Here is a 54,897-nt window from a genome sequence, read left to right on the forward strand (position 1 = left end):
CGCCAGCGTCATCGAGATCGCCGCCGTCAGCGTCGTCTTGCCGTGGTCAACGTGGCCGATCGTGCCGATGTTCACGTGCGGCTTGGTGCGTTCGAACTTTTCCTTGGCCATGGCCAAACTCCTGTGGCCCGGGTCCGGAACGGAGGGGCGCTGTGCTCAGTTCATAAAACCTGGAGCGGGTAGCGGGAATCGAACCCGCGTATTCAGCTTGGAAGGCTGCTGCACTACCATTGTGCTATACCCGCACGAAGAATGCGGTTGCACCGCCCTTCAAAATGAAGAGCGACGTTTCCGCACCCGATTCCTATCTGGACTCCCGGCCGTCGGGCATTGAAGGCGCGTGGTGGGGGAAGCAGGACTCGAACCTGCGAAGCTTACGCAGCGGATTTACAGTCCGCCCCCTTTGCCACTCGGGACATTCCCCCAGCGCGCCTTATGTCAATGCCGGTCTGGAAACGCCGGAAACAATCTTTCGACCATTCCGCGACGAAAGCCTTCGCTGTCGGGCGACGCCTGCAGTAGAGGAAGCGCCTGAACCGAAAGCCTTGGGGCCCAAATCGGAGGCCGTCTTATAGTGTCGTCATTTCGAGAACGCAACGACCGGAAAACCGGTAAAAAACAATCTTTCCACAAAAGGGGCGAAGCACGCCCTGATCGGCCGCAAACCCCCGCGCCGCAAGGGCGCAGCGCCGGTGAAAATGAGCGTAGACCCGCCCGTTCGCGCCCGGACGCCGATAATTTTCTTTGGGGACGCCATCCGGTTCTGGCCGCTTTGGCGAATCCGGCGCGTCGCGGAACGGGCCGTCTGATGGTCACCGAAGACCGCGCCGAAGAGATTCAGCGCGAGAATCTGGCGAACGGCCACCGAATCGAAGTGGTCGATTCGCTGGCGTTGGGCCGGATGCTGCCCGCAGGCGCGGTGCATCAGGGCATGGCCTTCAAGGTCCAGCCGCTGGAAGGCGTGGCGCTGGAAGATCTGGCCGAACCCGCTGAAGGCGTCATCGTCATGCTGGATCAGCTGACCGACCCCCAGAACGTCGGCGCCATCTTCCGCTCGGCCCTGGCCTTCGGCGCGCGCGGCATTGTGGTGCAGGACCGTCACTCCCCCGCCCTCGCCGGAGCGCTGGCCAAGGCTTCGGCCGGCGCGACCGAACGCCTGCCCTGCGCCCGCGTGACGAATCTCAGCCGCGCGCTGGAGAAGCTGGCCGATCACGGCTGGCGCGCCATCGGCATGGACGGCGGCTCGGACCTGACGCTGGAGCAGGCGCTGGACGCCCGCCCGACCGTCATCGTCATGGGGTCCGAAGGCGACGGTGTGCGCCGTCTGGTCGCCGAACACTGCGAAGCCATGGCCCGCATCCCCATGCCCGGCGGCTTCGAGAGCCTGAATGTCTCCAACGCCGCCGCCATCGCCCTGTATGAAGCCGCTCGCGCCCAGGGCCGCGAGGGCTAGAGAAATCCCCGCGCCACTTCGCCCCTGCGGCGTCTTGGCGTGGGTCCTGTCGGGCTTTATGGATGGGATATGGATTTTCTCTCCAATCCCGAACTGATCAGCCAGGCCTCCGCCCTCGGCAAGGTGCTGATGATCGATCTGGTCCTGGCCGGCGACAACGCCGTGGCCGTGGGACTGGCCGCCGCCGCCCTGCCGCAGGAACAACGCCGCAAGGCCATCCTGGTCGGTCTGGCCGTCGCCGTCGTGCTGCGCATCGGTCTGGCGCTGATCACCGTCCAGCTTCTAGCCATCGTCGGCCTGCTGCTGGCGGGCGGCTTCCTGCTGCTGTGGGTGTGCTGGAAGATGTGGCGCGAACTGCGCGAGCAGGCCACCCACGATCAGGCCGAAGCCGAGGCCGAGATCCAGCGCGCCATGGCCATCGAACATGGCGGCGGCCCCTCGCCCGAGGAAATGGGCCTGAAGCGCAAGACCTTCGGCGCCGCCCTGATCCAGATAATGATCGCGGACCTGACCATGTCGCTGGACAATGTACTGGCCGTGGCGGGGGCCAGCCATGAGCATCCGTGGATCATGGTGTTCGGCCTGATCCTGTCGATCGCCCTGATGGGCCTGGCAGCCACCTTCATCGCCAAGCTGCTGAACCGCTATCGCTGGATCGCCTATGTGGGTCTGGCCATCGTGCTCTATGTCGCCGTGCACATGATCTGGGACGGCGGTCGCTCGGTCATCGTCCGCACCGGCCATGCCGATCAGTTCAACGCCTCGGCCCCCGGCTTCCTGCGCATCAGCGCCGAAGAACAGGCCAAGCACATGAAACACAGCGGCAAGGGCGCAGGCTCACACACGCCCCACGCCCTGCCCGGCGGCCGCGAACGACGCGATCCGCCGCCGCACCCGGTCGAGGCCGCTCCGCCCGCCCCCTGAAACACAAAAGGCCCGGATCGCTCCGGGCCTTTTTTTCTTAGCGAGGCGCACCTTAAGTGCGGGCCCCGCCTTTTTGTTCTGAGAGCCTACCCCTCGGCGCCGCCGAAGCGTTCGGTCCATTCGGCGACCTGGGCGTCCTCGATCTTGGCGAACAGGACCTGAGCCGAGGATACCGCCTGACCGGCAGGCAGGACGTTCAGCAGATCGCCCTCCATCTCCGGCCACGACAGATCCGTCGCGCCGACCGTGGCGGCGATGCGGCCCGCGGCTTCGGGCATGAAGGGCGCGGTCACGCGGGCGAACAGGGCCACAAGGCTGAGCGCCGTGCGCACCACGACAGCGGCGCGCTCCCGGTCCGTCTTCAGCGCCGTCCACGGCGCCGCCACCTGCAGATATTCATTGCCCAGCACCCACAGGGCGCGGGCGGCCTGCGCCGCCTTGCGGAACTCCATGGCCTCGAACTCGGCGGTCAGGGCTTCCAGACCGGCCTTGATGTCGGCGGCCAGCTTTTCTTCCAGCGCGCTCGGTTCGCCGCCCTCGGGCACGACGCCGTCGAACTTGGATTCCGTGAACTTGACGATGCGGTTGACGAAGTTGCCCAGCACGTCGGCCAGATCCTTGTTCGTCGTCGACTGGAACTGCTCCCAGGTGAAGGCCGCGTCGGAATGTTCCGGCCCATAGGCCGTCAGGTGCCAGCGCCAGTAGTCAGCGGGCAGCAGCTCCAGCGCCTGATCCATGAAGACGCCCCGGCCCATGCTGGTCGAGAACTTGCCGCCGTACCAGTTCAGCCAGTTGAAGGCTTTCAGCTGGTCAACCGTCTTCCACGGCTCGCCCGAGCCGAGGATGGTCGAAGGGAAGCTGACGGTGTGGAAGGCGACATTGTCCTTGCCCATGAACTGGACGTAGCGCACGTCCTCAGCGCCCTCATCCAGCCGCCACCAGGAGCGCCAGTTTCCGCCCGTCTTGTCGGCCCATTCCTCGGTCGCGCCGATGTATTCGATGGGAGCGTCGAACCAGACGTAGAAGACCTTGCCCTCCATGCCCGGACGCGGGCCGCCGTCGGGGCCGACAACCGGCACGCCCCACTTCAGATCGCGGGTGATGCCCCGGTCGATCAGGCCCTCGTCCAGATGCTTATAGGCGATGGAGCGGGCCAGCGGCTGCCACTGGGGCGAGCGGGCGTCGACCCAGGCGCGCACTTCGTCGGCCACCTTGGTCTGCAGCAGATACAGGTGCCGCGTGTCCCGGACCTCAAGGTTGCGGCTGCCCGAAACGGCCGAATAGGGATTGATCAGATCGGTCGGGTCCAGCAGGCGGCCGCAGTTGTCGCACTGGTCGCCGCGCGCCTTTTCATAGGCGCAGTGCGGACAGGTGCCCTCGACATAGCGGTCGGGCAGGAAGCGGGCGTCGTCGATCGAATAGATCATCCGGTCGACGCGCTCCTCGATCAGGCCGCGTTCCTCCAGCACCTTGGCGAAATGCTGGGTCAGGCGGGTGTTCGGGGCGTTGGAGCTGCGGCCGAAGATGTCGAACGACAGGCTGAACTTGTCGGCCAGCGACTTCTGGACCTGATGCTGCTCGTCGCAATAGGTGCGGACGTCCTGCCCGGCGGCGGCGGCGGCCAGTTCGGCCGGGGTGCCGTGTTCGTCGGTAGCGCAGACATAGAGAACCTCATGCCCCCGGCTTCGCATGAAGCGCGCCCACACATCGGCGGGCAGCATCGACCCGGCCAGATTCCCAAGGTGCTTGATGCCGTTGATGTAGGGCAGCGCCGAGGTGATGAGGATGCGGGACATGATCTTCCAACGTCTGACAGGGAGGCGTTGGGATATAGAGGGCGAAACGCGCGCCGTCACCTTTCGCCTTCGCCCTCCCCGAGATGGAGAGGCCGAAGCGTTACGCCAGCCGCCGCGCGATCCGCACGAAACGGCCGGTCAGCAGGGCGCCCGAGATCAGGCTGGCGACGATGACCGAAGTCACCAGACCGTTCACCCCCATGCGGTGCGCCAGGAACCAGCCCAGCGGGATCATGATCAGGCCGTAGGACAGCAGGTGCATCAGCGTCGGCCACACCACGTCGCCCGCCGCGCGATTGGCCTGTGCGGCGACCACCTGCATGGCGTCGGCGACGAAGAACAGCGTCGCCAGCACCAGCGCCGGCGCTGCAATGGCCAGAATGACCGGATCGGTCGTATAGGCGCCGACGATCAGGCGCGCCGACGGCCAGATGACCAGGGCGATGACAAAGGCCAGCACGGTCACCACGCCGATGCCCGCCAGACCGCCGCGCATGACGCCAGCCTTGTCCGCCGCGCCATAGCTGCGCCCCACCAGAACCGCTGTCGCCGAGCCCAGCCCCATCGGCACCATGAAGACGATAGCCGAGATATTGATGACGACCGCCCAGCTGGCGGTTTCCGCCGCGCCCAGTTGACCGGCGAACAGGGTCATGGCCGCAAAGGCGCCGACCTCGATAAAGTTGGATGCGCCCGCGCCCAGACCGACCTTGACCTGCTGGCTCTCGACCGCCTTGTCGCGCCGGGGCTTTTTGAACACGCCCCAGGCCCGCGCCTCGGGCAAGCGCAGGATGAAGATGACCAGAAAGATCGCCAGCGCTGTGCGCGCGCCGAACGTCGCCCATGCCGAGGCCACGGCGCCGTGCATGCCGAGGCCCAGAAGATCCGGCACCAGCAACAGGTTCAGGCCCAGATTGACCGCATTGGCCACCCACATAGCGACCATGCCCGCCTTCGGACGCTGCAGGCCTTCAAGGAAGAACTGGGCGCAGACCGAAATCAGATAGGCCGGCATCGACAGGGCGAAGACCATCAGGGCCGGCGTCGCGCCTTCACCCAGACCATCCTCCAGCCCCATGTGAACCAGACCGAACGGCCCCAGCAGCAGCAGGCCGACCATCGAGACCAGGCCGATCTGCAGGGCGTAGCTCATGCCCCGGCGCAGGACGGCGCCGACCTCGTCGCCCCGGCCCTCGCCCAGCAGACGGGCGGTCATGATCTGAACGCCCATCATCAGGCCGACCGCCGTGGTCAGCACGACCGACGACGGCGCCCAGGCCAGCGAGTGGAAGGCCAGCTCGCGGCTGGCGTAGTGGCCGACGACGATGGCGTCGGTCAGCCCCATGGTCATGATGCCCAGACGCGCCAGCACCACAGGCCACGCCAGCTTCAACAGCTCGGTCAGGGTGGCGCGATTATGGAAGCTGAACAGGGACTGGACCATCGGACGCCGCAACAGCCACGCTCACGCGCGCGGGTCAAACGATTTTCAGTGCGTTTCAGGCGCCTACCAGGCGCCCAGCTCGCGCAGCTCCCGCGCCAGTTCAGGCGGCAGGTCCGTCGGCTCGGCCACCGACAGATCCGGCGGCACGTCCTTGTCGAAATAACGCCAGCCCTGAAACGGCCTGCGGGCCAGCGGGGCGGTGCGGATCACCTGGCTGTCCACCCTGATTTCGCAGCGGCTGGCCTTGCCCTCGCCCACGGTGGTGATGTCCAGAATGCGCTGACGGCACGTCACCACGCCCTTCATCACCCAATAGAGGGAGCCGCCGTCCTCGATCTCGGCGGCGCGCTTGGGCGTCATGCGGGTGTGGACGATGCGCCAGTCGGACCGCGCCGCGTTCGCTTCCAGCGTCTCGACCTCGGTCACGCCGACGCAGAGCTTGATCATGTGCAGGGGCATGAGGCCCAACTAGTCATCCGACGCCGCGAAGGCCAGCCCGGCTCAGGGCTGGCGATCCAACTGGCTGAAGATTTCCTGGCCCTTGGCGATCAGTTCCTGCCCGCAGCGCTGGGTGTGCGACCGCACCTGCTGAACCGGGGTGGAGTCGGTATATTCCAGCATCCGCCCGATCCAGTTGCGCCCGGAATCGCGGCCTTCCAGACGGCCCAGATAATACATCATGCCGCCGGTATACTGCTGCTTCAGCGCATCCGAGGCGGCCGGATCGTCGATCGCCACCGCCAGCAGCCCCATGCACTGAAGGTCCGCCGCCGAGGCCGCCGGCATATCGCTCAGATCGGCGCCCAGAAGCGCCGTCGCCATCATCGCCGCAACGATCATTCGCCTGCCCCCTCGGCCTTCACAACGGCCAGCACCGCGCCATCCGTGACCTGATCGCCGACGGCGACGTTGAACTCGGCCACCACACCGTCGAAGGGCGCGGTCAGGGCGTGCTCCATCTTCATGGCCTCCAGCACCACGACCGGCTGGCCCTTGGCGACCTTGTCCCCGGCCTTGGCAGGCGCAGCGACGATCTTGCCCGGCATGGGCGCGCGCAGGCCGCCGTCGGAGGCGGAGCCGCCAGCAGAACCACCAGCCAGCGGAAATGCACGAATTTCAAACGCTTGCCCGCCTTCAAAACTAACCCCCGTCGTATTTGTTTGAGGCCAGTAGTTCGACACCGCGTACTTATCAGGACTGATCGGCACGACCCGTGACACACCGTTGACGACCACGACCTGCTCTACCAACGGCCTTCCGTTAACTCGAAAGCCCAACGTGCCGTCATACCCGTGCCACGGGCTGTAACTCTCCCCATCGGTAGCTTCGCTGCATTGAAAACGTAGATACCGAGCAGCATCTTCAAGCGCACCATCAGATATCGGCACAGCAGCAAGAGCCCCCTCCTCCGCCGCGATGAAGCCGGTGTCCACGTCGCCTTCGACAAAGCGCGTATGGTCCAGACAACGCGCCATGAAGCCTGCATTGGTCTTGACCGGCCAGACTTCTACGTCGCGGCAGGCGTCGGCCAGACGGGCGGCGGCGGCCTCGCGGGTGTCTTCGTGGACGATCAGCTTGGCGATCATCGGGTCGTAGAACTGGCTGACCTCGCCGCCCTGCATCACGCCGGTGTCGACGCGGATGTCGTCGGGCATGACGAAGTGATCCAGCCGCCCGATCGACGGCAGGAAGCCGTTGGCGGGGTCTTCGGCATAGAGGCGGGCCTCCATCGCCCAGCCCTTCATCGGAATGTCGGCCTGCGCCAGCGGGATCGGCTGACCTGCCGCCACCCGCAACTGCCACTCGACCAGATCGACGCCGGTGATGCTTTCCGTCACCGGGTGTTCGACCTGAAGCCGGGTGTTCATCTCCATGAACCAGATGCGGTCGGCCTTCAGCCCGTCAGAGGCGTCGGCGATGAACTCGATGGTGCCCGCGCCCTGATAGTCCACGGCCTTGGCGGCGCGCACGGCGGCGGCGGTGACGGCGTCACGCGTGGCCTGATCCATGCCGGGCGCCGGGGCCTCTTCGATCACCTTCTGGTGGCGGCGCTGCAGCGAGCAGTCGCGTTCATGCAGGTGGACGACGTTGCCGTGGCTGTCGCCGAAGACCTGCACCTCGATGTGGCGCGGGCGGGTAATGTAGCTCTCGATCAGCACGCGCGGATCGCCGAAGGACGACTGCCCCTCGCGCTGGGCCGACGCCAGATTTTCAGCGAAATCCTCGGCGCGGTCGACCTTGCGCATCCCCTTGCCGCCGCCGCCCGCGACCGCCTTGATCAGGACCGGAAAGCCGATGCGGTTCGCCTCGGCCGTCAGGGTCTCCAGCGACTGGTCCTCGCCCTGATAGCCGGGGGTGACGGGCACGCCCGCCTCGATCATCAGCTTTTTCGCCGCGTCCTTCAGGCCCATGGCGCGGATCGAGGACGGCTTGGGGCCGATCCAGACGATGCCCGCCGCCGCCACCGCCTCAGCGAAGTCGGCGTTCTCGGACAGGAAGCCATAGCCGGGGTGGATGGCCTCCGCCCCTGTCGCCTTGGCCGCCGCCAGCACCTTGGTCGCATCCAGATAGGATTCGCGCGCCGCCGCCGGACCGATCAGCACCGCCTCATCCGCCTCGCGCACGTGCAGGGCGTCGGCGTCAGCCTCGGAATAGACGGCGATGGTGCGCAGGCCCATGCGACGGGCAGTGCGGAAGACGCGGCAGGCGATCTCGCCGCGATTGGCGACCAGGACGGATTTAAACATGGCGGTCTTGAACTCTGCCTCTGCAATGGGCGCCTTGCTTCACCTTGCTCCTCCCTGTTCGCAAAGCGAATGGGGAGGTGGCGCGGCGCCGAAGGCGACGTGACGGAGGGGGCGACTCCACGGCTGACGTTTACGCCGCCCCCTCCACCACTTCGTGGTCCCCCTCCCCACAAGTGGGGAGGAAAGTAGTCTTACTGCGCCCAACTGGCTGGGCGCTTGTCCAGAAACGCGCGGACGCCTTCCTGGCCCTCGGCCGAGATACGGGCGCGGGCGATGCGTTTGGCGGTCTCTTCCAGCAGGCGATGATCGATATCTTCGCCCGCCACATCGTTCACCAGACGCTTGGCGTCGCCCATGGCGCCCGGCGCATTGGCCGACAGGCTGTCGGTCAGCATGGAGATGAACTCGTCCACCGAACCTTCGGGCAGGACCATGTCGATCAGTCCCGCATGGGCGGCGTAGTCGGCGTCAAAGATATTGGCCGTCAGGAACAGCTGGCGCGCGCGGCGCGCGCCGACCGCTTCGATGACATAGGGGGCGATGGTCGCCGGGATCAGACCCAGCTTGACCTCCGAGAAGGCGAAGCGCGCGCCCTCGACCGCCACGGCCATGTCGCAGGCGGCGACGATGCCCGCCCCGCCGCCCATGGCCGCGCCCTCGACCAGGGCCACCGTCAGCGCCGGCACGTCGTGCAGAGCCTTCAGCATCTTGGCCAGTCCCATGGCGTCGTCGCGGTTGTCGCTCTCGGACCAGTCGGCCGCCGAACGCATCCAGTTCAGGTCGGCGCCCGCGCTGAACGTCCCGCCCGCGCCGCGGATGAAGACGACGCGCACCTTGTCGGCGCCGTGCAGGGTCTCGAACGCCTCATAAAGGGCGGCGATGGTGGCGGCGTCGAAGGCGTTCTTCTTCTGCGGCCGGTTGATCGTGACGAAGACGACACCGTCGGCTGTGGCGTCGATCTGCACCAGATCATCGTTGGCGTCCGGCGCCGCGTCGGCGACCAGAGGGTGGGCGATGGCGTTCATCTCCGCAGCCTCGGCGTCGGTGATGTCCAGAGCGTTCAGTTCGGCTTCTGTCGGCGTTTTGTCAGTCATGGTGCGGCTCCTCTCGGCCGATAGAACGCATCAGGCGCGGTCCCTTTCCGTCGCCCGGAAAACCCGTCTAGACCGCGTCGCAGCGGTTGGCGCGGACGGTCTTGCCATCCTGTTCGACGCGCAGGGAAATCCCCGCCACCGGCGACAGGCGCAGGATCTGGACAATGGTGTGGTCGCCTTCGGACGACTGGTTCTCCAGCACCACGCGGATGGCGTCGCCCTGATCCTTCAGGGTTTCCAGCGCCACCAGTTTCGAGGTGTCCTCATAGCCCTTGATCTCATTGGCGGTGATGACGAAGCGGGTGCCGCTTTCATCATTGTCGCAGCCGTTTTCGCTGTAATCCCAGTTTCCGCGATAGCCGACAGGGAAGACCGCCTGCGACGGCTCACCCGCCCGCACGGCCGCTTCCTCGGCTGCCGAGACCGGTTCGGACTGCGCCGCCGAAGCCGCCGGGGCCGCAGCCGCCGCCGGATCCTGCGGGGCCTCTGAGACCGCCTCGGGCGCCGCACGGTCCGCCTGCGATCCGCAGGCCGCCAGCAACGCGGTCAGGGCGATGAAAGCTGCTGTCTTCTTCATGTCACTGTCCTTGCTGTCCGTTTCGACCCCGCGCCGGGATCGCCGACGCCACATTTTCAGCCGCATCGCCCGGCTTCAAGTTATTTTTTGAACACTGTTTATTTTGGTCCCTACATCCGGAACACGCCGAAGGTCGTCTCGGGGATCGGGGCGTTCAGGCTGGCGCTGATGGCCAGACCCAGCACGTCGCGCGTCTGGGCCGGATCGATGACGCCGTCGTCCCACAGCCGGGCCGTGGCGTAATATGGGTTGCCCTCGTCTTCGTATTTCTGGCGGATCGGCGCCTTGAAGGCCTCGGCTTCGTCCGGGGTCCAGGTGTCCGCGTCGCGGTGGACGGTGGCCAGGACGCTGGCCGCCTGCTCGCCGCCCATCACCGAGATCCGGCTGTTCGGCCAGGTGAACAGGAAGCGCGGGCTGTAGGCCCGGCCGCACATGCCATAGTTGCCCGCCCCGAACGATCCGCCGATCAGGACGGTGAACTTGGGCACCTCTGCGCTGGCGACAGCCGTGACCAGCTTGGCGCCATGCTTGGCGATGCCCTCGGCTTCATATTTGCCGCCGACCATGAAGCCCGAGATGTTCTGCAGGAACAGCAGCGGAATCTTGCGCTTGCAGGCCAGTTCGATGAAGTGCGCGCCCTTCTGGGCGCTCTCGGAGAACAGCACGCCGTTGTTGGCCAGAATGGCCACCGGCATCCCCCAGATACGCGCGAAGCCGCACACCAGCGACGTGCCGTACAGGGCCTTGAACTCATCCAGTTCCGAGCCGTCGACGATCCGGGCGATAACCTCGCGCACGTCATAGGGGGCGCGGACATCCTCAGGGATAATGCCGTAGAGCTCGGCCGGATCATAGGCCGGGGCGCGCGGCTCGCGCACGTCCAGCGGCTGGGGCTTGGTGGTGTTCAGATTGGCGACGATGGAGCGCACGATCTCCAGCGCGTGCTCGTCGTTCTCGGCCACATGGTCGACCACGCCGGACCTGCGGCCGTGGGTTTCGGCGCCGCCCAGTTCCTCGGCCGAGATGACTTCGCCCGTCGCGGCCTTCACCAGCGGCGGTCCGGCCAGGAAGATGGTGCCCTGATTGCGCACGATCACCGTCTCGTCCGACATGGCAGGCACATAGGCGCCGCCCGCCGTGCATGACCCCATGACACAGGCGATCTGCGGGATCGACCTGGCGCTCATCCGCGCCTGATTGAAGAAAATGCGGCCGAAATGGTCACGGTCCGGAAACACCTCGGCCTGGTGCGGCAGGTTCGCCCCGCCGGAATCGACCAGATAGACGCACGGCAGATTGTTCTGCTCGGCGATCTCCTGCGCGCGCAGGTGCTTCTTCACCGTCATGGGGAAGTAGGCGCCGCCCTTCACCGTCGGGTCGTTGGCGACGATCATGACCTCGCGGCCCGACACACGGCCGACGCCGCAGATCATGCCCGCGCCGGGCGCCGCATCGCCATACATGCCGTCGGCGGCCAGCTGGCCCACCTCCAGAAACGGCGAGCCCGGATCCAGCAGACGCTCGACCCGATCGCGCGGCAACAGCTTGCCCCGCGCCACATGGCGTTCGCGGCTGGCGTCCGGGCCGCCCCGCGCCGCCTTGGATATCTTTTCGTAAAGCGCGCCTTTAAGGGCGCGATTGTGCGCATCCAGCTGTTTGAAAGCAGGACTATTGCGATCGACGGCGGAAATCAGCTTGGGCATACCTTTAGGTGTAGGCAGCTTCTGCGTCCGTGGGAAGTCCGTTCAGTTCACCCGATGCGAAATCAGCTGTATCTCCCGTATTCATGGCCTCGCCCCGAACAGACACGCTCGCCGTCGCCCTGTCACGCGCCTTCGCCGACGCCAGCGACAATCGCGCCAGCTGGTTCGCGCTGACAAGGGGTGAACGCCTGTTCTCGGCAGGAGATCCCGCCGACACCCTCTATCTGCTGCGCGCCGGGCGGCTGGGCGTCTTTCGCCGCGACGACACGCGGGCCCAGCACATGACCGCCGTCGTCAAACCGGGCGAACCGGTGGGCGAACTGGCCATGCTGGCGGGCACATCGCACATGTCGGACGTGGTCGCCCTGCGCGACAGCGACGTTCTGGCCCTGCCGCGCGAGGCCTTTTTCGATGCGGCCCGCAACGACCCGGTGCTGATGACCGAACTGGGCCAGATCATGCTGAAACGCGCCCGTGAGCGCGGGGGCGGGACCGAGCCGAACGTCTTCGGCTTCGTCTCTGCGCGCGCCCGGCCGATCCGCGGCTTCGTCGAGCGCGTGGCCCGCGCCATCGAAAGCAGCGGCGCCAGCTGCCACGTCATCGACAGCAACTCCATCACCTCGGCCGCCGAATGGTTCTCGCGGGTTGAGGACGCGCACGACTATGTCCTCTATGTCGCCGAGGCGGATGAGCCGAACTGGGCCGCCCTGTGTGCGCGACAGGTCGACCGGCTGTTTCTGGTCGGCGCGGCGGATGCACCGCCGCCCCCTGCCCCACCCGTCGTCGACGACTGGGACGACGCAGGCCAGCGCACCGATCTGATCCTGCTGCGCGATCCCGCCATGTCCCGCCCGCGCAACACCCGCGCCTGGCTGGACGTGCTGAAACCCGGGCGCTGGTTCCATGCGGTCGAGGGTCTGTATGCCGACACCGAACGGATCGCTCGCCTGATCACCGGATCTGCGGTCGGGGTGGTGCTGTCGGGCGGCGGCGCCCGCGCCTATGCCCACATCGGCGCCCTGAAGGCCCTGCGCGAGGCGGGCACCCCCATCGACTTCATCGGCGGCGCCTCCATGGGGGCCGTTATCGGCGCAGGCCCCGCGCTGGGCTGGTCCGACGAAGAGCTGGAGCACCACATCCGCAACGCCTTCGTCCTGTCGGACCCTCTGGCCGACATCGCCCCGCCGATCATCGCCATGACCCACGCGCGCAAGGTCAAGACGCTGATGAAGGAGGCCTTCGGCGATGTGCAGATGGAGGACATGCTGCTGCCCTTCTTCGCCGTCTCGACCAATCTGACCTCGGGCAAGCTGGAGGTGCATCGCGAGGGGATGCTGCGTCACGCCCTGCGCGCCTCCATCTCCATTCCCGGCGTCATGCCGCCCGTGGTGATGAACGGACAGGTGCTGGTGGACGGCGCCGTGCTGCGCAACTTCCCCAGCGATGTCATGCGTCGGCTGAACAGCGGCCCCGTCGTCGGCGTCGATGTCTCCATGACCCGCGGCGTCGATCCCGAAACGCTGGAGAACCCCCCGTCATGGTGGCGCTGGATCCTGTCGGGCGCGTGGAAGCACGGCCCGCCGATCGTCTCTATCCTGATGCGCTCGGCCACCCTGTCCAGCGAGGCCGAGCGGATGCAGGCCCGCGCCGAAACGGACCTGCTGATCCTGCCGACGCCGGACGGCATCGATATCCGCAACTGGAAGGCCTATGAGCCCGGCGTCGCCGCCGGATATGAGGCCGCCCGCGCCGCCCTCGACAGCCTCAACGGCCCGGTGGAGAGCCTGCATCGCCGCCGTCGCTCCGGCGCGCCAGAAGAAACAGTCGAGGAAATGGCAGAAGCGTCCGCCCTTCCGGACGCCGCGGAAACGCCTCACCCAGCGTCCTCCGCAGCTGATCGAGAAAGGCGTCGCGGTTGGTTTGGTCTTCGCAAAGCGCGGTCAGATAGGGCCTGAGGGCCGTGCCCTTCATCCATTCCAGCACGGCGTCTTCACCGTCCAGAACGTGCAGATAGGTCGTCGACCAGATGTCGACCTCGTCGCACAGATCCGCCACCGCATCATAATAGGCGTCCGCCGCCAGCAGGGGCTGGATGGTGTCCACGCCCTTCAGCCGGGCGCTCCACGGCCCCTCAGCCGCTGTCTGTCGCATCAGGGTGTGGTGGCGCGTCTCCCACGCCATCGGCATCTGCACCGCCAGAACCCCATCCGGCGCCAGCGCCCTGACCAGACGCCGGAACAGCGCCGCATGGTCCGGCGCCCACTGCAGCGAGGCGTTGGCCAGAATCAGATCGACCGGCGCTTCCGGCGCCCAGGTCTCCAGATCGCCCTGCACCCAGTCCACATCGTCGGGCAGGTCGCGCGCCTGCTCCAGCATGGCGCCGCTGGAATCCAGGCCATGCACCTGCGCCTGCGGCCAACGCCGCTTCAGCAGGGCCGCGTGCTGTCCTGTGCCGCAGCCGATGTCCCACACTTCACGCGGGCTGATGTCGCCCGGAAGCTGTGACAGCAGGTCGATGGCCGCGCGATCGCGCTGGCGCTCGAAACGATTGTATTGCTGGGGGTCCCACGCCGGCGACGTCATCGTCGATATTCTCCCTCGTTTGTCGCCGAAGCGATTCGAGGGAGAATGGTACAGCCTCTCAGGATTGAACTGAGGACCTCCGGCTCCACAAACCGGCGCTCTAACCAGCTGAGCTAAGGCTGCACATCTCTGCGCGAGGGCGGTTCTCTAGCGGGCCTCGCCGTCGGGGGCAAGCGGCCTTTTCACCCTCACGCAGGATTTTATGTTTTATCCCCGTCAGTTCCAGCCGCGGCTGGCGATATATTGCTGAAGCTGCATCAGGCGGGTCTGATCCGACGGGTGGGTCGAGGCGAATTCCGGCGTGCCGGACTGGCGCCCCTCGGCCATCGCGCGCCACAGGTTCAGCGATTCCGACGCCTTGTAACCGGCGGCCACCATGTAATCGACGCCCAGACGGTCGGCCTCCAGTTCATGGCTGCGCGAGAAGGGCAGCAGCACGCCCAGTTGCGCGCCCATGCCGCCTAACGCCTGGACTGCCTGACCGTAATCACCCGCCTGGCTCTGAACCGCACCCAGAATCAGTCCGGTCGTTTGGGTGGTCGAGGCGCGCTCGGCCGCGTGGCGGGCGACGACGTGGCCGACCTCATGGCCGATCACGGCCGCCAGTTGATCGTCGTTCTTGGCTATGGCCAGCAGCCCCGTCGTCACGCCCATATGGCCGGACGGCAGGACGAAGGCGTTCGGCGTTGAATCGTCGAACACCGCATACTCCCAATGACGGTTGGTCAGATTGGCCGCCTGCACGATGCGATCGCCGACGCGGCGCACGCGCGCGTTCTGGGTCGCATTGTTCGACAGCTTCTGCGTCCGCAGCGTCTCGGCCCATGCGACCTGCGACTGCTGGATCAGCGCGCTGTCGTCGATGAAGACCAACTGATTGCGGCCCAGCGCCTCATTATAGGCGCAGCCGCCCACACCGGCGCCGATGATGCCGACCCCGATGGCCAGGGCGACGAGAACAGGCTTACGGGACATGGAACCTCCAGAGAGCAGTCAGCCCCCCCATAATGCACGGCCTGCGGCCATGGCTCCATGCCTGATCGGCTGAAACCCGTCCTCAGTCCGTCTCGGCTTGAAAGCCAAGGGGAACCGGCATTCGCAAGAGCCCCCAACAGACAGGGGGCGATGATGTCCCCACCGACATTTTTAAGACACTACGCCAACGAAAAAGCGCCCCGAGGCGAAACCTCGGGGCGCTTCTTTCGTTCTGTGCGATCGCTCGCTTAGTCCAGGTTAAACGGCACCCGGACCACGAACTTGGCGTTCGTTGCAGCGCCGTCGACCGTGCGGGGCGAAAGTTGCCCGCGCTGGACGATGCGGACAGCCGCAGCGCCGAAGCCCATGCCAGCCGGCTCTTCCGAGGCGACACGGCAGTCTTCAGGCTTGCCGCTCGGCGTCACCGTACACTCGACCGTGGCCGAACCGCCCACGCCACGATCAAGCGCGCGTTGCGGGAAGTCCCGTTCGGTCGGACGCGGCGGGCGAGCCCACTGCGGGTTGGTGATCACCGCAGGACGCGGCGGAGCCGGAGGAGCGGGCGGAGGCGGAGGACCAGGGACGATGACGGGCGGGCCCGTATACTCCTGACGATCTTCCTTCTTCGTCGGCTCGATCGGCAGCGTCACCGGAGGCGGCGGCGCTGAGGTGTTGACGACCGGCTCGCGCACCTGAAGCTTCGGCGGCGGCGGCCTGTCCGGCGGCGGCGGCGGCGGCGGAGGCGGAGGTGGCGGAGCCGGAAGGTCCATCAACTCCACATTCACAGCCTCGTCCACATAGTCGAACTCCTTGAGTTCAAACTTGCTCTTGTACAGGTACAGACCTGCCAGAGCGTGGACGACCACCGAGATGCCAATCCCGACCATTGCGCCCGTCGAAAGTTTCTTTTTCTTCGGTGCGTCGAGCAGAGGGTCGCGGTGCTCGTGAGGTTCAGCAGTCATGCTTTATGTCACGCCCCCTACGAATGATCTTCGCCAACCAGGGCGACACTGTAAAAACCATTATCCTGGAGGGCGTTCATGACCTGCATGAAGTCCCCGTAACGCGTTTGCTGGTCAGCACGGATGAAGATCCGCTCCTGCTCAGGGTCGCGCGTTCCGATCTGGACTTTCAGATCTTCCCCCAGGGAACCCACCGACGTCCGGAAGTCGCCGATCCACACTTCACCGCCATTCTGGATGGAGATGAAGACAGGCTTGGGCGGATTCTGGGCCGGCGGAGCGACGGCGCGTGGAAGCGTCACCGGCACCGACACGGTGGCGAGCGGAGCCGCCACCATGAAGATGATGAGGAGAACGAGCATAATGTCCACGAACGGTGTGACATTGATTTCGCTGTTCGCCTCGACGGTGTACTTGCCGCCGCCGGAACCGGAAAGTTTGGCGGCCATCCGTCTTACGCCCCCTTGTCGAGTTGACGCGAGATCGAGTTCATCAGCTCAGCATTGAAGCCGTCAGCGCGAGCGCCGTACGAAGCAATGCGGGTGTTGAAGTAGTTGTAGAAGATAACCGCCGGGATAGCCGCGAACAGACCGATGCCGGTAGCCAGCAGGGCTTCAGCGATACCCGGAGCAACGACGGCCAGGTTGGTGGTGTTCGACTCGGCGATGCCGATGAACGAGTTCATGATGCCGTAAACGGTGCCGAACAGACCGATGAACGGACCCGAAGAACCGACCGAAGCCAGGAACTGCTGGCCGCCCGACAGGCGCATGCCCAGACCGCCCTGAACGGCGCCGATGGCGTTGCCCGCGCGAGCGACGGTGGAGTCGCGGTGCGTACCGACGACATCAAGACCAGCTTGACGCGACAGTTCGACTTCGCCCGTAGCAGCCGAGGCCATGTCGGCCAGCGGGTTGCCTTCGAACTCTTCCGAGGTGGCCAGGCGACGGATGTCGGCCAGGGTGCGAGCACCGCGGTACTCTTCCAGGAAGCGGTTGGTCTTTTTGCCCAGCGAGCTGAACTCAACCAGTTTGATGAGCAGCAGCGTCCAGGAGAAGATCGACGCCAGCACCAGGCCGGCCATGACGATCTTAACGACCGGGTGCGCCATCATGAACATGGCGATCGGGGTCAGGCCGGCGCCGCCGTGGCCGGCAGCGGCCTCTTCAGCGGGGGCGGCGTCTGCAGCGGCGGCGTCGTCAGCAGCCGGTGCAGCAGCGTCGGCAGCCGGAGCGGCGGCGTCAGCAGCGGGGGCCGAAGCGGCGGCCGGAGCAGCCGGAGCGGCCGCGTCCTGCGCCAGAACCGGCGAGCTCGCCATCAGGACGGCAGCGCCGGCCATTGCGAGGAGGATATTCGTCTTCTTGCTATCGAGCATGTTTCGCCAGTTCCTGCTTTGGTCTGACTCGTGGAACCCAAGACCCAAGCCGCGTCAGTCGGCTGGGCCTTTACCGTGAAATTTTCCTCCCGCCGGAATTTCTCCCCCGCCGGTCGGCGCCGCACCCTTACGAGACATCCTGAGACGCCTTGCAGACTGGAGCGATGGAACCATACCCCCCCGTCCACAGCCTGCAAGCAAGAATGCGGTTAAGTCCCTTTGGCGAACGCCTATCCGAGCGTCAAGGGCGTAAAATGGCTTTTGACCCCGCCGCCACCGCCCGCAGAGGGCGTGCGCAAGGAAATTTCACGATACTGCAATGTATCGGCAATATCTGTGCAAGATTACAGAATGTTAAGAAATGTTTCGACCATGACGATTTTGCGGCTTTTTTATGGCCTGCTCGAATAATCATCATGTGAAAGGAAAGTGGTGCCTGGAGGCGGATTCGAACCACCGACACGCGGATTTTCAATCCGCTGCTCTACCAACTGAGCTATCCAGGCGTCGCTTCGCGTCGCGAGAGGCGGCTCTATAGGCGAGCCTGAACGGGCTGTCCAGACGCCAATTCACTCAATTCCGCGATCTTTTTCATCATCGTGCGCCTCTTCGGCCGGAATGGCGTAGCTGCCGCTGAACCAGCGCTGCAGATCCACGTCGGCGCAACGCTTGGAGCAGAAGGGTTTGTAGGCGGCGACGGCCTCGGCGCGACGGCAAATGGGGCATTGGGCCATGCGTCAGCCCTCCTTGATCTGAAACACGCCCGGCGCGGCGTCGGGACGAATATGGGCCCTGGGCCCCAGGGCGGACACGCGATCAGACAGAATCGCCCCCGACGCCGGACTGCAATGCAGGGTCAGGCGCGCCGCCGCCCGATCCGTCATCAGGGCCAGCCGCAATTGATGAAGCGCCGCCCGCTCCGGCGCGCCCGGCGCCGTCAGCCGCTCGTCCAGCGGCGTGCGCCCCCACGGCGCAGACAACTGCAGAAGGCCGAACCGGCTCAACGGGCCGATGGAGACGCCCTGCATTCCGGCGAAAGCCTGCCGCGCCATGTTCAGGGTGCTCTCAGGATGCAGGCTTACCCCGGCCAGATCGACCGCGACCAGACCGCCCCACCCTTTCAGCGCCAGCAGACGCGCCGTCTGATGCAGACCTTCGCGATTCACCGCCTCGCGCCCCTTGCGCGACTCACGTCCGGCGGTCGGGGCGTAATCAATATCGACTGCGATCAGGGCGCGTGTGCGCTGGATCGCCAGATCCAGCCCGACCTGCGGCGCTGTCACGCCGTCCGACAGAACCTCTTCTTCCGCTTCCTGCGCCGCGCGAAGGGCTTCGACGCCGGTTACAATGTCCGCCTCAGGGTGCAGGCTGCTCAAGATCGCCGCGACATCCGGCGCGGGCGCCCGCAGGCCCGGCTCGCCCGCCGCATCGCTGATGCGGCGCAGCACAGGCCCCTTGCGCTCACGCGGCTCAGCCGTGACCTGTAATTCGAGCTTGGCCCCTTCGACGGGTCGATCCGCCTTGCCAAGCGGCAGGAAGCCGAACGGCTCGCCGCAGCCCATGTCGACAAAGGCGCCGTGCAGACCGGGCGCCAGACGCGCCACACGGCCGACGACCCGCGCGCCCAGACGGTGCTCGGGCCGGTCGTCGTCTCTGTCTATTATAAGGAGGCTGGGGCGGCCGTCGCGGAAGACCACGCCCCGGGTCTCGCCCGGCGCTACGTCCAGGAAGACCTCAATATCGGCCATCAGGCCCGCCAGCCTGCGCCGTGCAGCAGATTCGCCGTCTCATATAGAGGCAGGCCCATGACCGCCGGATGGCTGCCGACGATTCGGCTGATAAAGGCGGCGGCGCGGCCCTGAATGCCATAGCCCCCGGCCTTGCCCCGCCACTCGCCCGAGGCGACATAGGCGGCGATCTCGTCCTGAGACAGCGGTTTGACGCTGACGCGCGTCTCGACGACGCGCCATGCGGTGCGGCCGCCGCTGATCACGGCCACGCCGGTGAAGACTCGGTGATTGCGCCCGGACAGCAGTTTCAGGAATCGGGTCGCCTCGGCCTCATCGGCAGGCTTTTCCAGCAACCGGCGCCCCACGGCCACCACCGTATCGGCGGCCAGAATCACATCGTCGGGGTAGGTTTCGGCCAGAACCGCCGCCTTGGAACAGGCCAGACGCTGCGCGAGCCGCGCAGGCGGCTCGGCTTTCAGCGGCGTTTCATCAATGTCCGCCGGAGCCACCAGATCAGGCGCGATGCCGATCTGCGCCAGCAGCTCGAGACGGCGCGGGCTGGCGGACGCCAGAATCAGGCGCCGGGCGGGAGCGTCAGGACGCGACACGCGCGTCCTTACTTGAAGCGGTAGGTGATGCGACCCTTGGTCAGGTCATAGGGCGTCATTTCGACCAGCACCTTGTCGCCGGCCAGCACCCGGATGCGGTTCTTGCGCATCTTGCCCGCAGTGTGGGCGATGATTTCGTGATCGTTTTCCAGCGTCACGCGAAACGTCGCGTTCGGCAGCAATTCGCTGACCACGCCGGGGAACTCCAGCAGTTCTTCCTTAGCCATGCGGCCTCTCTCGCCCCTGTGAACGGCATAAGGCTCGCGCCGGGCGTGAGCGCGAGCCGTGAAAGTGAGGGCGCCTAATGCACCAAAACGCGTGGATAGTCGAGTTCAGCCCCGACGGTAGAGGGCGCACACCAGCGTAAACAGCCGCCGCGCCGTCTCCTGATCGATCTCGACCTTGCCTTCCAGCCGGGCTTTCAGCAGGCCCGCGCCTTCATTGTGCAGCCCGCGCCGCCCCATGTCGACCGCCTCGATCTGACTGGGCGACGAGCCGCGCAGCGCCTCATAATAGCTTTCGCAGATCAGGCCGTAATCGCGGATCACCGTCTTCATCGGCGTCAGCGACAGGACGTGGGTGCGGCTGAAATCCGGTCCGGAAATATCAAAGGCCAGCCGGTTATCCTGCGACGACAGCTTCAGGGCGTAAGGGCCGCCTGCCGCCCCTTCAGGGACAAAACTGTTCTGCTCGACCAGATCGAAGATGGCCACGCGGCGCTCATGCTCGATCTCGGCCGTGGCGGCGGGCAGGCTGGCGTTGTCGATCTCGATCGCCGTCAGTTTGTGCGCGCCGCTCATCCGACCGCCTCATCCAGATGGGTGGGAGCAATCCGCGCGGGCCAGCGCTCGGACAGGTCGGTCAGGACGGCGTCCAGACATTCCACATCAATGCGCAGGTCGCCGCCGCCGGCGAACATCATCATCACCTGACCGCCCGGCGCCTCGCCCGGCAGGAAGTCCATCGCCAGCAGCTCCAGCGCCGATTCGGGCAGGCGCGGCAGGCGGCGGCTCTTGACCGCCTGCACGTCGCCGAACTGCATCGCCGCCATGACCCGCGTGCCGCCGCATTCCCAGCAGAAGCGCGACAGGACCAGCGTCAGCCGCCGGGCGTCCTTTTCCCAGCGGATGTCCACCGGGCGCATGATGGCGTCCTGAAGCGCGGCCGAAATGATCTGCAGATCATCCCCATCCTCGGCCAGCAGGCGCAGGGGCGCGATCGGCGACAGGGCTTCCTGCGCCGCATCGAGAATCGCGGCCTGCTCAGGGTTCAGGGTCGGTTCGCCGTCAGTGCTCATCGCCCTCCCCCTTGATCCTTCGGACATCCGCGCCGCAGGCGCTGAGTTTCTGTTCCATGCGCTCAAAGCCGCGATCCAGATGGTAGACGCGGCCGACCGTCGTTTCACCTTCGGCCACAAGACCGGCGATGACCAGAGACATGGAGGCGCGAAGATCGGTCGCCATGACCTGAGCACCCTTCAGCGTTTCCACGCCGACCACCTGCGCCTCGCCCGCATGGACGGTGATGTCGGCGCCCAGACGCGCCAGTTCCGGCGCGTGCATGAATCGATTCTCGAAGATGTTTTCGTGAATGACGCTGGTCCCCTCGGCCGTCGTCATCAGGGCCATGAACTGCGCCTGCAGGTCGGTGGCGAAGCCCGGATAGATCTCGGTGGTCAGATTGACCGCCTTCAGCCGCTGCGTCGGGTCACGACGGACGATCAGGCCGTCATCCGTCGGTTCGATCTCGACGCCCGCCTCGACCATCTTGTCGGTCAGGGCGGTGATCAGGTCGGCGCGGCCTCTGGTCAGGCGCACCTCGCCCCCGGCCATCGCCGCCGCCAGAGCGTAAGAGCCCATCTCGATCCGGTCGGGAATCACCGACCAGGTCGCGCCCGACAGGGACGGGACGCCGGTGATCGTCAGCACATCCGTATCCAGCCCCTCGATCTTCGCCCCCATGGCGATCAGACAGCGGGCCAGATCGCCGATCTCCGGCTCACGCGCGGCGCGCTTCAGCACCGTCGTCCCGTTCGCCAGTACGGCGGCCAGAAGGGCGTGTTCGGTGGCGCCGACGGAAACGAAGGGAAACTCGATCTCGGCCCCGTGCAGACCCTTGGGCGCGGCAGCGGTGACATAGCCCTCTTCCAGCTCGATCTCGGCGCCCATGGCCGTCAGCGCCATCAGGTGCAGATCAACCGGCCGCGCGCCGATGGTGCAGCCGCCCGGCAGCGACACCTTGGCCTCGCCCGTGCGCGCCAGCAGCGGCCCCAGCACATTGAACGAGGCCCGCATCTGACGCACCAGATCATAGGGGGCGTAGGTCGAGGTCAGCTCCGGCGCGTGAAACAGCGTCTCCTGCCCGTCGTCGCCGTCGCGTTCAGTCACCTGCACGCCGAACTGGCGCAGCAGCTGGCCCAGGAATCGCGTGTCCGCCAGACGCGGCATATTCGTCAGCAGCAGGGGCTGATCCGTCAGGATCGACGCCGCCATCAGCTTGATCGCCGAATTCTTGGCTCCGCTGACCGGAATGGAGCCGTTGAGGCGATTGCCGCCGTGGATGACGATGCTGTCCATGGGTGTCGGGGAAGTCCTGGGAGGCCCGGACCCCTGCGGCCCGGCGAACCGGTTATCTAGCAAGCCCTGATGCGACCGCGAAAGGCCGTAACGTCGTAGGACGGATGACTTTCAGTTGCTTTCCTTCGGCGCGCGCGCCCCGCCCGCGCCGGGCGCCTTGCGACGGCGCAGATTCGCACGCAGGGCGGCGGCCAGACGCGCCGCGCGTTCGGCCTTGGCCGAGGCGGTCGAACTGGCGGCGGAAGGCGTGACGGCGGCGGGGGCCGTGCCGTCGGCGTCTTTGGTCGGCTTATCCATGAACGCAGCAGACCGCGCCCAAAGATTTTGATCAAGCATGCATTTTGGACTTGGCCCGGGGAAAACCTTTGGCTATACGGCCGCTTCCTCAGCGACCCGCCGCCGTAGCTCAGTGGTAGAGCGCATCCTTGGTAAGGCTGAGGTCGGCAGTTCAATCCTGCCCGGCGGCACCACCGAGGCCCAAACCTGAACGGTTTGGGCCTCGATCAATTCCAGCCCCTGCATTCAGAATCTCCCCAGCGCCCAAGCCGGTTTCGACCGCTGGGCGCCATCCGGCGACTCGACATCATCCATCAGAGGTATTTGATGCGACGTCGCCCCTCACCTTCTGGATCATCATGATGAAGAAACTCGGCCTCGCCCTTGTCCTCCTGGCGCTGTTTCCCTCACTGGCGCAGGCCCAGCGCCGCCCGGCCCTGCCCGATCCGAATTCGCGGGCGACCGAATGGGCGCCGGTCGACAAATCCCTGACGGTCCTGCTGGATGAAGGCTGGAAGATCATCTCGTTCAACGACTATCAGACCGAGATGTTCAGCCAGAACGTGAGCGCCTACACCTTCATTCTATCGAATGGCGGCAAATACATTCTGTGCTTCATTGAGAACCCGGAAATCAACAACGCCAACTCCAAGTGCCGCGCGCTGAACTGACCGGCTGAACGCCCCGCCTGACGGGCCGCAGACGCCTGCGGATGGTCCTCTGCGCGGGGCGCGACAAGGGGCCGCAAGGGACCGGATGATCTGAAGCGCGATTTCGCGCCACCTCCGAATAATATTCGGAGCGCTACCTCTTATCCCGACTGGCCAAGCCCCCGCCTGCCTCGCTAGCTTCAGCCATCTGTATCCGATTTGAGGGCTGTGGGGCTTTTCATGAAGCGTATCCTGTTGACCACCGCTGCGGCTTTGACCGTGGCCTTTCCGGCGTTCGCCCAGGCGCCCGCCGCCGGCGGTGGGGACGCGGCGCCCAAATGGGACGTCCAGCATCCCATCGGCGCCCAGCGCAATGTGAACATCAACGTCGACGAAGGCACCTGGATGGCCGTCGACGTCAGCCCCGACGGGCGTGAGGTCGTCTTCGACCTGCTGGGCGATATCTATGTGATGCCGATCACCGGCGGCGACGCCCGCCCGATCGCCTCGGGCGTGTCATGGGACATGCAGCCGCGCTATTCGCCGGACGGCCGCTTCATCGCCTTCACCTCGGACCGCGGCGGCGGCGACAACCTGTGGGTCATGGACCGCGACGGCTCCAACCCGCGTCAGGTGTCGAACGAAAGCTTCCGCCTGCTGAACTCCCCGACCTGGACGCCGGACAGCCAGTTCATCGTCGGCCGCAAGCACTTCACCTCGTCGCGCTCGCTGGGCGCGGGCGAGATGTGGATGTACCACCGCGCGGGCGGCGGCAGCGGCGTGCAACTGACCGAGCGCCGCACCCAGCAGAAGGACACGGGCGAGCCCGCCTTCTCGCCCGACGGCCGCTATATGTATTTCAGCGACGACGCCACGCCGGGCGGCGTCTTCGACTACTCCAAGGACCCCAACACCCAGCTCTATGTGATCCGCCGACTGGATCGCGAGACGGGCGAGATCAAACCCTTCGTCACCGGCCCGGGCGGCTCGGTGCGGCCGACGCCGTCGCCGGACGGCAAGTCGCTCGCCTTCGTGCGCCGCGATCGTTACCAGTCGGTGCTCTACGTCATGGACCTGGAGTCCGGGCGCGAGACGCCGATCTACAACGCCCTGGACCGCGACATGCAGGAAACCTGGGCCATCCACGGCGTCTATCCGGGCTTCGCCTGGACGCCGGACAACGGCTCCATCGTCATCTGGGCGGGCGGCAAGATCCGCCGCATCGACGTGGCCTCCAAGGCCGTCAGCGACATCCCCTTCCGCGTCACCGACACCCGTCAGGTGCAGGAAACGGCCCGCTTCCCCGTCGAGGTGGCGCCGGACCAGTTCGACGTGAAGATGATCCGTTGGGCGCAGACCTCGCCGGACGGCTCCAAGGTCGTGTTCGAGGCGCTGGGCAATCTGTGGGTTCGCGACCTGCGTAACGGCGTGGCCGGAACGCCCCGCCGCCTGACGCGCCAGAGCGACCATTTCGAGCTGTATCCCTCGTGGTCGCGTGACGGCCGCTCGATCGTCTACACGACCTGGAACGACGAAAAGCTGGGCTCCATCCGCGTCATCCCCGCCGCGGGCGGCGAAGGCCGGACCATCACGACCAACCCGGGCCACTATCTGGAGCCGCGCTTCTCGCCGGATGGCCAGACAGTCGTCTATCGCACCTCCAGCGACGGCTATCTGCGTTCGGCCCTGTGGAGCCGCGAGCCGGGCGTCTACCGCGTCTCCGTGCGCGGCGGCGCGCCGGTCAAGATCACCGATTCGGGCACCACGCCGCAGTTCGGCGCCAGCAATGACCGCATCTTCGTCAGCGCGCGCGACGGCGACAAGCGCGTCCTGCGCTCGATGAACCTGTCGGGCGGCGAGGTGCGCAACCACCTGAGCAGCGAATGGGCGGCCGAGTTCTCGGTCTCGCCGGACGAGCAGTGGATCGCCTGGACCGAGCGTTTCAACGCCTATATCGCGCCCTTCGCCTCGACGGGCCGCGCCATCACGGTCGGCGCCGACACCAAGGCCCTGCCGCAGACGCGCGTCACCCATGATGCGGGCGAGTGGCTGCACTGGTCGGGCGATTCCAGCCGCCTGCAGTGGTCGATGGGACCGGAGCTGTTCTCGCGTCCGCTGAGCGAAAGCTTCGCCTTCGTCGACGGCGCCCCGGCCGACCTGCCCAAGCCTGCCGAGCACGGGATCAAGATCGGCTTCACCGCCGACTACGCCCGTCCGACCGGCGTCACCGTCCTGTCGGGCGCGCGCCTGATCACCATGAAGGGCGAGGAAGTCATCGAGGACGGCGTCGTCGTCATCAACGGCAACCGCATCGAGGCCATCGGCCCGCGCGGCTCGGTCACGGTTCCCGCCGGCGCCCGCGTCATGGATATGGCCGGCAAGACCATCATCCCCGGCCTGGTGGACGCCCACTGGCACGGCCCCATGGGCTCGGACCAGATCATCCCGCAGCAGAGCTGGGTGAACTACGCCGCCCTGGCCTTCGGCGTGACGACCCTGCACGACCCGTCGAACAACAACAGCGAGATCTTCGCCCACAGCGAACTGGCCAAGGCCGGGCGCGTCGTGGCCCCGCGGATCTTCTCGACCGGCACGGTCCTGTATGGCGCGGCCACGCCGACCACGGCGGTGATCAACAGCCTGGACGACGCGCGCTCGCACCTGCGCCGGATGCAGGCCGTCGGCGCCTGGAGCGTCAAGAGCTACAACCAGCCCCGCCGCGATCAGCGCCAGCAGATCATGCAGGCCGCCCGCGAACTGGGCATGATGGTCGTTCCGGAAGGCGGCTCGCTCTACAACGTCAACATGAGCATGCTGATCGACGGCCACACCACCATCGAACACTCGGTGCCGGTGGAGCGCATGTACGACGACGCGGTGCAGCTGTGGTCGCAGACGGGCACGGCCTATACGCCGACCCTGATCGTCGGCTTCGGCGGCGCCTGGGGCGAGAACCACTGGTATGAGGTCACCGACGTCTGGAAAGACCCGATCCTGAGCCAGTATGTCCCGCGCCGCATTCTGGACGCCCGCTCGCGTCGTCCGGTGAAGACCCCGCCGGAAGAGCTGAACCACATCTCCATCGCCCGCGAATCGAAGCGGCTGATGGATCAGGGCGTCTCGGTCCAGATCGGCGCCCACGGCCAGCGTGAAGGCCTCGGCGCCCACTGGGAGCTGTGGATGTTCGAACAGGGCGGCATGAGCCCGCACGAGGCGCTGCGCGTCGGCACCATCAACGGCGCCCGCGCGCTGGGCATGGACAAGGACATCGGCTCGCTGGAAGTCGGCAAGCTGGCCGATCTGGTCGTGCTGGACGCCAATCCGCTCGAGAACCTGCGGGACTCGACCAAGATCGGCTACACCATGATCAACGGCCGTCTGTACGATAACCACATGAACGAAGTCGGCGGGCCTGAGCGCAAGCCGTTCTGGTTCCAGAGCGAAGACGGTCAGGCCTGGAGCGCCTCGGGCACGGTCACGTCCGCCGAATCGCACAGCCACACCCACAACTGATCCCGCCGCACGGCAGGAACGCGAAAGGGCCCGGCATCCGCCGGGCCCTTTTTCATGGGAGATCACCTCTCCGGTGCTGGTCCCACCCTTTCACCTCAGCTCATCCCGGCGGACGCCGGGATCCAGTAAGTGAGCCAAACGGAGACCTAACCGGTGAGCCGGGCGCCTTAAAGCCAAAGGACTGGATCCCGGCGTCCGCCGGGATGAGCGGGGATAAGAGACACAGCTCAAAACAAGCCGGAGGATGGCCGAGGGGCGGCCTTTCGCCCTTACGCCCACCGCACAATGAGAGCGGCTGAGCCTACTCCCCCACGCCCCGCACAGACGCTTCCAGCAGGGCGTTACGGCGCGCCGCACGCCCCTTCATCCAGCGCATGGCCAGCACCAGCGCCAGAACCACTACGCCGAAGGCCAACAGCCACAGGGTCGGATTATGCGCCTCGGTCATCATCTCCAGCCGCGCCAGCCCTCTGGCGGCCAGATAGCCGGGCGCCAGCATGGCCAGCACCCAGACGAAGGCGGAGGTGACATTGGCGATCTGGAACACGCGCTGGCGCATCTGCAGCACGCCCACCATCACCGGCACAAAGGCGCGCAACGGCCCGAAGAAGCGGCCGATGAAGATGGAAGCCACGCCGTAGCGGCGGCAGTAAAGGCGCGTCCACGCCAGCTTGCGGCGATGCGGAACCAGCAGATGGTGACGCAGAACGCGCGTCCCCAGCTTGCGCCCGATCCAGTAAGAGATGGCGTCGCCCAGAACGGCGCCGATCACGCACCCGGCGATGACGGTGAAGGGGTCCAGCACCCCGGCGGCCACCAGACCGCCCGCCGCGACCAGCAGCCCGGTCGCAGGCACGAAGGCGCCGATGACGACCAGCGACTCAAAAAAGGTCACAAGACCCAGAATCACCCCGGCCCACATGGCGTTGCGGGCGATGAATTCGGCGGCCGAGGTGAGTAAGCTGTCCATACTGATCCTTTGCCCGAGGGCATATGGGATCAGCACATAGAAAGGAAATGCGGCGATGCGACGCCATGGGGTAAAAAGCGCATTCCGTGACCCTCAGGACGCACTTTTCTGACGAAGACGCCCTTAACGACCCGCGTCTTCGACCGTATCGCGCCGCTCATCGTCCGTATTGAAGGGGCGGCTGCGCCGATCATCATCGCGACGGCTGCGCAAGCTCCACGGACCGGGCGCCGCGCCATAGGCGTCACGCCAGCCATAACCGCCGAACCCGTAACGCCCCGCGCCGAATCCATAGGGATCGAAACCATAGGGGCCGTAACCGTAGCCATAGGCCCACGGCGCGTTCTTCGTCTGGCTGAAGCTGAGATTCAGCGTGCCGCTCTCACCCAGAGGCAGGGAGACGCTGGCGCCGAAATCCTGATAGCCGCCGGTGCCGATTCCGGCGCTGACCTGACCATGCATCTTGCGCGGCGCGGCCTCTTCCCAGGCGTCGGCCCAGGTTTCGACCGGACGGGCGTCGCCGCGGCGCTCGCCCAGCCAGCGGGAAATCTGCTGTTCCGTATTCAGGCCATGCGGCGCCGCCGTCTGCAGGGTCACGGCGGGCGAGGCCTCGGTCACCGTCTCGGCCAGGGCGGCGGCCGTCGCGGCCGGCACGGCGCCCGAACCGTTGCGCGGCGCGGTCGAAACGACGCCTTCCGGATCGCTGGCGGCCAGCAGGAGGGAGGCGGCCATGAGTTCAGTCAGCATTCGCTTATGCTCCCGTTCCGCACCACACTACTCTCAAATGCGGCCAAGGTCAGGCCGTCCCGTCGCCGCGCCCCAGCGGGTCGGCCAGCGGCGCCCCCTCGGCCACGAAACTGAGGGCGACCGAGTTGATGCAGTAACGCAAGCCGGTCGGCGGCGGACCGTCCGGAAAAACATGGCCCTGATGGCTGTCACAGCGGGCGCAGCGCGTCTCGACCCGCACCATACCATAGGTTTCATCGCGCACGGCGCGGACGTGGGCCGGATCGACCGGCTCGTTAAAACTGGGCCAGCCGGTGCCGCTTTCAAACTTGGTCGCCGAGCGGAACAGCGGCAGGCCGCATTCGCGACAGCAGAACACCCCTGCCCGCTTTTCATGCAACAGCGTCCCGCAGAAGGGCGCCTCGGTGCCGTGGGCCAGAAGCACGCGCTTTTCTTCCGGCGACAGATCGGCCTCCAGCGCCACGCGCTGGCTGTCGGTCGGCGGCGTCAGGTCATAACCGGAGGCGGAACGCATCGGAGCGGCGGTTTCAGTCTGGGTCATCCCCAGAAGATAGGCGGCCCTGCGCCTGCATTCCAGCATGGCCGCAAACGGCCGCAGGCGCGCCCTTAACCGAGACGCCGGTCATTGACGTTTGCGCGACCGAACCCTGCCTGCGGTTTACGCCTGAGCGTTTCCCGATTAGGCCCTCCACACCGCAGGCGCAAAATGCGCCGATCGCTGCCGATGCTGAATGACCGCCCCCTACGCCCCCGCGGCTGACCTTTTTCTGAACTCGACGGGGCGCATCGGCCGTATCCGCTTTCTGGCGGGCGCGGCCTGTCTGATCGGCGTCTGGGCGGCGGTCGATCTATGGCCGTCCACGCCGTTGTGGCTGCATCCGGTGGTCGCTGCGGGCCTGATCTACGGCGGCTTCTGCGTCCTGTCCCAGCGCCTGCACGATCGGGGTCGTTCAGGCTGGTGGAGCGGGCCGATCCTGCTGGCCTTCAGCCTGGCGTGGCCCCAGCCGCAGACGGCGCTGGCGTGGATCGCCGCCGCCGCGCTGGCCCTCGTGGCCTTCGATCTGGCGATCCTGCCGGGCCAGAAGGCGTTCAACCGCTACGGCGCCGCACCGGACGCCCGCCGTCAGAGCGGCGCCACACCCGCCTGAACCGGACCGAACACCCGCTGGAAGGACGACTTCAGCGCATCGTCCGCCTCGTCCATCGTCGCCAGCACGCCCAGATCGACCAGGCTGGTCACGCCGTGTTCGGTGATGCCGCACGGCACGATGCCGCCGAAATGGTCGAGATCCGGCTCCACGTTCAGGCTGATGCCGTGGAAGCTGACCCATTTGCGGACCTTGACGCCGATGGCGGCGATCTTGTCCTCGCGGCTCCAGCCCGCGCCCTTGCGCTCGACCCAGACGCCGACGCGGCCCTCGCGCATACCGGCCTCGACGCCGAAGCGGTCCAGGGCGCCGATGATCCAGTCCTCCAGCCCGTGAACGAAACCGCGCACGTCCTTGCCGCGCTTGTTCAGGTCCAGCATCACATAGGCCACGCGCTGGCCCGGCCCGTGATAGGTGAACTGCCCGCCCCGCCCCGTGCGGTGGACCGGAAAGCGGTCGGGCGCCAGCAGGTCGTCGTCCTTGGCCGAAACGCCTGCGGTATAGAGCGGCGGGTGTTCCAGCAGCCAGACCAGCTCCTCGGCCTCACCGGCGGCGATGGCGGCGACGCGCGCCTCCATGGCGGCCTCGGCGGCGGCGTAGTCGACATAGCCGGAAGACAGCGCCCACTGGACGGGGCGGTCATCCTCGCGAAACAGGCGGCGTTGGGAAGAGTTTAACGGGTCGGCAAGCATGATGCCCTCAATGTGGGGCCGAACGCGGCGGCGCAAGGGCCGCCCGTTGATTTGCGAGTATCGTCTTGAGCCAGATCGAAGCCGTCGATGTCGAGATTTCGGTCGTGCTGGGCCGTTCGGTCCTGCCGATGCAGCAACTGCTGCGCATGGGCCGCGGCGCGGTGATCCCGCTGGACGCCTCGGAAAAGGACGAGGTCTGGATCCTGGCCAACAACCATCCGGTCGCGCGCGGCGAGATCGAAATCCGCGACGACCGCATCGCCATCACGGTGACGCGCCCGGCGGATGTCTATGACTTCATGGCCGGAGCCGCCTAACCCTTCCCTCTCCCGGCGGGAGAGGGCTTGAGCGCACGAGAGCGTAGCGATCGTTCTTGCGCGAAAGGGTGAGGGGCTTGTCCCGTCAGTCGGCGTCAGCCGTCGCGTCGACGATCAGCCACGGCCTTCGGCCGACTTCACCCCCGAACCCTCACCCTTTCGCCTTCGCCAATCGCTTCGCTCTTGGAGGCTCAAGCCCTCTCCCATCAGGAGAGGGAATTTCGTCTGTTCCGCAAAACGCTCTTTTCTTTCCGTCGGCTCTCCGCTATTGCCCGCCCTCCGATGCGAGCGGTCGTGGCGGAATTGGTAGACGCGCAGCGTTGAGGTCGCTGTGGGGCAACCCGTGGAAGTTCGAGTCTTCTCGACCGCACCATCAGATCTGACAGGGCGAATCTCGGCTAAACACGGCTGATATCAACTCAGAGGAGGCAGATACGTGACCCACACGGACTTTGCCCCTCTGCGCCCCGAAGACCCCCATCTCGAAGATGAAGATCACGCCGCCCTCGGTGAAGACTACGCCCTGACGGCGGCCTTCGTCGAAAAGGTGGTGGACGCCGCAGACGACGGCGACGGGATGCGCCTGCGCAGCCTGCTGGAAGACCTTCACCCCGCCGACGTGGCCGATCTGATGGGCTTCCTGACCGCCGAGCACCGCTCGGTCGTCGTCCAGTGGCTGCCGCCGGACCTGCTGGCCGAAGCCCTGCCCGAGATGGACGACGGCATCCGTGAAAAGGTGCTGGAGCGCGTCCCTTCAGCCACCCTCGCCGAAGCGCTGCAGGAACTGGATTCGGACGACGCCGCCTCGGTCGTCGAGGACCTTGAGGACGACCAGCGCGAGCGTGTGCTGGCCGCCATGCCCGAGGTCGAGCGCGCCGCCATCGAATCCTCTCTGGGCTATGCAGAGGATTCAGCCGGTCGCCTGATGCAGCGCGAGTTCATGGCCGCGCCGCAGTTCTGGAACGTCGGCGACACCATCGACCACGTGCGTGCGCAGGGCGACGACCTGCCCGAACTCTTCTTCGACATCTATGTCGTCGATCCGATGAACCGGCCGGTCGGCGGCGTCGCCATCAGCCGGATGCTGCGCAGCCCGCGCACCACGCCGCTGACCGAACTGATGGAGCCGGTCAACGCCATCGAGGTGGACGTCGATCAGGAAGAAGTCGCCTATATCTTCGAGAAATACCACCTGATCTCGGCGCCCGTGGTCGACACCGGCGGGCGGCTGGTCGGTCAGCTGACGGTCGATGACGTCGTCAACATCATTCAGGAAGAGAACCGCGAGGACATCCTGCGTCTGGCCGGCGTCGCCGACGAGGACCGCTCCTCCAGCGTGATGGAGATCGTGCGCGGCCGCGTGCCGTGGCTGGGCGTCAACCTGTTCACCGCCATGCTGGGCGCCAGCGTCATCGCCCTGTTCGAAGGCACCATCCAGCAGATCGTGGCCCTGGCCGTGCTGATGCCCATCGTCTCGGCCATCGGCGGCAATGCGGGCACGCAGGCCCTGACCGTCACCGTGCGCGCGCTGGCGACGCGTGAGCTGAACAGCTCCAACGCCCTGCGCACCTTCTGGCGCGAAATGGCCGTGGGTCTGGCCAACGGCTTCGTTCTGGCGCCCCTGGTCGGTCTGGCGGCGGGCTTCTGGTTCAAGGACTGGCGCATCGGCGGGGTCATCGCCGCCGCCATGGTGCTGAACCTGCTGGTGGCCGCCAGCGTGGGCGTGCTGACGCCCCTTACGCTGGCCCGGCTGAAGTTCGACCCGGCGGTGTCCTCGGCCGTGTTCGTGACGGCGACGACGGATTTCTTCGGCTTCCTGATCTTCCTGGGTCTGGCGACCATGGTTCTGCTTTGAACCCAAACTGACGCCGTCCCGTTTGTGCGGAACAAGGCTTGCTCCGTCCCCATCGGGGCGAGAACGCCCGTATCGAATTGGGTCAATCCGTGTCCGCAGCCGCGCCGCAACGCCGCAAGGTCTCTCGAGAAGGCCTTCTGCTGATCAAGAGCTTCGAGGGCTTCCGCCCCCGCACCGTCCTGCGCCGCGACGGAACGCCCGTGATCGGTTACGGCCATTCGCGCTCGGCCCGCCCCGGCGCGACAGTGACCGAGGCCGAGGCGGAACTGCTGCTGCAATACGACCTGATGCCCATTGTCGCCCTGTTGAACGAACGGGTGCGCCTGCCGCTGAACCAGCATCAGTTCGACGCCCTGGCCAGCTTCATCTTCTCCATCGGGCTTGAGCGGTTCGAGGGTTCGGACGTTCAGGCCCGACTGGACGCCAGCGCCCCGTCCCAAGCCGCCGTCGCCCTGTCGGCGTGGCCAGAGCGCGCCTCGCCGCCGGTCGACGCCCTTTATCGCCGCCGCTCGGCCGAACGCGCCCTGTTCGACACGGCGCCCGATCAGCCTGCTCCGCTGGAGGCCCTGCTGACCGCCCCGGTGCGCGGCCCTGACGCCGCATCGGCGCCGTCAGCCGAAACGACCGCGCCGACCGCAGCCGTTATGCGTCACGAAGACCGTCCCGCGACCGAATCCGCTCAGGCCGACAAGGGCGCGGTCCTGTTCATCGGCGGCATCGGCGCCCTGGCGTTTCTGGCGGGAATCGCCGCCTTCCACCGCGCCTGGAAAACGCCTGACGCCAGCGACGCCACCGTCCTGACCGGCGCAGGTCTGGCCCTCGCGGGGCTGGTTTTCATCGGCGCGGCAGCCTGGAGTTTCCTGCGCGGATCGGCTCCGAACGAGACTCCACAAAAGAAGAAACAGTCCCGCTAACAGCAGTCTTTGCGAAACTCACGCGCGGTGCTACGCATTCAAGCATGAGCATTCCCTTCGCGCCCCAATCCATGGAATTCGGCCTCGGCGAGACGGCTGACGCCATTCGTGACACCACCGCCCGCTGGGCCGCCGAACGGCTGGCGCCGCGCGCCGCCGAAATCGACGAAAAGAACGAATTCGCCCGCGACCTGTGGCCCGAAATGGGCGAACTGGGCCTGCACGGAATCACCGTCGAGGAAGAGTTCGGCGGCCTCGGTCTCGGCTACCTCGAACACGTGGTGGCGATGGAGGAAGTCTCCCGCGCCTCGGCCTCGATCGGGCTCAGCTACGGCGCCCACTCCAACCTGTGCGTCAACCAGATCCGCCGCTGGGGCACGCCCGAGCAGAAGGCGAAATACCTACCCAAGCTGATCTCGGGCGAACACGTCGGCTCGCTGGCCATGTCCGAGGCCGGTTCGGGCTCGGACGTCATGTCCATGCGCACACGCGCCGAGAAGAAGGGCGACCGCTACGTCCTGAACGGCACGAAGTTCTGGATCACCAACGCCCCGCACGCCGAGACCCTGGTGGTCTACGCCCGCACCGGCGACGGTAATGGCGGCGTCACCGCCTTCCTGATCGAAAAGGGCATGAAGGGTTTCAGCGTCTCCAAGAAGCTGGACAAGATGGGGATGCGCGGCTCGGACACAGCTGAACTGGTGTTCGAGGATTGCGAAGTTCCCGAAGAGAACATCATGGGCGGCGAAGGGCGCGGCGCCGCCGTGCTGATGAGCGGCCTGGACTATGAGCGCGCCGTCCTGTCGGCCGGTCCGCTGGGCATCATGCAGGCGGCGCTCGACGTCGTCCTGCCCTACGTCCGCGACCGCAAGCAGTTCGGCAAGGCCATCGGCTCCTTCCAGCTGATGCAGGGCAAGGTGGCCGACATGTACGTCGCCCTGAACAGCGCCCGCGCCTATGTCTATTCGGTCGCCCGCGCCTGCGATCAAGGCCTGACCACCCGCTACGATGCGGCCGGAGCGATCCTGCTGGCCTCGGAAAACGCGGTGAAGGTGACGATGGAGGCCGTTCAGGCTCTGGGCGGCGCCGGCTACACCAGGGAATGGCCGGTCGAGCGCCTGGTCCGCGACGCCAAACTCTACGACATCGGCGCCGGCACCAACGAAATCCGCCGCTTCCTGATCGGCCGCGAGTTGCTGGGAAGCTGACGGAACCCTATGGCGGGCGGACGGCTTCCCTTTCATGCGAAAGGAGATCGTCATGCCCGCCAAGTCCGCCGCCCAACAGAAAGCCGCCGGAGCCGCCCTCTCGGCCAAACGCGGCGATACGCCCAAATCCAGGCTGAAGGGCGCATCGAAATCCATGATGAAGTCGATGAGCGAAAAACAGCTTGAAGAACTTGCCGCGACCGATCGCAAGGGCAAGCCTGAACACGTCTCAAAACACTGAAACACCCGTTGCTCAACGCCTGTGACGCCGGGCTGTCGAACAGCCTATGGCGCAGCCGCAAGCGCGTCTCTACCTTGTGTTCAGCCCTTGTTTTGAGTCACGCTTGATGACGCTCGTTTCCACGCCGCCGCCTGATGAAAGCCGCACCTTCTCCGATGTGCTGGAGCGGCTGGGTCAGGGCGATGAGCCAAAGCTGTCCCTGCGTGAAATGGTCGAAGCGTTCGGAGAGCGCGGCTTCGGCGCCGTGATCCTTATGCTGGCGCTGATGGCGCTGTTTCCGTGGCCGCCCGGCGGCAAGGCGGTCTTCTCCATTCCCATCATCCTGATCGCCGCGGAGATGGCATTGCAGCGCGAAAAGGTCTGGCTGCCGCGATGGATGCTGAAGCTGTCGGTCAGTCGCGACTCCTACCGCACGACAGCCGCCAAGGTCCTGCCGCGCCTGCGCCGGGTGGAGCGCCTGACGCGGCCCCGCTGGCCTGTCCTGACCGGCGAGGCGGCCGATGTGGTCATCGGCGTGATCTGCATCATGCTGGCGCTGATGATGGCCCTGCCTGTGCCGTTCGGCGACGCCCTGCCCGGGCTGACGCTGGCCCTGTTCGGCCTGGGGATCATTCAGCGCGACGGCGCCTTCATCCTGGCCGGTCTGTTCGGCACGGCGGTCTGCGGCGTCTATCTGGCGCTGGTGTGGGCGACGGTCGTGGCCGCCGTCACCGGCGTCGGCCACTGGGCCGCGAACCTGTTCTAGCGCGCCCGCAGACCTCAGCCCGCGTCGGTCTGACCGCTGAGTCCCTGCATGATCATGCGGTTGATGTCGATCAGGGTCGAGAAGTCGTCCTCGCCCCGCATGACCTCGGAGGTGTTGCGGTTGACGAACAGGCTCAGCGAGATGAATTGCGCCCGCATCGCCTGCGGCAGGGCGTTTCCGGGGTCCGAACAGGCGGTCGCCAGCGTCGACCAAAGCCGACGGTTCCAGTCCAGCGCATCCATGCGTCCGGCGATATCCGACTTGTCCAGGGTCGAGGCGTGCATCAGGGCGCGCGTCACCTGGCCGAACAGCCGGTATTCCATTTCACGCGGGGATTCAGCCCGCGTCGCCGCCGTCTTGTACGCCTGAAGCGACATTGCCGAGCCTTTGGTCTTCGTAATCGACGATTTTGCGGGCGCCCATCAGGGCCTTGTAATACTGGCGCGCCAGCACGTGCTTGGAGCAGGCGACGCATTCGGTCAGGATGTCCGGGTTGCGCACCGCCCCCATGAATTCGCTCAGGCGCAGGGCGAATTCATCATAGAATTTCGGCGCGTCCGCCTCGTCCAGATACATCATCATGACGGGGAAATAGATACGGCGCGCGGGCGTCGTCGCCTCTTCCGGCTGCATGATGTCCTTTTCGCGCAGGACGCTGGCCTTGTTCTGCAGGATCAGCACGCCGCGACGGTCGCCGTTTTGCACGACGGCCCCGTTCAGCACGAATTTCTCGCCGGGTTTCAGCGACAGTTTCAGGGGCAAGGAAAGGTCTCCACAGCGCCGCCTTCAGCCTGACGGCCAGCGACTGATGAACTGTAAAGCGAGGGGGTTAACCATCCCTTCCCGTTCGCTTCGCAATCGGACGTATCCGTCATCGACGGGAACACCCTGCGCCGCCCGGCCGTTTACCTTGCGGAAGGGAGATCATGATGGCGACGCCCCATTTCGACATCGAGGGTCAGGATCAGGCCGAGGTCTATGACGAAACGCATCTGGACGATGAAGGCGACGGCGACGTGTCGTTCGAGGAAGCCGACGACGTTCTGGATGTCACCCGGCCAGGTCGGGAAAACGCGTCGGGCCGTTCCGACGCCGGACAGGCCAGCCTTGATCTCGCTTCAGAGGACGACGACGCGGATGTCGACCCGCCGGGCGATGTGGAGCTGGTCTACGTCGGCCTGATGCGGAACCAGCGCGGCGCACAGGCCAGCGCCGCCCATTGGGAGGCCCGACGCCTCTCAGACGATGACATTGAAGAACTGGGCTACGGCCCTGAACAGTGAGGATATTCATGACTGAGCACAAGAAAACCAACGCCCAGCAGGACGCTGATCCGAACACCCCGCCCGCCAAGCGCACGCACCATGAAACGGGCAAGGCCGACCAGCTGAAAGACAAGGAAAAGGACGCCGAAAACCGTCAGGAAGCCCTGATCGACGAGGGCGTCGAGGAAACCTTCCCCGCCAGCGACCCGGTGTCGGCCAAGCGCATTACGTAACGCCTGTCATCTGTTCAGCCCCATCTCTTTAAGCTACCTGCTCTGTATCCCCGAATGCAGAGCAGGTCAGCCATGAGCCGCTTCGAAGGCACGTCCAACTATATCGCCACCGACGACCTGAAGGTCGCGGTCAACGCCGCCGTAGCGCTGGAACGCCCGCTGCTGATCAAGGGGGAGCCGGGCACCGGAAAGACGGTTCTGGCCTATGAACTGGCGAAGGCGCTGAACGCGCCGCTGATCACATGGCACGTCAAATCGACGACCAAGGCGCATAACGGCCTGTATGAATACGACGCCGTATCGCGTCTTCGCGACAGCCAGCTGGGCGACGAGCGCGTCCACGACGTCCGCAACTATCTGAAGAAGGGCAAGCTGTGGGAGGCCTTCACCGCCCCTGCCCGCCCCGTCCTGCTGATCGACGAGATCGACAAGGCCGACATCGAGTTCCCCAACGACCTGCTTCAGGAACTCGACCGCATGGAGTTCTACGTCCAGGAAACGGACGAGACGATCCGCGCCGAGGTCCGCCCTGTGGTCGTCATCACCTCGAACAACGAGAAGGAGTTGCCGGACGCCTTCCTGCGCCGCTGCTTCTTCCACTACATCCGCTTCCCCGACGCCGAGACGATGCAGGACATCGTCGAGGTCCACTTCCCCGGCATCAAGCCGCGCCTGGTGTCGGAAGCCCTGAAGACCTTCTATGAAATCCGTGACACGCCGGGCCTGAAAAAGAAGCCCTCCACGTCCGAACTGCTGGACTGGCTGAAGCTGTTGCTGGTCGATGACGTGGCGCCGGAAACCCTGCGTGAAAAGACGCCGGGCAAGCTGATCCCGCCGCTGCACGGCGCCCTGCTGAAGAACGAGCAGGACGTGCATCTGTTCGAGCGTCTGGCCTTCATGGCCCGCCGCGAAGGCGCCCGTCCCGGCGGCTAAGAAAAGCGCGACTGGTTTCAGCCGCCTTCCTGTCGTCTTACGATTACCGCGATTTCACTGGTCCCTGAGCGCCGATGACGCACAATCAGAGGTCTGGAGTGGAGCCGAGCATGCAACAGATCACCTGGCCCGTTATCGCCCTGGCGCTGATGACCGCCGCCTGCGACAACGGCGGGACGGTGCGCATCACCACCTCCACGACCTCGGATTCGTCGGGCGTGCTGAAGGTCGTCGACGCCCTGCAATGCCCCCAGACGCAGGGCGTGCTGACGCGCAAGGGATCGGCCCGAGCCGACGGTTCCTGCGTCTACAGCGGCCCGCGCGGGTCGGAAGTCATCCTGCAACTGGTCGCTCTGGACGGCCGCACCCAGGCCGAGGCGCTGAAGGCTTTTGAAAAGCGCCTGACGTCCGACCTGCCCGAGGCCATGGCCGAGGTCGAGGCCGAAAACGCCCGCGCCCAGGCGGAGGCCGCCCGCCTTGATGCAGAGGCCGCGCGCGCCGACGCCGAAAAGGCGGCCGACGCCATCACCGGCGACTCCGCCCAGATCAGCATGCCCGGCCTGCGCGTCGACGCCCAGGGCGACAAGGCCAGCGTGCGCCTGCCCGGTATGAGAATCGACGCCGACGGCGATCGCGCCAACATCCGCATCGGCGGCCTGACCATCCGCGCCGACGACAAGTCCAGCCGCGTCAACGTCTCCTCGGGCGACGACACGGTGAAGATCGACGCGACCGAAGGCGTCGCCCGCATCCGCACCAGCGCCTCGGGCGAGGCGGTGCGCGCCACCTTCCTGATGACCGGCAAGGAGGCCTCGGCCAGCGGCTGGCGCACCGTGGGCTATGAGGCGCGCGGTCCCTCCGGCGGCCCCATCGTCGTCGCCACCGTCCGCAGCAAGGACCGCGACCCCGACCGCCTGTTCGACGCGGCCAAGGCGCTGGTGACGCTGAACGTCGGCGATTAACCCCCATCTATCGCAACGGTCGCCCTTGATCGCGCGTTCGGTCTGAGTCACCAGCCTGAGCATGCGCAACATCAAGACCTTGGCCGAAGAACTCGAAGACGCCGGCCCCGCGCCCCGGGTCCGCAAACCCAAGCCGCCCCGCGCCTGGCAACGCATGCTGTCGGGCCGCCGTCTGGACCTGCTGGACCCCTCTCCGTTCGACATCGAGATCGAGGACATCGCCCACGGCCTGGCCCGCGTGGCCCGCTGGAACGGCCAGACCATCGGCGAACACGCCTTCTCGGTGGCCCAGCACTCTCTCGTCGTCGAAGAGATCGCCGCCCATATCCGACCGGGGCTGGAGCCGAAATGGCGTCTGGCCGCCCTGCTGCATGACGCCTCGGAATACGTCATCGGCGACATGATCTCGCCGTTCAAATCGGCGCTGGGCGCCAGCTACAAGGACTTCGAGGCCCGGCTGGAGGCCGCCATCCACGTCCGCTTCCAACTGCCGCCCAAGACGCCCCAGACGATCAAGAGCCTGATCAAGAAGGCCGACAAGGCCTGCGCCTTCTATGAAGCGACCCAACTGGCCGGCTTCACTCGCCGCGAGTCGCTGCAGATCTTCGGCGCCCCGCCGCCCGGCTATGATCTGGTGATCGAGCCCCAGCCCGCCGCCGTCGCCCAGCAGCGCTATCTGGACCGCTACCGGGTTCTGGCCGAAGCTGTCGGCATCCTGCCCGGCGCCGACGCCTGGCACACCGAATAAGCGGACGTACGGCACAGACGGCGGCGCAAGGGAGACGCATGGACCAGGGGCGGACGGAGGCTTCATCCTCCCATACCGGCATCCGGATCGGCCTGTCGGCGGTGATCATCGCCCTGCGGGATCGCGAGGCTGCGGTCCTGACGACCCATGCCCCTGACGGCGCCCCCGCCCTGCCCTTCGGCCCCTTCGACCCGGCGCGCGACCGCACGTTCGAGCTGGCCCTGCGCGCCTTCGTGGCCGACCAGACCGGCTTCCCCCTGGGCTTTGTCGAGCAACTCTACACCTTCGGCGATCTGGGCCGCGCCGCGCCGCGCGCTACGCCCGGCCCTGATCGCGCGCGCGAAATTTCAGTCGGCTACCTCGCCCTGACCGCCGACGCCCCCGACGGCGCCAGCTTCGACGCCAACGGCTTCAGCACCTCGGGCCGCGACGCCGCCTGGACCCCCATCTTCCACGTCTTCCCGTGGGAAGACTGGCGCCGGGGCCGCCCCGCCGTGATGGAGCGCCTGATTCCCGCCCTGTGCGACTGGGCGGGCGCAGACGCCGCACGCCGGGGCCGCATCGACGCCCTGTTCGCCCTCGCCCCCGGCGCCCGCTGGAACGAGGAACGGGTGCTGGACCGCTATGAGCTGCTTTATGAAGCCGGTCTGGTCGAGGAAGCCGCGCGCGACAACGGCCGCTCCGCCCCGGCGGCGCTGGGCGACCTGCCCATGACCTCGGACCACCGCCGCATCCTGGCCACCGGCGTCGCCCGCCTGCGCAGCAAGCTGAAGTACCGCCCCGTCCTGTTCGACCTGACGCCGACGACCTTCACCCTGTCGACGCTGCAGGCGGCGGCCGAGGCGGTGGCGGGCCTTTCGCTGCACAAACAGAACTTCCGCCGCGGCGTCGAACGCACCGGCCTTGTCCAGCCGACCGGCGTCTTCACCAGCGACACGGGCGGCCGCCCGGCCGAACTGTTCCGCCACATCCGGCCCGAACCGGGCGACGGCGCCGCCTTCGGCCTGTCGCTTCCCGGACAGCGTTGATCGGCCGTTCAAATTTCTTCGCCCTGATGGCTTGCAGCCGTCGCAGCCTTTGATTAGAGAAGCCGCTCGCTCAGCCCCATTAGGGACTTTCGGCCTGCGGAGAGGTGGCAGAGTGGTTGAATGTACCGCACTCGAAATGCGGCGTACGTGGAAGCGTACCGGGGGTTCGAATCCCCCCCTCTCCGCCACAAACTTTCAGTAAAAATCAATACTTTGATCCACCCTAACGGGCCCGGCGGCGCATTCGCTTGCGATCTCCCATCAGGCCGCGTTCACGCATCTGACCGGGCCGACAGCGGGAATAGCAGGTCGATGAAGCGTTCGGCTGTGGGGCGGGGTTCGTGGTTGGCCAGGCCGGGGCGCTCGTTGGCCTCGATGAAGGCGTAGTGGGGCTGGTCCGGGGCCGTGACCATCAGGTCAATGCCGGTCACAGGGATATCGATGGCGCGTGAGGCGGCTATCGCCGCCTCGATCAGGGTCGGGTGGACCTCGTCGGTGACGTCGTGGATGGTGCCGCCCAGATGCAGGTTGGCCGCCTTGCGGACCAGGACTTCCGTTCCCTCGCTCGCGACATCATCAAGAGCGTAACCCGCCTCGGCCAGGGTGCGCTCCGTCTCGGCGTCGATCGGGATGGAGGATTCGCCGCCTGTGGCCGCCGCGCGCCGACGGCTCTGGTGTTCGATCAGCGCGCGCAGGGTCGAGCGTCCGTCCCCCACAACGCGCGGCGGGCGACGCACGGCGCAAGCCACGACCTCATGGTCGATGACGATCAGGCGCAGGTCCTCGCCTTCTACCTGTTGCTCGATCAGAACCTCGGGACAGATGCGTCGCGCGCGCAACAGGGCCGCCTGCACGTCCGCCATGGTCTTCAGTCCCACGGCCACGCCCTTGCCCTGTTCGCCGCGGGCCGGTTTGACCACGAGCGCGCCCCAGGCCTCCAGCGCCGCGTCGATGGCGCTGAGGTCGTCCGGGTCGATCCGCTGCGGCACGCGCACGCCGGCCTCTTCCACGATGCGGCGTGTCACCCGCTTGTCGTCGCAGATGCTGAGGGCGACGGCCGAGGTCAGTTCGGACAGGCTTTCACGACAACGCACGGAACGGCCACCCCAGGTCAGGCGGAACAGCCCGCCTTCCGCGTCGATGATGTCGGTCTGGATGCCCCGGCGCCGGGCCTCGTCGACGATGATCCGAGCATAGGGGTTGAGGGCGTGGTCATCGCCCGGACCGACGAACAGGGCCTCATTGATCGGGTTCTTTCGCTTGACGCCGAAGAAGTGGACGCGCCGGAACCCCAGCTTCTCATACAGGGCGATCGCCTGGACGTTGTCGTGCATGACCGACAGATCCATGTGGGCGAGACCCTGCGTCTTGAAGTGTTCGGCCAGGCGGCGGACCAGGGCCTCGCCGATCCCCGGCTGGGTCGCCTGAGGATCGACCGCCAGACACCACAGGGAAGAGCCGTTCTCAGGGTCGGCGAAGGCCCGCGCATGATTCACCCCCGTCACCGTGCCGATCACCGCGCCGGTCGCCAAATCCTCGGCGACGAAATAGGTCAGGCTCCGCTCATCCCGGCGCGACCAGAAAAACTCGGGCGGAACCTGAACCATGCGGCGTTTGGCGTAGATGTCGTTAACCGCATGGGCGTCCGCTTCGGACGTCAGGCGCCGGACGGTGAAGCCACGCGGCTGGCGTCGACCGGGCCGATAGGTCGCCAGCTCCAGCCGATAGGTGTGCGACGGATCAAGAAACACCTCCTGCGGGGCCGAGGCCAGCAGGACATGAGGGTTGCGGACATAGAAGGCGATGTCGCGGCGATCGGGGCCTTCGGCGCGCAGGGCCTCGATCAGGGGCGCCGCCGTCTCGAAGGTCTGGGCGAACAGAAGCCGTCCCCAGCCGCAGTCCAGCACCGCATCGCGCACCGGCTCCTGCCCCGTCGTGACCGGAGGCTTCAGCCCTTCGTGACGCAGGCGTTTCAACCGGTGCGCCTTGGGCCGGGCGAGGCGAAGATCAGACGCCATGGTGTTGCATCCACATTTCGAGCACGGCGACCTGCCACAGTTCTGAACCGCGCAAGGGGGTGATATGGCCGGTCGGGTCGGCGAACAGCCTGTCCAGCCACGCCGGGTCGAACAGGCCGCGATCGCGCGCCGCCTGATTGGTCAGGGTCTGGCGCACCATGTCGAGATACGGCCCCTGAATGTATTTGAGCGCGGGCACGGGGAAATAGCCCTTCTTGCGGTCGATGACGGCGGAAGGAACGACGAGGCGGGCGGCCTCCTTGAGCACGCCCTTGCCGCCCTGCGCCAGCTTGTGCTCGGGCGGGATGCGTCCGGCCAGTTCGACCAGATCGTGATCCAGGAAGGGGACGCGCGCCTCCAACCCCCAGGCCATCGTCATATTGTCGACCCGCTTCACCGGGTCGTCGACCAGCATCACCTGACTGTCGAGACGCAGCGCCTTGTCGACCGGCGTCTGCGCGCCTTCTTGTGCGAAATGGGCCTCGACCAGGGCCCGGCTGACGTCGACATCGGCCATATAGGCGCCGTTCAGTTGCGTCTTCAGCGTCTCATGGCTGCGGTCGAAGAAAGATCGGGCATAGGTTGCGACCGGATCGGCGGCGTCGACCATGGGCGGATACCAGTGATAGCCGCCGAACACCTCGTCCGCGCCCTGACCGGACTGAACGACCTTGATGTGTTTCGAAACCTCCTGACTGAGCAGGTAGAAGCCGACGTTGTCATAGCTGACCATCGGCTCAGACATGGCGCCGATCGTGCCGGGCAGAGCCTCCATCAGCCGCTGGTGCGGCACGAAGATCTGGTGATGCTGCGTGCCGTAATGCCTGGCGATCAGGTCGGAATAGACGAACTCGTCGCCCTTCTCGCCATTGGCCTCCTCGAAGCCGACCGAGAAGGTCATCAGATCCTTCTGACCCAGTTCAGCCAGCAGGCCGACGATCAGGCTGGAATCCACGCCGCCCGACAGCAGGACGCCGACCGGCACATCGGCCACCATGCGCCGCCGGACCGCCGTGCGCAGGCTGTCCAGCACCTGATCGCGCCAGTCCTCGGCCGTCAGGGCGGCGTCTTCGGGCCTGCGGGTCATTTCCGGGCGCCAATAGACGTGCTCGCGCGAGGTTCCGTCCGGTTCGATGACACGCACCGTCGCGGCGGGGAATTTCTTCACGCCCTTCAGTATGGTGTGCGGCGGCGGAACCACCGCGTGAAAGGTCATGTAGTGATGCAGGCCCACCGGGTCGATCGCGGTGTCGACATCGCCCGCCGCCAGAAGCGCCGGCAAGGTCGAGGCGAACCGCAGCCGCTTGCCGCTTTCCGCCAGATACAGCGGCTTGATGCCGAAACGGTCGCGAGCCATCACGATCCGGCCGCTGTCGCGCTCATGCAGGACGAAGGCGAACATGCCCTTGAAGCGCTCGACGCAGGCCTCGCCCCAGGCCTTCCAGGCCTTGATGATGACCTCGGTGTCGCCGTGCGAGAAAAAGCGGAAACCCAGTCCCTGCAGTTCTTCGCGCAGTTCGGGATAGTTGTAGATACAGCCGTTGAAGGCCAGGGTGACGCCCAGGTCGGCGTCCACCATCGGCTGCTGCGCCTTTTCAGACAGGTCGATGATCTTGAGGCGTCGATGCCCCAGCCCCACCGCACCGCGCATCACGATGCCGGACCCGTCCGGCCCCCGAGGCGAGAGGGCGTCCGTCATCCGCTGAACCGCGCCGGCGTCGGCGGGGCGCCCGTCGAAGTTGATCTCGCCGCTAAGACCGCACATGGGTCCTCCTTGAATTATGGATGCAGCGCGTACAAATGGTTAGTCCACGAATGAGTTCAACCCGATGAACGAATTTCCTCTTCCTTCGGCGGCGGACGCCACGGCGTCGCTTGTGCGTTCGGTGCGCCGCATCGCCCAGGCGATCGATGTCCGCTCACGCGAGATTTCGCGGCTGACCGGCCTGACGCTGCCCCAACTTCTGGTGCTGCAGTCCATCCGCAATCTGGGCGAGGTCAGCACCCGCGCCATTTCCCGCGACGTCTCCATGTCGCCGCCGACCGTTGTGGCGGTTCTGGATCGTCTGGAGGCGCGCGAACTGATCGTCCGCTACCGGTCCACCACGGATCGGCGGATTGTTCACGCCCGCCTGACCGAAGCAGGCCAGCAGGCGCTGGCGGAATCGCCGGGCCTTCTTCACGCCGACGTTCTGAAGCGGCTGGCCCTGCTGTCCCCCGAAAAGCGGCGCCAGATCGCCGGCGCCGTCTCAGCCCTGGCGGACCTGATGGCGCCCCCGATCCCCGAGATCGGATAGGTCAGACGCGCACGCACTTCAGCAACGGCGTCCGCGTCGCAGAACGGCGTGCAACGCCCTGCCCCATGCAGCGTTTCTTCTGACCCGCCCGTCGGCGGCCCATGATGGATCAGGAGAAGCGCTTACGCCCATGCCCCGGCCCGATCAGGATTTCGCTTCGGTTCTGCGACCGACGCCGGCCGGGCTGTGGTGCCCTCAGGGCGATTTCCATATTGATCCACCGCGCCCGGTTGATCGGGCGGTCATCACGCACGGCCATGCCGACCACGCACGCGCAGGCCACGGCGCCGTCCTGGCCACCGTCGAGACGCTGGCCATCATGAAAGAGCGTTACGGCGAAGACTTTGCGGGCAGCGTCCAGGCCCTGCCCTATGGCGAACCGCTGAGCGTCGGGGACGTCAGCCTGACGCTGGCGCCGGCGGGGCATGTGTTGGGCTCGGCGCAGGCCGTCGTTCGGCATGGAGGCCTGACCGTCACGGCGTCGGGCGATTACAAGCGCAGGCGCGACCCGACCTGCGCCGCCTTTGAGCCGGTCCCCAGCGACGTCTTCATCACCGAGGCGACGTTCGGCCTGCCTGTGTTTCGCCATCCTCCGGACACGCAGGAAATCGGTCGCCTGCTCCATTCGGTCCGGCAGTTTCCCGAGCGCGCCCATCTGGTCGGCGCCTATGCGCTGGGCAAGGCGCAGCGCGTCATCCGCCTGCTGCGCGAGGCCGGGTATGACGAGACCATCCACGTCCATGGCGCGCTGGAGCGCCTGAACCGGCTGTATGAGCATTTCGGCGTCGATCTGGGCCCGCTGGCGCCCGCCACCGGATCGAAGGCGGACTTCGCCGGGAGGATCATCATCGCCCCGCCCTCGGCCATCGCCGATCGCTGGAGCCGTCGCTTTCCCGACCCGGTCACGGCCTTCGCCTCGGGCTGGATGAGCGTCAGGGCGCGGGTGCGTCAGCGCGGGGTGGAGTTGCCGCTGATCCTGTCCGACCACGCCGACTGGGACGAACTGACCGCCACCCTGACCGAGTTGTCGCCGCAGGAGATATGGATCACCCACGGCCGCGACGATGCGCTGCGCCGCTGGGCCGACCTGCAGGGCATGACGGCGCGCGCCCTGCATCTGGTCGGCTACGAAGACGAGGACGACGACTGATGCGCGCCTTCGCCGTCCTGCTGGACCGATTGTCGTTCACGGCCTCGCGCAACGCCAAGCTGCGGCTGATCCGGGACCATCTGGCCCAGACGCCTGACCCCGACCGGGGCTGGGCGCTGGCTGCCCTGACCGGCGCCCTGTCCTTTACCGCCGCCAAGCCCGCCATGATCCGTCAGGCGGTCGAGGCGCGCGTCGACCCCGAACTGTTCCGCCTGTCCTACGACTATGTCGGCGATCTGGCCGAGACGGCCGCCCTGATCTGGCCCGCGCGCCCCGGCGCCAACCGCGAACCCGAACTGTCCGAGGTCATCGACGCCCTGAACGCCGCCCGTCGCAGCGAGGTCCAGCCCCTGCTGGAAGGCTGGCTGGACGCGCTGGACGCCGACGGACGCTGGGCCCTGCTGAAGCTGGTCACGGGCGGTTTGCGCGTGGGCGTTTCCGCGCGCATCGCCTGGCAGGCGGCGGCCGACTACGGCGGGGTCGAGATCGCGGATATTCAGGAGGTCTGGCACGCCCAGAGCCCGCCCTATGCAGACCTGCTCGCCTGGCTGGACGGCAGGACCGAGCGCCCCTCGGCCACGGCGCCGGGCCGCTTTCGTCCCGTCATGCTGGCCCAACCCGTCGATGAGGCGGCCGACCTGCCCGGTCTGGACCCCGCCGCCTATGCGGCCGAGTGGAAATGGGACGGCATCCGGGTTCAGGCCGTCAGCGAAGGCGGGGTCAAACGCCTCTACAGCCGGACGGGCGAGGATGTGTCGGACGCCTTTCCCGACGTGGTCGCCGCCATGACCTATGAAGGGGTGATCGACGGCGAACTGCTGGTGCTGCGCGACGGGCGCGCGGCCCCCTTCGGCGATCTGCAGCAACGGCTGAACCGCAAGACGGCGGACGCAAAACTGATGCTCAGCCATCCGGCGGGGATACGCGCCTATGACCTGCTGGCCGCTGACGGCGAGGATCTGCGCGCCCTGCCCTTCGCGCAGCGGCGTCAACGGCTGGAAGCCTTCGTCGCCGCCAGCGCATCCGACCGCATCGACCTGTCCCCTCTGGTTCCCTTCAACAGCTGGAGCGATCTTGCCGACCTGCGCGCCGCGCCGCCGCCGGGCGATCCGCAATCCGCCGAAGGCCTGATGCTGAAGCGGCTGGACAGCCTGTATGAAGCCGGTCGCCCCAAGGGGCCGTGGTTCAAGTGGAAGCGCGACCCGCACCTGATCGACGCCGTGCTGATGTACGCCCAGCGCGGTCACGGCAAACGATCCAGCTACTATTCCGACTACACCTTCGGCGTCTGGACCGCAGACGCCGACGGCGCCCCTGTCCTGACTCCGGTGGGCAAGGCCTATTTCGGCTTCACCGACGAAGACCTGAAGCGCCTCGACAAATTCGTGCGCGACCACACGGTCGAGCGGTTCGGCCCGGTCCGGTCCGTCACGGCCGACCGACAGTCCGGGCTTGTTCTGGAGATCGCCTTCGAGGGCCTGCAGCGCTCGCGGCGTCACAAGTCCGGCGTCGCCATGCGGTTTCCGCGCATCAGCCGCATCCGCTGGGACAAGCCCGCGGGCGAGGCCGACGAACTGGCCACGCTGGAGCGGATGCTGGAACAGGACGACAGGTGAAACAGAAGGGGAACGACCCTATATCCATCCCTTCACCCCTCGGATCATTCGCCCTGGATATGACGCCCGCCGCCCCTGACCTGTTGCCGCCCCGGTTCAACGACTGGTTCGCCGGACGCGGCTGGTCGGCGCGCGCGCACCAGCTGGCCATGATCGAAAAGGCCCAGGCGCAGGCCGATGTGCTGCTGATCGCGCCGACGGGGGGCGGCAAGACGCTGGCGGGCTTCCTGCCCAGTCTGATCGATCTGGCGGAACGCGGGCCGCGCAATGGGGCCAAAGCCCTGCACACCCTCTACATCTCGCCGCTCAAGGCGCTGGCCGTGGATGTCGAGCGCAACCTGCTGACGCCTGTACGCGAGATGGACCTGCCTATCGTGGTCGAGTCCCGCACCGGCGACACCGGTCAGGCGCGCCGGGAACGCCAGCGCCATACCCCGCCCGACATCCTGCTGACCACGCCGGAGCAGTTGGCCCTGTTCTGCGCCTGGCCCGGCGCGCGCGGCTATTTCGAGGATCTGCGCTGCATCGTCATCGATGAAGTCCACGCCATCGCCGACTCCAAGCGCGGCGACCTTCTGGCTCTGGGACTGGCGCGCCTGAGGCAATTCGCGCCGCACGTCCGCATGGTCGGCCTGTCGGCGACCGTGGACGACCCCGCCCGGATGCGCCGCTGGCTGTCCGACCGGGGCGACGACATCATCTTCGGCCAGCCGGGCGCGCCGCCTCGCATCGACGTCCTGCTGTCGGAAAACCGCGTCCCCTGGGCCGGACATACCGCCCAGCACGCCATGGCCGAGGTCTATGAGACCATCAAGACGGCGCGCACCACGCTGGTCTTCGTCAACACCCGCTGGCAGGCGGAGTTCGCCTTTCAGGAGCTGTGGCGGCTGAACGACGACAGCCTGCCCATCGGCCTGCATCACGGCAGCCTGTCCGCGGAACAGCGACGCCGGGTCGAGGCCTCGATGGCGCGTCAGGAACTGCGCGCCGTGGTCTGCACCTCCACGCTGGATCTGGGCATAGACTGGGGGGCGGTCGATCTGGTCATCCAGCTGGCCGCGCCCAAGGGCGCCTCGCGGCTGGTGCAGAGGATCGGCCGCGCCAATCACCGGCAGGATGAGCCGTCACGCGCCGTCCTGGTGCCCGCCAGCCGCTTCGAGATGCTGGAATGTCAGGCCGCCGCCGACGCCGTGGCCCAGAACGCGCTGGATGCTGTTCCGCCGCGAACAGGCGCGCGCGACATTCTGGCCCAGCACATCATGGGCTGCGGCTGCGCCGAACCTTTCGACCTGATGGCGCTGTATGAGGAAGTGCGCCGGGCCGCGCCCTATGCGGATCTAGGCTGGGAGGCCTATGAGCAGGTCGTCGATTTCGTCTCCACCGGCGGTTACGCCCTGAAGACCTATGATCGTTTCCGCCGCCTGATCCGGGGCGCCGACGGCCTGTGGCGCGCCCGCAACGAAGAGACGGCGCGGCGTCACCGCATGAACGTCGGCTCTATCGTGACGGCCCAGACGCTCAACATACGCCTGCCCGGCCGCCATGGCTCGGGCCGCAAGATCGGACAGGCCGAGGAATGGTATTTCGAGCAGCTCACCCCCGGCGACAGCTTCCTGTTCGCCGGCGAGATCTGGCGTTTTGAAGGGGTGCGCGGGACCGACGCCATCGTCACCCGCTCCACCTCGACCGAGCCCAAGGTTCCCAGCTGGGGCGGGGCCAAGTTTCCGCTCTCCACCTCCCTGGCCCGGCGTGTCCGCCGGATGATGAGCGATGAAACCGCCTGGCCCGGCCTGCCCCCCGATGTCCGCGAATGGCTTCACGCCCAGAAGGATCACTCCAGCCTGCCCAGCGAAGACGATCTGCTGGTCGAGACCTTCAGCCGGGGCAAACGGCATTTCATGATCTGCTACGCCTTCGAGGGACGGCTGGCCCACGCCACCCTCGCCATGCTGGTGACGCGGCGTCTGGACCGGGCAGGGGTCGGGCCGATCGGCTATCTGGCCAATGACTACGCCCTGTGCGTCTGGGCCATGCGCCCGATGGACGATCTGGATTTCGACGCGCTGTTTCAACAGGATATGCTGGGAGACGATCTCGAAGCGTGGCTGGATGAAAGCTTCATGATGAAACGCGCCTTCAGGGAATGCGCCCTGATCTCCGGCCTGATCGAGCGACGGATGCCCGGCCATGAAAAGAACGGCCGTCAGGTGACCTTTTCGGCGGACCTCATCTACGACACCCTGCGCCGACATGACCCCGACCATCTGCTGCTGAGCTGTGCGCGCGAAGACGCCGCTCGCGGGCTGCTGGATGTCGCCCGTCTGGGCGACTTGCTGGCGCGCATTGTCGGGCGCATCCGGGTGCGGCGTCTGCCCCATCTGTCGCCCTTCGCCGCCCCCCTGTTGATGGAGATCGGCAAGGAGCGCGCGCCCGGAACATCCGCCGCCGAAATGATGCTGGAAGACGCCGCCCTGATCGAAGAGGCCATGTCATGACGCTGGCCGACGCCGCCATGCTCGCCCCCGCCGCCGACAGCGCCCTGACGATCCGCGTCGCGGGCGTAGAGGCGACGCTGCGGCCGTCCGGCGCCCTGTGGCTGGCGCAGGCGCAGATGCTGGTGGTCGCCGACCTGCATCTGGAAAAGGGATCCTCCTATGCCGCCAGGGGACAGTTACTGCCCCCCTATGATACGCTCGAAACCCTCGACCGGCTGGAGCGCGAGGTCGCCGCCCTGAGCCCGCGATCCGTCGTTTTTCTGGGCGACACCCTGCATGACGCCCAGGCGCAGTCCCGTCTCGCCGCCACAGACAAAGCACGCCTTCACGCCCTGTCCGAACGGTTGAGACTGATCTGGATTCGCGGCAACCACGACCCGGACGGCGCCGGGACGCTGGGCGGAGAAACGATGGAGGTCATGGAGGCGGCGGGCCTTGTCCTGCGCCATGATCCCTCGCCTGCGCCCGTTTCTGGCGAGGTCGCCGGACACCTGCATCCGTGCCTGCGTCTTCACGGAGCGGCGGGCAGTCTGCGCCGCCGCTGCTTCGCCTCGGACGGCCAACGCCTGATCCTTCCCGCCTTCGGCGCCTATGCCGGAGGACTGAACCTGCTGGACAGCGCCTTCACGTCCCTGTTCGCAACGCCGCCCACCGGCTACGCGCTGGGCCGCCGCGTCACCGCCGTAAAACCGCAAAGGCTGAGGCCCGACCGCGCCTGACGCGGCGTGTCACCCCTCGAAGCGATAGGGATCAAACAGCATCAATTCCTCATCCGGCCGCCCCGCCAGCGCCGAGGACAGCAGTTCGGCGCCCAGTCGGGCGAAGGTGACGCCGTTACCGCCGAAACCATGGGCCAGCCAGACGCGCTGCGTATGGGCGGCCCGGCCCAGCGCGGGCAGGCCGTCAGGCGAACTGCCGAACGTCGCGGCCCAGGCGCAGTCGACCTGAAGCTCATCAACCCCCAGCAGACGCGCGCCGTCCAACTTCAGCCGGGCCTGCTTTTGCGCCAGTTGCGCATCGCGCCTGTGCGGGTCCGCGCTGTCGATATCGCCGCCGCCGACCAGAATGCGGCCGTCATCCGTGCGCCGGGCGTAAAGATAGGGGTCGGACGCCTCCCACAGCATGACCCCCTCGGCCCAGACCGGCGGCGTGTCGGGCGCCGTGGCGATGGCGAAGCTGGAGCCGAGCGTAAACGCCTCAGGCAGAAACCAGCGCGAGGCCTCATAACCGGTGGCCAGCACGACCTGTGACGCCTCCAGCCGCGCGCCGCCGTCAAGGATCAGGCTGACGCCGTCGTCGGCCTGGTCCAGCCCCAGCACCTCGATCGGGTGGACGATGGCGGCGCCCGCCGCCCGCGCCCTTTCCAGCAGACCATGCGTCAGGGCCACCGGATCGACGCCAAAAGCGTCCTGCGACAGCAGCGCCGCGCGGGCCGGCAGGTCGAAGCGCGCCTTCACTTCCCCCGCCTCCAGGAACACAGAAGGCAGGCCCGCCGCAGCCCGACATTCCGCCTCGGCCTTCAGGGCGTCTTCATCCAGCAGATTTCCCGCCAGATAGAGTTCCGAGCGCGCCTGCCAGCCGCAGTCGATTCCACTGTGCTCAATTTCGACCGCCAGATTGTTCACCGTGCGGTGCAGCCTCTGCCAGATGGCCGCCGCCCGCTCCGCGCCCCAGCGCTGCGACAGGTGCAGCAGCGGCGTATCCGCCGCCCATTGCACCAGAGCGGTCGACGCCGCCGTGCTGCCGTGCGCCGGAGGGCGACGGTCCAGCACCACGACCTGATGGCCCTCGCGGCTGAGCCGGTCCGCCAGCATGGCCCCCATGATCCCCGCCCCGACGACGACGATCTCACAGCGATCCGGCAAAAGGTCAGCCCCGATCACCCCCGGCTGGGGCCAGCACGGCTGTCCGCTTCTGAGGTCCGTCGGCTCTGTCAGGCGCATGGTCTGTCTCCGGCATGATGGACGGCGCGGCGGCGACCGTCAGATCATGAAAGCCATGCAAGCAGGGCCGTTCCCGCCCTTTGGCCCGCATCCGTTCACAGCGCCGCGTCGGCGGCCCGCAAATCCTCCCGGAAACGGGCCTGTTCCCGCGCACGCGCTTCGGCGTCGGGCAGACGCAGAAGATAGGCCGGGTGGACCGTCAACAGAATGCGCGCCCCGTCAGGCATCGTCATGATACGCCCCCGCTCGGTCTGAACCGCAGGCTTGCGGCCCAGCAGCGCCAGTCCTGCGGTCGCCCCCAGCGCCAGGATCAGGCGCGGCTGCACCAGCCGACGCTCATGATCCAGCCACCAGCGACAGGCCTTGACCTCGCCCGCATCCGGCGTCCGGTGCAGGCGGCGCTTGCCGCGCGGCTCATGTTTGAAATGCTTGACCGCATTGGTCAGGTAAAGGGCGCTGCGGTCCAGGCCGGTTTCGCCCAACGCCTTGTCCAGCAGGCGCCCTGCGGGACCGACGAAGGGGCGACCCGACAGGTCTTCCTGATCGCCCGGCTGCTCGCCGACGATCATCAGGGCGGCGGTGCGGGGGCCTTCGCCGCAGACGCCCTGCGTCGCATCCCGCCACAGCGGACAGCGGCGACAGCCCTGCACGCCGCGGCCCAGTTCCTCCAGCGTGTCGGGCGCCAGTTCATCGGTCGGCGTCCGATCAATCGCAGGCGCGCGGGCGCGCTGAAATCTGGCGTTGGGATCTGTGGCGGTGCGGTTCACCATGGCCTCGGTGCGAACCGCTGCGGCCGCCATCAGTTCCGGGATCAGCTCGGCCTCCGGCAGGTTCTTCCAGTACTGCACAGGCATTTCAGAGCGCATCGCCTTGGGCCGAAGACGCGCGGGATTGAAGGTCGAGGCATAATAGGTGCGCCAGAAATCCTCCATCTCGTCCTCGCGGGGGGCCTGAGTCTGTTCTGCCGGCGGGCCATGGGTCAGCGCCTCGCCATCCCATCGGGCGGATCCGTCCGGCGTCAGGATCGACCACCGCATGGCGCTGAACCGCCGGACGAAAAAAGGCGCTGTCGCCCGCAAGACCCGATGCGGCGGCTCGAACCAGGCGACCCAGTGCTGGCCCGCCGCATCCTCGGCCTGCCGGAAGCGGACAAAGGCCTTCATCTTGTGCGCGGCCCGACGCACGCCCTTCACCCGGTCCGCCGCCTCGGCGACGTCGACATCGGACAGAACCGCCATCAGATCCGGCTGATCCTTCAGGCGCCACAGCAGGCGATACATCAGGTCAAAACGATCCTCAGACCGGTGCTGGATCAACTGCGCCGCACACGCCATGAAGCCTTGCGGCGCGGTGAAGCCGCCCTCGACGTCAGGCAGGGCGTCGCCCCTGTCAAAAAGACCGCCCTGCCCGCCGCCTGCACGGAAACGGACATGCGCCGGTTCCACGCCCGCCAGCCGCAGACGGCGCGCCGCGTCCCGCCAGCCCTCGAAATCAAGCGGATCGTTCAGAACCACCTCACGCATCAGAACAGGCTCAACTGTTCAGGCTTGCGGACCGGCGTCAGACGCGCGCGCAGATCGACCGCATCCGTTAACCCGCCCGGCGTCCAGCCCAGCGCCGTGATCCACGGGCGAACCGCCTCGATCGAGCGCGTCAGCCGCCCCACATCCTCCAGCCGCAAGGTGCGATGCCGCCGCACGGACACGATGCGGTCCACCGCCTTCACGCCCAGTCCCGGCACCCGCAGCAGTTGCTCGCGCTGCGCCGTATTGACGTCGACCGGAAAGACCTCGCGCCGTCGCAGCGCCCACGCCAGCTTGGGATCGACGGCCAGATCCAGCATGCCGCCCTCGGCGCCCTCTCCGATCTCCGGCGCGGTGAAGCCATAGAAACGCATCAGCCAGTCGGCCTGATAGAGGCGGTGCTCGCGCATCAGCGGCGGCCGCGTCGGCGGCAAAAGGCTGGACCCGTCAGGAATGGGGCTGAAGGCTGAATAATAGACCCGGCGCAGGCCATAGCCGCCATACAGTGCGGCGCTGCGGGCCATGATTTCGGTGTCGGGCGCATCGTCCGCGCCGACGATCAACTGCGTCGACTGACCGGCCGGGGCGAAACGGGGCGGTCGTTTGCGATCCCGTTTGTCCGGTTGCGCCGCCTCCATCTTCAGCCGCACCTGACCCATGGCCTTGCGGATGGTGCGTGCATCCTTCTCGGGCGCCAGACGCCCCAGGGCTTCATCGCGCGGCAGTTCGATATTGGCCGACAGGCGATCGGCATACAGCCCCGCCAGCTCCACCAGCCGCGCATCCGCCTCGGGGATCAGCTTCAGGTGGATATAGCCGCGAAAGTCGTGATCCTCACGCAGGCGCCGCGCCACCTCGACCAG

Annotated in this window: 55 protein-coding genes, 7 tRNA genes and 1 pseudogene (1 of these 63 only partly in view); 26 read left to right on the forward strand and 37 right to left on the reverse strand. The window is 66.7% G+C overall.

Annotated features, from left to right (window positions below):
- The 3 genes from ABE454_RS11915 to ABE454_RS11925 all read right to left on the reverse strand — a co-directional run.
- Window positions 1–111: GTP-binding protein (locus tag ABE454_RS11915; RefSeq protein ID WP_346532223.1), on the reverse strand; the 111-nt coding region annotated here is incomplete at its 3' end.
- Between the two features lie 60 nt (window positions 112–171).
- Window positions 172–245 (reverse strand) — tRNA-Gly (locus ABE454_RS11920).
- 96 nt (window positions 246–341) lie between these two features.
- Window positions 342–425: transfer RNA gene (locus tag ABE454_RS11925), tRNA-Tyr, on the reverse strand.
- Between the two features lie 149 nt (window positions 426–574).
- Here ABE454_RS11925 and rlmB point away from each other — a divergent pair.
- Both rlmB and ABE454_RS11935 read left to right on the forward strand, forming a co-directional pair.
- Window positions 575–1,453, forward strand: a complete 879-nt coding sequence (rlmB, locus tag ABE454_RS11930; protein ID WP_346531945.1) for a 23S rRNA (guanosine(2251)-2'-O)-methyltransferase RlmB — start codon at window positions 575–577, stop codon at window positions 1,451–1,453.
- A gap of 69 nt (window positions 1,454–1,522) precedes the next feature.
- Complete coding sequence (locus tag ABE454_RS11935; RefSeq protein WP_346531947.1) at window positions 1,523–2,377, forward strand: TerC family protein; 855 nt, start codon at window positions 1,523–1,525, stop codon at window positions 2,375–2,377.
- 86 nt (window positions 2,378–2,463) lie between these two features.
- Here ABE454_RS11935 and metG read toward each other — a convergent pair whose 3' ends face one another.
- The 8 genes from metG to ABE454_RS11975 form a co-directional block, all read right to left on the reverse strand.
- Window positions 2,464–4,173 carry a methionine--tRNA ligase gene (metG, locus tag ABE454_RS11940; protein ID WP_346531949.1) on the reverse strand — a complete coding sequence of 570 codons (1,710 nt, stop codon included), beginning with the start codon at window positions 4,171–4,173 and terminating at the stop codon, window positions 2,464–2,466.
- 100 nt (window positions 4,174–4,273) lie between these two features.
- Window positions 4,274–5,617, reverse strand: coding sequence for an MATE family efflux transporter (locus ABE454_RS11945; protein WP_346531950.1), 1,344 nt, complete (start codon window positions 5,615–5,617; stop codon window positions 4,274–4,276).
- Between the two features lie 63 nt (window positions 5,618–5,680).
- Window positions 5,681–6,076 (reverse strand): DUF1489 family protein, encoded by a 396-nt coding sequence (locus ABE454_RS11950; RefSeq protein ID WP_346532224.1) that lies wholly within the window; start codon window positions 6,074–6,076, stop codon window positions 5,681–5,683.
- 42 nt (window positions 6,077–6,118) lie between these two features.
- Window positions 6,119–6,457, reverse strand: coding sequence for a hypothetical protein (locus tag ABE454_RS11955; protein ID WP_346531952.1), 339 nt, complete (start codon window positions 6,455–6,457; stop codon window positions 6,119–6,121).
- Entirely contained in the window at window positions 6,454–8,364 is a 1,911-nt protein-coding gene (locus ABE454_RS11960; RefSeq protein WP_346531953.1) for an acetyl/propionyl/methylcrotonyl-CoA carboxylase subunit alpha, read from the reverse strand. The genes ABE454_RS11955 and ABE454_RS11960 overlap by 4 nt, the downstream gene beginning before the upstream one ends.
- A gap of 191 nt (window positions 8,365–8,555) precedes the next feature.
- Window positions 8,556–9,458 carry an enoyl-CoA hydratase-related protein gene (locus tag ABE454_RS11965; RefSeq protein WP_346531955.1) on the reverse strand — a complete coding sequence of 301 codons (903 nt, stop codon included), beginning with the start codon at window positions 9,456–9,458 and terminating at the stop codon, window positions 8,556–8,558.
- 67 nt (window positions 9,459–9,525) lie between these two features.
- Window positions 9,526–10,035 carry a hypothetical protein gene (locus ABE454_RS11970; RefSeq protein WP_346531957.1) on the reverse strand — a complete coding sequence of 170 codons (510 nt, stop codon included), beginning with the start codon at window positions 10,033–10,035 and terminating at the stop codon, window positions 9,526–9,528.
- A 110-nt stretch (window positions 10,036–10,145) separates the two neighbouring features.
- Window positions 10,146–11,738 (reverse strand): carboxyl transferase domain-containing protein, encoded by a 1,593-nt coding sequence (locus tag ABE454_RS11975; RefSeq protein ID WP_346531959.1) that lies wholly within the window; start codon window positions 11,736–11,738, stop codon window positions 10,146–10,148.
- Between the two features lie 83 nt (window positions 11,739–11,821).
- On the opposite strand from ABE454_RS11975, the gene ABE454_RS11980 reads away from it, so the two are divergent.
- Window positions 11,822–13,693 (forward strand): patatin-like phospholipase family protein, encoded by a 1,872-nt coding sequence (locus ABE454_RS11980; protein ID WP_346531961.1) that lies wholly within the window; start codon window positions 11,822–11,824, stop codon window positions 13,691–13,693.
- 229 nt (window positions 13,694–13,922) lie between these two features.
- Here ABE454_RS11980 and ABE454_RS11985 read toward each other — a convergent pair.
- The 15 genes and pseudogenes from ABE454_RS11985 to ABE454_RS12055 form a co-directional block, all read right to left on the reverse strand.
- Window positions 13,923–14,321 (reverse strand): annotated as a pseudogene (locus ABE454_RS11985) (methyltransferase domain-containing protein); the annotation flags it as partial.
- A gap of 46 nt (window positions 14,322–14,367) precedes the next feature.
- A tRNA-His gene (locus tag ABE454_RS11990) sits at window positions 14,368–14,444 on the reverse strand.
- A gap of 93 nt (window positions 14,445–14,537) precedes the next feature.
- Window positions 14,538–15,296 (reverse strand): M48 family metallopeptidase, encoded by a 759-nt coding sequence (locus ABE454_RS11995; RefSeq protein ID WP_346531963.1) that lies wholly within the window; start codon window positions 15,294–15,296, stop codon window positions 14,538–14,540.
- Window positions 15,297–15,544: 248 nt separating this feature from the next.
- Window positions 15,545–16,258 carry an energy transducer TonB gene (locus tag ABE454_RS12000; protein ID WP_346531964.1) on the reverse strand — a complete coding sequence of 238 codons (714 nt, stop codon included), beginning with the start codon at window positions 16,256–16,258 and terminating at the stop codon, window positions 15,545–15,547.
- 17 nt (window positions 16,259–16,275) lie between these two features.
- The gene (locus ABE454_RS12005; RefSeq protein WP_346531966.1) at window positions 16,276–16,707 is read right to left on the reverse strand and encodes an ExbD/TolR family protein; all 432 of its coding nucleotides are present in this window, start codon (window positions 16,705–16,707) and stop codon (window positions 16,276–16,278) included.
- Between the two features lie 5 nt (window positions 16,708–16,712).
- Window positions 16,713–17,633 carry a MotA/TolQ/ExbB proton channel family protein gene (locus tag ABE454_RS12010; RefSeq protein ID WP_346531968.1) on the reverse strand — a complete coding sequence of 307 codons (921 nt, stop codon included), beginning with the start codon at window positions 17,631–17,633 and terminating at the stop codon, window positions 16,713–16,715.
- 430 nt (window positions 17,634–18,063) lie between these two features.
- Window positions 18,064–18,139, reverse strand: a tRNA-Phe gene (locus tag ABE454_RS12015).
- A 63-nt stretch (window positions 18,140–18,202) separates the two neighbouring features.
- Complete coding sequence (locus tag ABE454_RS12020; RefSeq protein WP_346531970.1) at window positions 18,203–18,367, reverse strand: DNA gyrase inhibitor YacG; 165 nt, start codon at window positions 18,365–18,367, stop codon at window positions 18,203–18,205.
- 3 nt (window positions 18,368–18,370) lie between these two features.
- Entirely contained in the window at window positions 18,371–19,381 is a 1,011-nt protein-coding gene (locus tag ABE454_RS12025; protein ID WP_346531972.1) for a ribonuclease E/G, read from the reverse strand.
- A complete protein-coding gene (locus tag ABE454_RS12030; protein WP_346531974.1) occupies window positions 19,381–19,971 on the reverse strand; it encodes a Maf family protein in 591 nt (196 codons plus the stop codon). Before ABE454_RS12030 ends, ABE454_RS12025 begins: the two co-directional genes overlap by 1 nt.
- An 8-nt stretch (window positions 19,972–19,979) precedes the next feature.
- Window positions 19,980–20,198 carry a translation initiation factor IF-1 gene (gene infA / locus ABE454_RS12035; protein WP_003164348.1) on the reverse strand — a complete coding sequence of 73 codons (219 nt, stop codon included), beginning with the start codon at window positions 20,196–20,198 and terminating at the stop codon, window positions 19,980–19,982.
- A 105-nt stretch (window positions 20,199–20,303) separates the two neighbouring features.
- Window positions 20,304–20,771: a UPF0262 family protein gene (locus ABE454_RS12040; protein WP_346531976.1), complete on the reverse strand. Its 468-nt coding sequence runs from the start codon at window positions 20,769–20,771 to the stop codon at window positions 20,304–20,306.
- Window positions 20,768–21,268 (reverse strand): DUF2948 family protein, encoded by a 501-nt coding sequence (locus tag ABE454_RS12045; protein WP_346531978.1) that lies wholly within the window; start codon window positions 21,266–21,268, stop codon window positions 20,768–20,770. Before ABE454_RS12045 ends, ABE454_RS12040 begins: the two co-directional genes overlap by 4 nt.
- Window positions 21,258–22,547 carry a UDP-N-acetylglucosamine 1-carboxyvinyltransferase gene (gene murA, locus ABE454_RS12050; protein ID WP_346531979.1) on the reverse strand — a complete coding sequence of 430 codons (1,290 nt, stop codon included), beginning with the start codon at window positions 22,545–22,547 and terminating at the stop codon, window positions 21,258–21,260. Before murA ends, ABE454_RS12045 begins: the two co-directional genes overlap by 11 nt.
- 111 nt (window positions 22,548–22,658) lie before the next feature.
- Window positions 22,659–22,844: a hypothetical protein gene (locus tag ABE454_RS12055; protein ID WP_346531981.1), complete on the reverse strand. Its 186-nt coding sequence runs from the start codon at window positions 22,842–22,844 to the stop codon at window positions 22,659–22,661.
- A 98-nt stretch (window positions 22,845–22,942) separates the two neighbouring features.
- Between ABE454_RS12055 and ABE454_RS12060 the strand changes: the two genes are divergently transcribed.
- The 3 genes from ABE454_RS12060 (at window position 22,943) to ABE454_RS12070 (ending at window position 26,986) form a co-directional block, all read left to right on the forward strand.
- Window positions 22,943–23,017: transfer RNA gene (locus tag ABE454_RS12060), tRNA-Thr, on the forward strand.
- 165 nt (window positions 23,018–23,182) lie between these two features.
- Window positions 23,183–23,494, forward strand: a complete 312-nt coding sequence (locus ABE454_RS12065; RefSeq protein WP_346531983.1) for a hypothetical protein — start codon at window positions 23,183–23,185, stop codon at window positions 23,492–23,494.
- A 219-nt stretch (window positions 23,495–23,713) separates the two neighbouring features.
- Window positions 23,714–26,986: an amidohydrolase family protein gene (locus tag ABE454_RS12070; RefSeq protein WP_346531985.1), complete on the forward strand. Its 3,273-nt coding sequence runs from the start codon at window positions 23,714–23,716 to the stop codon at window positions 26,984–26,986.
- Between the two features lie 301 nt (window positions 26,987–27,287).
- On the opposite strand, the gene ABE454_RS12075 is transcribed toward ABE454_RS12070, so the two are convergent.
- The 3 genes from ABE454_RS12075 to msrB form a co-directional block, all read right to left on the reverse strand.
- Window positions 27,288–27,956, reverse strand: a complete 669-nt coding sequence (locus tag ABE454_RS12075; protein WP_346531987.1) for a DedA family protein — start codon at window positions 27,954–27,956, stop codon at window positions 27,288–27,290.
- A gap of 123 nt (window positions 27,957–28,079) precedes the next feature.
- A complete protein-coding gene (locus ABE454_RS12080; protein WP_346531989.1) occupies window positions 28,080–28,703 on the reverse strand; it encodes a hypothetical protein in 624 nt (207 codons plus the stop codon).
- Between the two features lie 49 nt (window positions 28,704–28,752).
- A complete protein-coding gene (msrB, locus tag ABE454_RS12085; RefSeq protein WP_346531990.1) occupies window positions 28,753–29,244 on the reverse strand; it encodes a peptide-methionine (R)-S-oxide reductase MsrB in 492 nt (163 codons plus the stop codon).
- Between the two features lie 190 nt (window positions 29,245–29,434).
- Here msrB and ABE454_RS12090 point away from each other — a divergent pair, with 190 nt between their 5' ends.
- Window positions 29,435–29,851, forward strand: a complete 417-nt coding sequence (locus ABE454_RS12090) for a DUF805 domain-containing protein (protein WP_346531992.1) — start codon at window positions 29,435–29,437, stop codon at window positions 29,849–29,851.
- On the opposite strand, the gene lipB is transcribed toward ABE454_RS12090, so the two are convergent.
- On the reverse strand, window positions 29,827–30,543 hold the full coding sequence (gene lipB / locus ABE454_RS12095) for a lipoyl(octanoyl) transferase LipB (protein WP_346531994.1): 717 nt from the start codon (window positions 30,541–30,543) through the stop codon (window positions 29,827–29,829). The two genes, ABE454_RS12090 and lipB, sit on opposite strands and share 25 nt — an antisense overlap.
- Window positions 30,544–30,608: 65 nt before the next feature.
- On the opposite strand from lipB, the gene ABE454_RS12100 reads away from it, so the two are divergent.
- From ABE454_RS12100 to ABE454_RS12130, 7 genes are all read left to right on the forward strand, one after another.
- Window positions 30,609–30,860, forward strand: a complete 252-nt coding sequence (locus tag ABE454_RS12100) for a FliM/FliN family flagellar motor switch protein (protein WP_003164329.1) — start codon at window positions 30,609–30,611, stop codon at window positions 30,858–30,860.
- Between the two features lie 288 nt (window positions 30,861–31,148).
- Window positions 31,149–31,233, forward strand: a tRNA-Leu gene (locus ABE454_RS12105).
- A gap of 63 nt (window positions 31,234–31,296) precedes the next feature.
- Complete coding sequence (gene mgtE, locus ABE454_RS12110; protein ID WP_346531996.1) at window positions 31,297–32,715, forward strand: magnesium transporter; 1,419 nt, start codon at window positions 31,297–31,299, stop codon at window positions 32,713–32,715.
- A gap of 38 nt (window positions 32,716–32,753) precedes the next feature.
- Window positions 32,754–33,629 (forward strand): lysozyme, encoded by an 876-nt coding sequence (locus tag ABE454_RS12115; RefSeq protein ID WP_346531998.1) that lies wholly within the window; start codon window positions 32,754–32,756, stop codon window positions 33,627–33,629.
- Between the two features lie 44 nt (window positions 33,630–33,673).
- Entirely contained in the window at window positions 33,674–34,837 is a 1,164-nt protein-coding gene (locus ABE454_RS12120; RefSeq protein ID WP_346531999.1) for an isovaleryl-CoA dehydrogenase, read from the forward strand.
- 52 nt (window positions 34,838–34,889) lie between these two features.
- A complete protein-coding gene (locus ABE454_RS12125; protein WP_346532001.1) occupies window positions 34,890–35,078 on the forward strand; it encodes a DUF3008 family protein in 189 nt (62 codons plus the stop codon).
- 106 nt (window positions 35,079–35,184) lie between these two features.
- Window positions 35,185–35,823 carry an exopolysaccharide biosynthesis protein gene (locus tag ABE454_RS12130; protein ID WP_346532002.1) on the forward strand — a complete coding sequence of 213 codons (639 nt, stop codon included), beginning with the start codon at window positions 35,185–35,187 and terminating at the stop codon, window positions 35,821–35,823.
- 14 nt (window positions 35,824–35,837) lie between these two features.
- On the opposite strand, the gene flaF is transcribed toward ABE454_RS12130, so the two are convergent.
- Window positions 35,838–36,200, reverse strand: coding sequence for a flagellar biosynthesis regulator FlaF (flaF, locus tag ABE454_RS12135; RefSeq protein WP_346532004.1), 363 nt, complete (start codon window positions 36,198–36,200; stop codon window positions 35,838–35,840).
- Window positions 36,160–36,585: a flagellar biosynthesis repressor FlbT gene (flbT, locus tag ABE454_RS12140; protein ID WP_346532006.1), complete on the reverse strand. Its 426-nt coding sequence runs from the start codon at window positions 36,583–36,585 to the stop codon at window positions 36,160–36,162. The genes flaF and flbT overlap by 41 nt, the downstream gene beginning before the upstream one ends.
- 164 nt (window positions 36,586–36,749) lie before the next feature.
- Between flbT and ABE454_RS12145 the strand changes: the two genes are divergently transcribed.
- The 7 genes from ABE454_RS12145 to ABE454_RS12175 all read left to right on the forward strand — a co-directional run bounded on the left by ABE454_RS12145 (window position 36,750) and on the right by ABE454_RS12175 (window position 41,180).
- Window positions 36,750–37,106, forward strand: coding sequence for a hypothetical protein (locus ABE454_RS12145; protein ID WP_346532007.1), 357 nt, complete (start codon window positions 36,750–36,752; stop codon window positions 37,104–37,106).
- Window positions 37,107–37,114: 8 nt separating this feature from the next.
- A complete protein-coding gene (locus ABE454_RS12150; RefSeq protein WP_346532009.1) occupies window positions 37,115–37,321 on the forward strand; it encodes a hypothetical protein in 207 nt (68 codons plus the stop codon).
- Window positions 37,322–37,393: 72 nt separating this feature from the next.
- Complete coding sequence (locus ABE454_RS12155; RefSeq protein WP_346532010.1) at window positions 37,394–38,254, forward strand: AAA family ATPase; 861 nt, start codon at window positions 37,394–37,396, stop codon at window positions 38,252–38,254.
- Between the two features lie 110 nt (window positions 38,255–38,364).
- Window positions 38,365–39,216, forward strand: coding sequence for a methyltransferase type 11 (locus tag ABE454_RS12160; RefSeq protein WP_346532012.1), 852 nt, complete (start codon window positions 38,365–38,367; stop codon window positions 39,214–39,216).
- Between the two features lie 154 nt (window positions 39,217–39,370).
- Window positions 39,371–39,964, forward strand: coding sequence for an HD family hydrolase (locus ABE454_RS12165; protein WP_346532225.1), 594 nt, complete (start codon window positions 39,371–39,373; stop codon window positions 39,962–39,964).
- A 38-nt stretch (window positions 39,965–40,002) separates the two neighbouring features.
- Entirely contained in the window at window positions 40,003–40,992 is a 990-nt protein-coding gene (locus ABE454_RS12170) for an NUDIX hydrolase (protein ID WP_346532013.1), read from the forward strand.
- 98 nt (window positions 40,993–41,090) lie between these two features.
- Window positions 41,091–41,180 (forward strand) — tRNA-Ser (locus ABE454_RS12175).
- 84 nt (window positions 41,181–41,264) lie between these two features.
- Here the strand turns inward: ABE454_RS12175 and ngg are convergent.
- Both ngg and ABE454_RS12185 read right to left on the reverse strand, forming a co-directional pair.
- A complete protein-coding gene (gene ngg / locus ABE454_RS12180) occupies window positions 41,265–43,010 on the reverse strand; it encodes an N-acetylglutaminylglutamine synthetase (RefSeq protein WP_346532015.1) in 1,746 nt (581 codons plus the stop codon).
- Window positions 43,000–44,775: an N-acetylglutaminylglutamine amidotransferase gene (locus ABE454_RS12185; RefSeq protein WP_346532016.1), complete on the reverse strand. Its 1,776-nt coding sequence runs from the start codon at window positions 44,773–44,775 to the stop codon at window positions 43,000–43,002. Before ABE454_RS12185 ends, ngg begins: the two co-directional genes overlap by 11 nt.
- A gap of 64 nt (window positions 44,776–44,839) precedes the next feature.
- Here ABE454_RS12185 and ABE454_RS12190 point away from each other — a divergent pair, with 64 nt between their 5' ends.
- The 5 genes from ABE454_RS12190 (at window position 44,840) to pdeM (ending at window position 51,287) form a co-directional block, all read left to right on the forward strand.
- The gene (locus tag ABE454_RS12190; protein WP_346532018.1) at window positions 44,840–45,307 is read left to right on the forward strand and encodes a MarR family winged helix-turn-helix transcriptional regulator; all 468 of its coding nucleotides are present in this window, start codon (window positions 44,840–44,842) and stop codon (window positions 45,305–45,307) included.
- 130 nt (window positions 45,308–45,437) lie between these two features.
- Window positions 45,438–46,457: a ligase-associated DNA damage response exonuclease gene (locus ABE454_RS12195; protein WP_346532019.1), complete on the forward strand. Its 1,020-nt coding sequence runs from the start codon at window positions 45,438–45,440 to the stop codon at window positions 46,455–46,457.
- Entirely contained in the window at window positions 46,457–48,073 is a 1,617-nt protein-coding gene (locus ABE454_RS12200; RefSeq protein WP_346532021.1) for a cisplatin damage response ATP-dependent DNA ligase, read from the forward strand. Before ABE454_RS12195 ends, ABE454_RS12200 begins: the two co-directional genes overlap by 1 nt.
- 59 nt (window positions 48,074–48,132) lie before the next feature.
- The gene (locus tag ABE454_RS12205; protein WP_346532023.1) at window positions 48,133–50,568 is read left to right on the forward strand and encodes a ligase-associated DNA damage response DEXH box helicase; all 2,436 of its coding nucleotides are present in this window, start codon (window positions 48,133–48,135) and stop codon (window positions 50,566–50,568) included.
- Complete coding sequence (pdeM, locus tag ABE454_RS12210) at window positions 50,565–51,287, forward strand: ligase-associated DNA damage response endonuclease PdeM (RefSeq protein ID WP_346532024.1); 723 nt, start codon at window positions 50,565–50,567, stop codon at window positions 51,285–51,287. Before ABE454_RS12205 ends, pdeM begins: the two co-directional genes overlap by 4 nt.
- A gap of 9 nt (window positions 51,288–51,296) precedes the next feature.
- Here pdeM and ABE454_RS12215 read toward each other — a convergent pair whose 3' ends face one another.
- From ABE454_RS12215 to ABE454_RS12225, 3 genes are all read right to left on the reverse strand, one after another.
- Window positions 51,297–52,511: an NAD(P)/FAD-dependent oxidoreductase gene (locus tag ABE454_RS12215; RefSeq protein WP_346532026.1), complete on the reverse strand. Its 1,215-nt coding sequence runs from the start codon at window positions 52,509–52,511 to the stop codon at window positions 51,297–51,299.
- 95 nt (window positions 52,512–52,606) lie between these two features.
- Entirely contained in the window at window positions 52,607–54,034 is a 1,428-nt protein-coding gene (locus tag ABE454_RS12220) for a UdgX family uracil-DNA binding protein (protein WP_346532028.1), read from the reverse strand.
- On the reverse strand, window positions 54,034–54,897 hold the 3' portion of the coding sequence (locus ABE454_RS12225; RefSeq protein ID WP_346532029.1) for a putative DNA modification/repair radical SAM protein. It continues 378 nt past the right edge of the window; the window shows 864 of its 1,242 coding nt (coding positions 379–1,242); the start codon falls outside the window, past its right edge; the stop codon is at window positions 54,034–54,036. Before ABE454_RS12225 ends, ABE454_RS12220 begins: the two co-directional genes overlap by 1 nt.

Origin of the sequence: Brevundimonas diminuta (genome assembly GCF_039673845.1) — a bacterium.
GTDB classification, from domain to species: Bacteria; Pseudomonadota; Alphaproteobacteria; order Caulobacterales; family Caulobacteraceae; genus Brevundimonas; species Brevundimonas diminuta_E.

Excerpts from the sequence above, each read along its gene's own strand:
- ABE454_RS11935 (WP_346531947.1), top strand. The coding sequence starts at position 1,523 with ATGGATTTTCTCTCCAATCCCGAACTGATCAGCCAGGCCTCCGCCCTC.
- metG (WP_346531949.1), bottom strand. The coding sequence starts at position 4,173 with ATGTCCCGCATCCTCATCACCTCGGCGCTGCCCTACATCAACGGCATC.
- ABE454_RS11945 (WP_346531950.1), bottom strand. The coding sequence starts at position 5,617 with ATGGTCCAGTCCCTGTTCAGCTTCCATAATCGCGCCACCCTGACCGAG.
- ABE454_RS11950 (WP_346532224.1), bottom strand. The coding sequence starts at position 6,076 with ATGCCCCTGCACATGATCAAGCTCTGCGTCGGCGTGACCGAGGTCGAG.
- ABE454_RS11955 (WP_346531952.1), bottom strand. The coding sequence starts at position 6,457 with ATGATCGTTGCGGCGATGATGGCGACGGCGCTTCTGGGCGCCGATCTG.
- ABE454_RS11960 (WP_346531953.1), bottom strand. The coding sequence starts at position 8,364 with ATGTTTAAATCCGTCCTGGTCGCCAATCGCGGCGAGATCGCCTGCCGC.
- ABE454_RS11965 (WP_346531955.1), bottom strand. The coding sequence starts at position 9,458 with ATGACTGACAAAACGCCGACAGAAGCCGAACTGAACGCTCTGGACATC.
- ABE454_RS11970 (WP_346531957.1), bottom strand. The coding sequence starts at position 10,035 with ATGAAGAAGACAGCAGCTTTCATCGCCCTGACCGCGTTGCTGGCGGCC.
- ABE454_RS11975 (WP_346531959.1), bottom strand. The coding sequence starts at position 11,738 with ATGCCCAAGCTGATTTCCGCCGTCGATCGCAATAGTCCTGCTTTCAAA.
- ABE454_RS11980 (WP_346531961.1), top strand. The coding sequence starts at position 11,822 with ATGGCCTCGCCCCGAACAGACACGCTCGCCGTCGCCCTGTCACGCGCC.
- ABE454_RS11995 (WP_346531963.1), bottom strand. The coding sequence starts at position 15,296 with ATGTCCCGTAAGCCTGTTCTCGTCGCCCTGGCCATCGGGGTCGGCATC.
- ABE454_RS12000 (WP_346531964.1), bottom strand. The coding sequence starts at position 16,258 with ATGACTGCTGAACCTCACGAGCACCGCGACCCTCTGCTCGACGCACCG.
- ABE454_RS12005 (WP_346531966.1), bottom strand. The coding sequence starts at position 16,707 with ATGGCCGCCAAACTTTCCGGTTCCGGCGGCGGCAAGTACACCGTCGAG.
- ABE454_RS12010 (WP_346531968.1), bottom strand. The coding sequence starts at position 17,633 with ATGCTCGATAGCAAGAAGACGAATATCCTCCTCGCAATGGCCGGCGCT.
- ABE454_RS12020 (WP_346531970.1), bottom strand. The coding sequence starts at position 18,367 with ATGGCCCAATGCCCCATTTGCCGTCGCGCCGAGGCCGTCGCCGCCTAC.
- ABE454_RS12025 (WP_346531972.1), bottom strand. The coding sequence starts at position 19,381 with ATGGCCGATATTGAGGTCTTCCTGGACGTAGCGCCGGGCGAGACCCGG.
- infA (WP_003164348.1), bottom strand. The coding sequence starts at position 20,198 with ATGGCTAAGGAAGAACTGCTGGAGTTCCCCGGCGTGGTCAGCGAATTG.
- ABE454_RS12040 (WP_346531976.1), bottom strand. The coding sequence starts at position 20,771 with ATGAGCGGCGCGCACAAACTGACGGCGATCGAGATCGACAACGCCAGC.
- ABE454_RS12045 (WP_346531978.1), bottom strand. The coding sequence starts at position 21,268 with ATGAGCACTGACGGCGAACCGACCCTGAACCCTGAGCAGGCCGCGATT.
- murA (WP_346531979.1), bottom strand. The coding sequence starts at position 22,547 with ATGGACAGCATCGTCATCCACGGCGGCAATCGCCTCAACGGCTCCATT.
- ABE454_RS12055 (WP_346531981.1), bottom strand. The coding sequence starts at position 22,844 with ATGGATAAGCCGACCAAAGACGCCGACGGCACGGCCCCCGCCGCCGTC.
- ABE454_RS12065 (WP_346531983.1), top strand. The coding sequence starts at position 23,183 with ATGATGAAGAAACTCGGCCTCGCCCTTGTCCTCCTGGCGCTGTTTCCC.
- ABE454_RS12070 (WP_346531985.1), top strand. The coding sequence starts at position 23,714 with ATGAAGCGTATCCTGTTGACCACCGCTGCGGCTTTGACCGTGGCCTTT.
- ABE454_RS12075 (WP_346531987.1), bottom strand. The coding sequence starts at position 27,956 with ATGGACAGCTTACTCACCTCGGCCGCCGAATTCATCGCCCGCAACGCC.
- ABE454_RS12080 (WP_346531989.1), bottom strand. The coding sequence starts at position 28,703 with ATGCTGACTGAACTCATGGCCGCCTCCCTCCTGCTGGCCGCCAGCGAT.
- msrB (WP_346531990.1), bottom strand. The coding sequence starts at position 29,244 with ATGACCCAGACTGAAACCGCCGCTCCGATGCGTTCCGCCTCCGGTTAT.
- ABE454_RS12090 (WP_346531992.1), top strand. The coding sequence starts at position 29,435 with ATGACCGCCCCCTACGCCCCCGCGGCTGACCTTTTTCTGAACTCGACG.
- lipB (WP_346531994.1), bottom strand. The coding sequence starts at position 30,543 with ATGCTTGCCGACCCGTTAAACTCTTCCCAACGCCGCCTGTTTCGCGAG.
- ABE454_RS12120 (WP_346531999.1), top strand. The coding sequence starts at position 33,674 with ATGAGCATTCCCTTCGCGCCCCAATCCATGGAATTCGGCCTCGGCGAG.
- ABE454_RS12125 (WP_346532001.1), top strand. The coding sequence starts at position 34,890 with ATGCCCGCCAAGTCCGCCGCCCAACAGAAAGCCGCCGGAGCCGCCCTC.
- ABE454_RS12130 (WP_346532002.1), top strand. The coding sequence starts at position 35,185 with ATGACGCTCGTTTCCACGCCGCCGCCTGATGAAAGCCGCACCTTCTCC.
- flaF (WP_346532004.1), bottom strand. The coding sequence starts at position 36,200 with ATGTCGCTTCAGGCGTACAAGACGGCGGCGACGCGGGCTGAATCCCCG.
- ABE454_RS12145 (WP_346532007.1), top strand. The coding sequence starts at position 36,750 with ATGATGGCGACGCCCCATTTCGACATCGAGGGTCAGGATCAGGCCGAG.
- ABE454_RS12150 (WP_346532009.1), top strand. The coding sequence starts at position 37,115 with ATGACTGAGCACAAGAAAACCAACGCCCAGCAGGACGCTGATCCGAAC.
- ABE454_RS12155 (WP_346532010.1), top strand. The coding sequence starts at position 37,394 with ATGAGCCGCTTCGAAGGCACGTCCAACTATATCGCCACCGACGACCTG.
- ABE454_RS12160 (WP_346532012.1), top strand. The coding sequence starts at position 38,365 with ATGCAACAGATCACCTGGCCCGTTATCGCCCTGGCGCTGATGACCGCC.
- ABE454_RS12165 (WP_346532225.1), top strand. The coding sequence starts at position 39,371 with ATGCTGTCGGGCCGCCGTCTGGACCTGCTGGACCCCTCTCCGTTCGAC.
- ABE454_RS12170 (WP_346532013.1), top strand. The coding sequence starts at position 40,003 with ATGGACCAGGGGCGGACGGAGGCTTCATCCTCCCATACCGGCATCCGG.
- ngg (WP_346532015.1), bottom strand. The coding sequence starts at position 43,010 with ATGGCGTCTGATCTTCGCCTCGCCCGGCCCAAGGCGCACCGGTTGAAA.
- ABE454_RS12185 (WP_346532016.1), bottom strand. The coding sequence starts at position 44,775 with ATGTGCGGTCTTAGCGGCGAGATCAACTTCGACGGGCGCCCCGCCGAC.
- ABE454_RS12190 (WP_346532018.1), top strand. The coding sequence starts at position 44,840 with ATGAACGAATTTCCTCTTCCTTCGGCGGCGGACGCCACGGCGTCGCTT.
- ABE454_RS12195 (WP_346532019.1), top strand. The coding sequence starts at position 45,438 with ATGCCCCGGCCCGATCAGGATTTCGCTTCGGTTCTGCGACCGACGCCG.
- ABE454_RS12200 (WP_346532021.1), top strand. The coding sequence starts at position 46,457 with ATGCGCGCCTTCGCCGTCCTGCTGGACCGATTGTCGTTCACGGCCTCG.
- ABE454_RS12205 (WP_346532023.1), top strand. The coding sequence starts at position 48,133 with ATGACGCCCGCCGCCCCTGACCTGTTGCCGCCCCGGTTCAACGACTGG.
- pdeM (WP_346532024.1), top strand. The coding sequence starts at position 50,565 with ATGACGCTGGCCGACGCCGCCATGCTCGCCCCCGCCGCCGACAGCGCC.
- ABE454_RS12215 (WP_346532026.1), bottom strand. The coding sequence starts at position 52,511 with ATGCGCCTGACAGAGCCGACGGACCTCAGAAGCGGACAGCCGTGCTGG.
- ABE454_RS12220 (WP_346532028.1), bottom strand. The coding sequence starts at position 54,034 with ATGCGTGAGGTGGTTCTGAACGATCCGCTTGATTTCGAGGGCTGGCGG.